This is a genomic window from Cellvibrio polysaccharolyticus (assembly GCF_015182315.1).
Classification (GTDB): domain Bacteria; phylum Pseudomonadota; class Gammaproteobacteria; order Pseudomonadales; family Cellvibrionaceae; genus Cellvibrio; species Cellvibrio polysaccharolyticus.
On sequence record NZ_PRDL01000001.1, the window covers coordinates 517,267 to 574,937 of the forward strand.

Annotated in this window: 44 protein-coding genes (2 of these 44 only partly in view); 22 read left to right on the forward strand and 22 right to left on the reverse strand. The window is 52.6% G+C overall.

Annotated elements, in window-relative coordinates:
• The 4 genes from C4F51_RS02420 to prsK form a co-directional block, all read right to left on the reverse strand.
• On the reverse strand, positions 1–739 hold the 5' portion of the coding sequence (locus C4F51_RS02420) for a PEP-CTERM sorting domain-containing protein (protein WP_193906841.1). 11 nt of this gene lie to the left of the window's left edge; 739 of the gene's 750 nt are visible here — the first part of the coding sequence; it begins with the start codon at positions 737–739; the stop codon falls past the left edge of the window.
• A 258-nt stretch (positions 740–997) separates the two neighbouring features.
• Complete coding sequence (locus C4F51_RS02425) at positions 998–2,056, reverse strand: fibronectin type III domain-containing protein (RefSeq protein ID WP_193906843.1); 1,059 nt, start codon at positions 2,054–2,056, stop codon at positions 998–1,000.
• Between the two features lie 191 nt (positions 2,057–2,247).
• Positions 2,248–3,633 (reverse strand): PEP-CTERM-box response regulator transcription factor, encoded by a 1,386-nt coding sequence (gene prsR / locus C4F51_RS02430; protein ID WP_193906845.1) that lies wholly within the window; start codon positions 3,631–3,633, stop codon positions 2,248–2,250.
• An 8-nt stretch (positions 3,634–3,641) separates the two neighbouring features.
• Positions 3,642–5,690, reverse strand: coding sequence for an XrtA/PEP-CTERM system histidine kinase PrsK (prsK, locus tag C4F51_RS02435; RefSeq protein ID WP_193906847.1), 2,049 nt, complete (start codon positions 5,688–5,690; stop codon positions 3,642–3,644).
• Positions 5,691–5,892: 202 nt separating this feature from the next.
• Here prsK and C4F51_RS02440 point away from each other — a divergent pair, with 202 nt between their 5' ends.
• Positions 5,893–6,312 carry a c-type cytochrome gene (locus C4F51_RS02440; RefSeq protein ID WP_193912288.1) on the forward strand — a complete coding sequence of 140 codons (420 nt, stop codon included), beginning with the start codon at positions 5,893–5,895 and terminating at the stop codon, positions 6,310–6,312.
• Between the two features lie 37 nt (positions 6,313–6,349).
• Here C4F51_RS02440 and rep read toward each other — a convergent pair whose 3' ends face one another.
• Positions 6,350–8,368 (reverse strand): DNA helicase Rep, encoded by a 2,019-nt coding sequence (gene rep, locus C4F51_RS02445; RefSeq protein WP_193906849.1) that lies wholly within the window; start codon positions 8,366–8,368, stop codon positions 6,350–6,352.
• A 219-nt stretch (positions 8,369–8,587) separates the two neighbouring features.
• Here rep and C4F51_RS02450 point away from each other — a divergent pair, with 219 nt between their 5' ends.
• Positions 8,588–10,288 carry a two-component system response regulator gene (locus C4F51_RS02450; protein ID WP_193906851.1) on the forward strand — a complete coding sequence of 567 codons (1,701 nt, stop codon included), beginning with the start codon at positions 8,588–8,590 and terminating at the stop codon, positions 10,286–10,288.
• 7 nt (positions 10,289–10,295) lie between these two features.
• On the opposite strand, the gene C4F51_RS02455 is transcribed toward C4F51_RS02450, so the two are convergent.
• Together C4F51_RS02455 and C4F51_RS02460 are read right to left on the reverse strand one after the other, a co-directional pair.
• The gene (locus C4F51_RS02455) at positions 10,296–11,792 is read right to left on the reverse strand and encodes a YifB family Mg chelatase-like AAA ATPase (protein WP_193906853.1); all 1,497 of its coding nucleotides are present in this window, start codon (positions 11,790–11,792) and stop codon (positions 10,296–10,298) included.
• A 111-nt stretch (positions 11,793–11,903) separates the two neighbouring features.
• Positions 11,904–12,164 (reverse strand): accessory factor UbiK family protein, encoded by a 261-nt coding sequence (locus C4F51_RS02460; protein ID WP_193906855.1) that lies wholly within the window; start codon positions 12,162–12,164, stop codon positions 11,904–11,906.
• Between the two features lie 468 nt (positions 12,165–12,632).
• Between C4F51_RS02460 and C4F51_RS02465 the strand changes: the two genes are divergently transcribed.
• From C4F51_RS02465 to C4F51_RS02475, 3 genes are all read left to right on the forward strand, one after another.
• A complete protein-coding gene (locus tag C4F51_RS02465; RefSeq protein WP_193912290.1) occupies positions 12,633–12,971 on the forward strand; it encodes a P-II family nitrogen regulator in 339 nt (112 codons plus the stop codon).
• 27 nt (positions 12,972–12,998) lie between these two features.
• Positions 12,999–14,261, forward strand: coding sequence for an ammonium transporter (locus C4F51_RS02470; RefSeq protein ID WP_193906857.1), 1,263 nt, complete (start codon positions 12,999–13,001; stop codon positions 14,259–14,261).
• A 242-nt stretch (positions 14,262–14,503) separates the two neighbouring features.
• Positions 14,504–14,842 (forward strand): P-II family nitrogen regulator, encoded by a 339-nt coding sequence (locus C4F51_RS02475; protein WP_193906859.1) that lies wholly within the window; start codon positions 14,504–14,506, stop codon positions 14,840–14,842.
• Between the two features lie 60 nt (positions 14,843–14,902).
• Here the strand turns inward: C4F51_RS02475 and C4F51_RS02480 are convergent, their stop codons facing one another.
• A complete protein-coding gene (locus C4F51_RS02480) occupies positions 14,903–15,229 on the reverse strand; it encodes a hypothetical protein (RefSeq protein WP_193906861.1) in 327 nt (108 codons plus the stop codon).
• A gap of 438 nt (positions 15,230–15,667) precedes the next feature.
• Here C4F51_RS02480 and C4F51_RS02485 point away from each other — a divergent pair, with 438 nt between their 5' ends.
• The 5 genes from C4F51_RS02485 to C4F51_RS02505 all read left to right on the forward strand — a co-directional run bounded on the left by C4F51_RS02485 (position 15,668) and on the right by C4F51_RS02505 (position 20,382).
• Complete coding sequence (locus C4F51_RS02485; RefSeq protein WP_193906863.1) at positions 15,668–15,970, forward strand: hypothetical protein; 303 nt, start codon at positions 15,668–15,670, stop codon at positions 15,968–15,970.
• A gap of 614 nt (positions 15,971–16,584) precedes the next feature.
• Complete coding sequence (potA, locus tag C4F51_RS02490; protein WP_202987597.1) at positions 16,585–17,727, forward strand: spermidine/putrescine ABC transporter ATP-binding protein PotA; 1,143 nt, start codon at positions 16,585–16,587, stop codon at positions 17,725–17,727.
• Complete coding sequence (gene potB / locus C4F51_RS02495) at positions 17,711–18,583, forward strand: spermidine/putrescine ABC transporter permease PotB (protein WP_193906865.1); 873 nt, start codon at positions 17,711–17,713, stop codon at positions 18,581–18,583. Before potA ends, potB begins: the two co-directional genes overlap by 17 nt.
• Entirely contained in the window at positions 18,567–19,334 is a 768-nt protein-coding gene (gene potC, locus C4F51_RS02500; protein ID WP_193906867.1) for a spermidine/putrescine ABC transporter permease PotC, read from the forward strand. The genes potB and potC overlap by 17 nt, the downstream gene beginning before the upstream one ends.
• Before the next feature lies 1 nt (position 19,335).
• On the forward strand, positions 19,336–20,382 hold the full coding sequence (locus C4F51_RS02505; RefSeq protein WP_193906869.1) for an extracellular solute-binding protein: 1,047 nt from the start codon (positions 19,336–19,338) through the stop codon (positions 20,380–20,382).
• A 464-nt stretch (positions 20,383–20,846) separates the two neighbouring features.
• On the opposite strand, the gene xerC is transcribed toward C4F51_RS02505, so the two are convergent.
• From xerC to C4F51_RS02540, 7 genes are all read right to left on the reverse strand, one after another.
• Entirely contained in the window at positions 20,847–21,806 is a 960-nt protein-coding gene (xerC, locus tag C4F51_RS02510) for a tyrosine recombinase XerC (protein ID WP_193906871.1), read from the reverse strand.
• A gap of 42 nt (positions 21,807–21,848) precedes the next feature.
• Positions 21,849–22,541, reverse strand: coding sequence for a DUF484 family protein (locus C4F51_RS02515; RefSeq protein ID WP_193906873.1), 693 nt, complete (start codon positions 22,539–22,541; stop codon positions 21,849–21,851).
• A gap of 1 nt (position 22,542) precedes the next feature.
• Complete coding sequence (gene dapF / locus C4F51_RS02520) at positions 22,543–23,373, reverse strand: diaminopimelate epimerase (RefSeq protein ID WP_193906875.1); 831 nt, start codon at positions 23,371–23,373, stop codon at positions 22,543–22,545.
• Positions 23,374–23,482: 109 nt separating this feature from the next.
• Positions 23,483–24,730, reverse strand: a complete 1,248-nt coding sequence (lysA, locus tag C4F51_RS02525; RefSeq protein WP_193906877.1) for a diaminopimelate decarboxylase — start codon at positions 24,728–24,730, stop codon at positions 23,483–23,485.
• A gap of 27 nt (positions 24,731–24,757) precedes the next feature.
• Complete coding sequence (gene lptM / locus C4F51_RS02530; protein WP_193906879.1) at positions 24,758–24,883, reverse strand: LPS translocon maturation chaperone LptM; 126 nt, start codon at positions 24,881–24,883, stop codon at positions 24,758–24,760.
• Positions 24,884–25,078: 195 nt separating this feature from the next.
• Positions 25,079–26,257 carry an AraC family transcriptional regulator gene (locus tag C4F51_RS02535; protein WP_193906881.1) on the reverse strand — a complete coding sequence of 393 codons (1,179 nt, stop codon included), beginning with the start codon at positions 26,255–26,257 and terminating at the stop codon, positions 25,079–25,081.
• Positions 26,258–26,602: 345 nt separating this feature from the next.
• Positions 26,603–27,862, reverse strand: a complete 1,260-nt coding sequence (locus tag C4F51_RS02540) for a carbohydrate-binding protein (protein ID WP_193906883.1) — start codon at positions 27,860–27,862, stop codon at positions 26,603–26,605.
• 572 nt (positions 27,863–28,434) lie between these two features.
• Here C4F51_RS02540 and C4F51_RS02545 point away from each other — a divergent pair.
• Both C4F51_RS02545 and C4F51_RS02550 read left to right on the forward strand, forming a co-directional pair.
• Entirely contained in the window at positions 28,435–31,176 is a 2,742-nt protein-coding gene (locus C4F51_RS02545; protein WP_193906885.1) for a TonB-dependent receptor, read from the forward strand.
• Between the two features lie 285 nt (positions 31,177–31,461).
• On the forward strand, positions 31,462–34,023 hold the full coding sequence (locus C4F51_RS02550; RefSeq protein WP_193906887.1) for a carbohydrate-binding protein: 2,562 nt from the start codon (positions 31,462–31,464) through the stop codon (positions 34,021–34,023).
• A gap of 158 nt (positions 34,024–34,181) precedes the next feature.
• On the opposite strand, the gene C4F51_RS02555 is transcribed toward C4F51_RS02550, so the two are convergent.
• Together C4F51_RS02555 and C4F51_RS02560 are read right to left on the reverse strand one after the other, a co-directional pair.
• The gene (locus C4F51_RS02555) at positions 34,182–35,414 is read right to left on the reverse strand and encodes a cation:proton antiporter (protein WP_193906889.1); all 1,233 of its coding nucleotides are present in this window, start codon (positions 35,412–35,414) and stop codon (positions 34,182–34,184) included.
• A 47-nt stretch (positions 35,415–35,461) separates the two neighbouring features.
• Positions 35,462–38,308 carry a class I adenylate cyclase gene (locus C4F51_RS02560; protein WP_193906891.1) on the reverse strand — a complete coding sequence of 949 codons (2,847 nt, stop codon included), beginning with the start codon at positions 38,306–38,308 and terminating at the stop codon, positions 35,462–35,464.
• A gap of 376 nt (positions 38,309–38,684) precedes the next feature.
• Here C4F51_RS02560 and C4F51_RS02565 point away from each other — a divergent pair, with 376 nt between their 5' ends.
• Entirely contained in the window at positions 38,685–39,008 is a 324-nt protein-coding gene (locus tag C4F51_RS02565; RefSeq protein WP_193906893.1) for a hypothetical protein, read from the forward strand.
• 110 nt (positions 39,009–39,118) lie between these two features.
• Here C4F51_RS02565 and C4F51_RS02570 read toward each other — a convergent pair whose 3' ends face one another.
• Both C4F51_RS02570 and argH read right to left on the reverse strand, forming a co-directional pair.
• A complete protein-coding gene (locus C4F51_RS02570; protein ID WP_193906895.1) occupies positions 39,119–40,351 on the reverse strand; it encodes a DUF5009 domain-containing protein in 1,233 nt (410 codons plus the stop codon).
• A 306-nt stretch (positions 40,352–40,657) separates the two neighbouring features.
• Positions 40,658–42,058, reverse strand: coding sequence for an argininosuccinate lyase (gene argH, locus C4F51_RS02575; protein WP_193906897.1), 1,401 nt, complete (start codon positions 42,056–42,058; stop codon positions 40,658–40,660).
• Between the two features lie 103 nt (positions 42,059–42,161).
• Between argH and C4F51_RS02580 the strand changes: the two genes are divergently transcribed.
• Both C4F51_RS02580 and C4F51_RS02585 read left to right on the forward strand, forming a co-directional pair.
• On the forward strand, positions 42,162–43,256 hold the full coding sequence (locus C4F51_RS02580; protein WP_193906899.1) for a sensor histidine kinase: 1,095 nt from the start codon (positions 42,162–42,164) through the stop codon (positions 43,254–43,256).
• Positions 43,257–43,277: 21 nt separating this feature from the next.
• Positions 43,278–44,018 carry a LytR/AlgR family response regulator transcription factor gene (locus tag C4F51_RS02585; protein ID WP_193906901.1) on the forward strand — a complete coding sequence of 247 codons (741 nt, stop codon included), beginning with the start codon at positions 43,278–43,280 and terminating at the stop codon, positions 44,016–44,018.
• 288 nt (positions 44,019–44,306) lie between these two features.
• Here C4F51_RS02585 and cls read toward each other — a convergent pair whose 3' ends face one another.
• Complete coding sequence (cls, locus tag C4F51_RS02590) at positions 44,307–45,767, reverse strand: cardiolipin synthase (protein ID WP_193906903.1); 1,461 nt, start codon at positions 45,765–45,767, stop codon at positions 44,307–44,309.
• Positions 45,768–45,931: 164 nt separating this feature from the next.
• Here cls and hemC point away from each other — a divergent pair, with 164 nt between their 5' ends.
• The 7 genes from hemC to C4F51_RS02625 all read left to right on the forward strand — a co-directional run bounded on the left by hemC (position 45,932) and on the right by C4F51_RS02625 (position 55,826).
• Positions 45,932–46,879: a hydroxymethylbilane synthase gene (gene hemC / locus C4F51_RS02595; protein WP_193906904.1), complete on the forward strand. Its 948-nt coding sequence runs from the start codon at positions 45,932–45,934 to the stop codon at positions 46,877–46,879.
• Complete coding sequence (locus C4F51_RS02600) at positions 46,872–47,708, forward strand: uroporphyrinogen-III synthase (protein WP_193906905.1); 837 nt, start codon at positions 46,872–46,874, stop codon at positions 47,706–47,708. The genes hemC and C4F51_RS02600 overlap by 8 nt, the downstream gene beginning before the upstream one ends.
• A gap of 13 nt (positions 47,709–47,721) precedes the next feature.
• On the forward strand, positions 47,722–48,864 hold the full coding sequence (locus C4F51_RS02605; protein WP_193906906.1) for a uroporphyrinogen-III C-methyltransferase: 1,143 nt from the start codon (positions 47,722–47,724) through the stop codon (positions 48,862–48,864).
• The gene (locus tag C4F51_RS02610) at positions 48,864–50,117 is read left to right on the forward strand and encodes a heme biosynthesis HemY N-terminal domain-containing protein (protein WP_193906907.1); all 1,254 of its coding nucleotides are present in this window, start codon (positions 48,864–48,866) and stop codon (positions 50,115–50,117) included. The genes C4F51_RS02605 and C4F51_RS02610 overlap by 1 nt, the downstream gene beginning before the upstream one ends.
• Before the next feature lie 359 nt (positions 50,118–50,476).
• On the forward strand, positions 50,477–53,284 hold the full coding sequence (locus tag C4F51_RS02615) for a TonB-dependent receptor (protein WP_193906908.1): 2,808 nt from the start codon (positions 50,477–50,479) through the stop codon (positions 53,282–53,284).
• 202 nt (positions 53,285–53,486) lie between these two features.
• Positions 53,487–54,755, forward strand: coding sequence for a purple acid phosphatase family protein (locus C4F51_RS02620; RefSeq protein WP_193906909.1), 1,269 nt, complete (start codon positions 53,487–53,489; stop codon positions 54,753–54,755).
• A 141-nt stretch (positions 54,756–54,896) separates the two neighbouring features.
• A complete protein-coding gene (locus tag C4F51_RS02625) occupies positions 54,897–55,826 on the forward strand; it encodes an ABC transporter substrate-binding protein (RefSeq protein ID WP_193906911.1) in 930 nt (309 codons plus the stop codon).
• 73 nt (positions 55,827–55,899) lie between these two features.
• On the opposite strand, the gene ppk2 is transcribed toward C4F51_RS02625, so the two are convergent.
• On the reverse strand, positions 55,900–56,829 hold the full coding sequence (gene ppk2, locus C4F51_RS02630; RefSeq protein WP_193906914.1) for a polyphosphate kinase 2: 930 nt from the start codon (positions 56,827–56,829) through the stop codon (positions 55,900–55,902).
• A gap of 155 nt (positions 56,830–56,984) precedes the next feature.
• Positions 56,985–57,671 carry the final stretch of a carboxylesterase/lipase family protein gene (locus tag C4F51_RS02635; RefSeq protein WP_193906916.1) on the reverse strand. Its footprint extends 909 nt past the window's final position, so the window shows 687 of its 1,596 coding nt (coding positions 910–1,596); its start codon lies beyond the right edge, outside the window; the stop codon is at positions 56,985–56,987.

The window sequence follows — 57,671 nt, forward strand, 5'->3', positions numbered from 1 at the left end:
TGCGACGACGTGCAGCACCGAGACCCAGCAGACCCAAACCGAGCAGCAACAAAGTGCCTGGTTCCGGTACTTGGCCAACGGTCACGTTATCAATGCCCCAGCCATCACGAGCGGCATAACCTGTATCAAAAATCAGGCTGGCGCTGGAGATGCTTACATCGCTGGTAAGAGTAATGTACTTGATATTGCCGTTTGGCAGGGCACTGGTCAGTTGATAAGTAGCATCAACTTCGCTGCCGTCGGTCAACTTCAGGATCAGGCGAGCGCCCTGGTCGTTGGCATCAGCCAGATAAAAGCCGATGGCATTGAACGGTGCGCCACCGATGGAGATGTTCCACTGCACTTTCTTGGCATCGTTGCTATCGAGCCAGTTTCCTGATGCTACTTCACGGCCTTCTTCGCCCGTAGAAGAGTCTTCAATTTTCAATTCTGTAGATCGCTCGGTGTCACCGGCATTGGTGCCGCCAGGAGTTACCAGAGTAAAGTCGCCAACGCTGGTTTGAAAGGTGGTTGCAGTATCAACCCAGGCCAATTGGTCGTTAGAGTGTGACTGGGCAAAACCATGCAGTGGCAGATTTTCAAAATCTTCCGTTACATGATGGTTCAATTTGCTGAGAAAAAGGGCTTCAGCCGCGGCAGCGTCATCAAATACATTAATGCTGATAACAGCAGCCTGGGTAGTGGAAGCTGCAGCGAGCAATGCTCCTCCAGCCAACAGCGTTTTCATAAATGCTTTCATCGCGTTATCTTCCGTGTAAATAAAATGAGGGGATGTGAAGTTTGGTCTTCGGGACCTGATCACTAACGGATAATACAAAGCAGTTATTGTGCCAACTAAAAAAATCCATTTTTTTCAATGAGTTATAAGAATTGTTGGCAGGTTTTTTTGGTGGGGTGTAAAAAAAACCAACACCCCTCTTGATGTAAATCAAATGCTTGAGTGAGGATTGAAGCAGGCGCGGTGCCTGGCTGCGAGTCAGGCACCGCGTTGCTTTTGCTATTGAGGTCTGAGCGCGACAAATTCGCTATACAAGCCTTTGTTGTCATAAACGGCAATCTCAAAATCCCAATGGGGGGACCAGGACGCTGAAGTATAGGCGGTGGTGGTATTTCCAGGGATGGCCACCACTTTGTAAGCGCTCAGGCTGTCGGGGCGATAACGCAATTCATAACCCCGAATTTCATTCAGCTCCAGATAGCGGCCGTTTTCGCGTTGTTGCGGGTGTTGCCATGTCAATTTTACACCGGTCGTACTCAGGGTCCCGATAGTTTGGGCATCCAGCGGCAGACTAAAACCGGAGACGTTACCAGCGCCGTCGCGAGCACGAAGAGTGTAGGTATAGCGGGTGTTGGGCGAGAGGTTCTGATCCAGATAGGTCAGCACCCGGCCACTGATGGTGGCTACCAGGTCGCCATTACGATGAATCTCATAAACACTGACCCCGACGTTATCGCGTGCTGCTTGCCATACCAGATCAATACGTGTGTCTTTAACGTTGGTGGCCTGGAAGCCGGAGGGGATTGATGGGGGCTGGTTGTCGTAAGGAAGTTCGCCAGGTCTTCCCGATGCCGAGCTGCTGGAGTTAGCCGCTGTGCCTGCAGGCGCGGTACGAATTGCCAGCGCTCCTGTGTAAGCTGACCAACTGGTGGTGCCACTCTGTACCCGGTAGAGATATTGTTGGCCGGGTTCCAGTCCATTATCGTTATAGGTGGGAGACTCTGTAGTAGCAATGATTTTGCCGTTGCGGGTAATGCGATACTGAACTGCCTGAGTGCCCATCGACACCGCATCCCACGCCAGGCTCACGCTGGTCGCCGATATTTCATTGCTGTGTAAATTGGCTGGAGTGGCGGTACCGTTTGGCGACGGGATAGACGAAGCTTGTTGAGCGCTGGAAGGTGTCGGAGCAATTGAGGTTGCTGATGACGATGAGCCGGTGGTTACCGGACGAGAGTCTGAACCCGAGTCGCTGCCGCCACCACCACAGGCTACTGTAAGCAAGCTCATTACCAGCAGCGACTGCTGGCAAAAAAATCGACAAATGTTACGGCTCATGCTGCCATCCAAATAGTGAAAAGATGCAGGATGAGCAGGGAGGCAAAAAATTGCTTGAACCCCTCCAGGTCGGCCCGCTAATGGCGATGCATGTAGCGTGTCATCCAAAGTCTCATGATGGCAAACTTGGCGGGGTTTTAAAATACCAAAAAAAATTTAAGCGTCAGTTTTTTTTACACTTGTCGCTTAAGTCACTCATTTTCGATGCCATTTGGTACTTGCGTAACGGGCATATCGTATTTTTTGATAAGGTCATAAAAAGTTGGGCGGGTTATGCCCAGTAGTTTTGCGGCGGCGGAGATGTTGTTATCGGTCATACTCAGGGCGCGTAAAATTGCATTTCTTTCCGCTTCCTGCCGCACGTGGCGCAAGTTCAGGGATAGATCGCCGGCGATCTCCAAACCAAGATCGTCACGGGTTATATGCCGGCTGTCTGCCATAATCACCGCGCGTTTGACTTTGTTTTCCATCTCCCGAATGTTGCCCGGCCAGGTATAGGATTCAATGGAGGCCACCGCATCCGGTGTAAAACCGGTAATTTGCTGGCGATGTTCTTTGGCAAAACGGTTCATAAAATGGCGGGCCAGCAAAACCTTGTCGCCGCTGCGCATGCGCAGCGGTGGAATCTCCACCGTCATCTCGCAGATGCGGTAAAACAGGTCTTCGCGGAAGGTGCCGTCATACACCATTTGTTGCAAGTTCTTGTTGGTAGCGCAGATCACCCGCACATCGACCGGGATTTCGGTGCGTCCGCCCACCCGTTCGATAACCCGCTCTTGCAGAAAACGCAGTAATTTGGACTGCAAATTCAGTGGCATGTCGCCTATTTCGTCAAGAAACAGTGTGCCTTCATGGGCGGTTTCCACCTTGCCCATAGTTTGCTTGTTAGCGCCGGTAAAAGCGCCTTTCTCGTAGCCAAACAGCTCGCTTTCGATCAGGTTTTCCGGCACGGCGGCGCAGTTGATGGCGATAAAGCGCCTGTCGCGGCGAGGGCTCAGCTGGTGGATGGCTCGGGCTAATACTTCTTTGCCGGTGCCGCTTTCACCAAGCAGGGTGCAGGTGACAGTGGTTGGCGAGATCTTTTCCAGCTGGCGGCAAATCTTCAGCATCAGCGGGTCGTGCGTAATCAGGCCGTGTAAAGGTTCCTGTTGTGCCTGGCTGAGGCGACGGTTGTCCGCTTCCAGTTCATGAATATGAAAGGCGCGCTGCACGATCAAGTCGAGCGTGGCGGGATCAACCGGTTTTTGATAGTAATCGTAGGCACCCATAGCGACGGCGCGGATGGCATGTTCGTGATCGGTTTTTCCGGTCATCACGATAATTTTGCTGGCCGGGGAGATGCGTAAAATATCCTGAATGCATTTGAAGCCTTCGTCTACACCATCTTCATCGGGCGGTAACCCGAGATCCTGAATAATGACTGCAGCTTCATGCAGGCGCAGGGCGGCAATGGCGTCCTGACGGTTTTCGGCAAATACGGTTTCAAACTGGTCGAAGTGCCAGCGCAGCTGGCTTTGCAAGCCCCGGTCATCTTCGATAATCAACAGGGTGGTCTTACGGGCGTTCTGTTTGCTCATAATACTCTTCAGTCCTTATTCAGCGGCAAAGTCATGGTGATGGACGTTCCTGTGCCGACTACGCTGTCTACTGCCAGGGTGCCGCCCAGCTCGCTGATATATTCCCGGGAAAGATAAACCCCGATGCCCATGCCTTTGCCCGACTTGGTCGTTTCAAAAGGCTTGAACAGCCGGTTATGGATAAAATCCCGATCCATCCCGGAGCCGGTGTCTTCAATGGTGATAATGACCCGGTCATTATTGCAGCGAAGTGTAACATGAACGCTGCCTTCGTCCGGGGTCGCTTCCTGGGCATTCTTGATGAAGTGGGTGATGGTCATAACCATGCGCACCTGATCCGCTTGAATGCTGCGGCCTCCGTCCTGTATGTCGGTAGTGAGTATAGGCGTTTTACGCTGACACTCACTTAATGCCTGCTGCATAACATCTTTTAAATACAGACGCTGCACCATATCCGATTCATCGCGGCGTAATTTTTTCAGCAAATGATTCATGCGATCCACCGAATTACTGATGGTTTGAATCGCATCTTCAATAAATGCCGGGTTGCTCTTGTGGCGTTCGGCATTGCGCACCACCAGCGCTTGTTGTGCAATCAGGTTGTTCAGGTCATGAATAATAAAGGCGACCAACTTATTGTAGGTATCAAACTGCCGCCCTTCCGCCAGTTGTTCCGCTTGTTTGTGCCGTTTCAAATAGCTGGCAAGCTGTCGGCCCATGGTTTTGAGCAAGTCCAGATCTTCCCAGGTCAGGGTGGCATCGCCGGCCGGTGGTTTGGTCAGCGCCATAAAACCTACCAGCTCATCAGCAACAATCAGCGGGAATATCAGCCAGAGCTGGGGAATACTGCGCGTCCATTCCGGTAGCAACTCGTTATTCTGGCTAAGTGCTTCGTTATCGCCGCTGTCCGGAAAAAACACCCATTCCGATTCCTTGAGCGCACGGCAAAACGGGCTTTCATCCGGCTCGTTGGGGAACTGGGTCGACTCGGGAATACGGTGCTGATACACCTGCTCGTAAAAGCCCTGTTGATGAATCCAGATGGCGCCGCCAGAGGCCTTGGTAACCGACGCAATCGCATAAAAAGCCCGCTGATTGGCTTCACGGCTTTCTGCCGGTTGCGCCAAATAGTTAATCAGGCGCAGCCACTCGGTGCGGTAATCGTACTTGTGGCGGAACAGGTGTTTATCGATCAATACCGAAAGGCGGGCGCGAATGCTGCGGGAGATAAATACCGTCAGCAACAGCAGGATGGCGGCAATCAGCATAAAGCTGTAAATCACTGTGCCCCAGTTGCCACTGTTGGCGCGCACATAATATCCACCCAATGACACCAGGCTGATGAGCAGCCCGATACCAATCAATGACGTAGTGTAAAAAACGATAGGGCGTGACAGGGTGATATTGGCGTTGCGATGGCCCGGTTGCAGCAGCAACAGGCTGCCCAGTGCCAGGAACAGGCAAATTGCCAGCGATACGGCTGCTCGGGCTTGCCACAATAACGGGTCGAAGGTCTGAAAAATCAGCGTGTGGGTGTACAGGTAAATGTCGTAGAAAAACAATACCGACAGGTTGATGCACAGGAGTTTGATCTGCCGATCATTGGCCGCCGCGTGGCGCAGCAGCTGTTCAACACTGACCAGGCCAATCACTGCCAGCAACAACGGCAACCATGCTGACAGGTTGATAACGTATTGAAACCCCAGCAGCGCCGAAGCGAAGGCCAGCAAGGTGATCGGCCAGGCAAGGCCAAAGAGAATTTTCAGGCTGAGCGGCATATGTTGTCGGGGGGCGTAGGCCCGCAGCAACAGCGCCAACGCGAGAATCCAGATGCTGTAATGCAGGCATTCAACAAACAACAACCACAACACCGGGAAAGCCCACTGGTGAAATGACAGGGCGATCAATGACAGATTCAGCGTATGTACCGCTGCTGCCGCCATCAGCAAGCAGATGTTCTGTTTGCGGTAATGGTGGTAGCCGTACGTGAGGGTCAATAAACCGGCAACAATGGCGGCGCTCAGGTAGGCGGTAAAGGTGACGCTGTTATATTCCATGGGTGTTCCGAAGTATCCTGCAGTGATATGCGGTGAAGGATAGCAGCAGCGGGCTGAAAAACGCATCTGTCCCGGTTATTACGCCATTGTTTGCTTCAGGCCATGTTCACGTGAATAGCATTTTGCGGATATAATGCGCGCGACTTGTGCTGAGCCCGTTTGGGCCATCATATATAACGATGAGGTAAAAACCGTGAGCCAAATGAAGAAAGCGTTCGGTATGGTGTTGGTTGTAGGTCTATTGGCTGCTTCGGGAATTGCATCCAGCCAGTCCTCCACCCATGCCGAAGAGATTAAAGCCCGTATTGCACCGGTTGGTACCGTTTGCATGTCCGGAGATGAATGTGCGGCAGCACCGGCGGCACCTGCCAGTGCAGAACCGAGAAGCGGTAAGGAAGTGTACGACGCAACTTGCGGTACCTGCCACGCTATCGGCGTATCGGGCGCTCCCAAATTTGGTAATGCCGGTGAGTGGGCTCCGCGTATCGCGCAAGGTATCGAGGTGCTCTACACCCACGCCTTCGACGGTCTGAATGCGATGCCGGCTCGCGGTTTGTGTATGAATTGTTCCGATGACGAACTGAAAGCAGCGGTTGACTACATGGTCGACTCTGCGAAGTAAGGGCTTGCAGGCGCTGCCGGCTATCCGGCGGGCAGCGTCAGTCAAACAGGTTCAACAAACTGCTCAGTGTTTCCTCGCCTTTGGCAATATTCTTCTCCGGGCTTGACTGCCCAAAACCTTCCCGCTCGATATCTTCTGCCGGCAGCTCGTCGAGAAAACGGCTGGGGGTGGTTTCGCTGATCTCGCCGTATTGTTTGCGCTTGCCGGCCAGCGTCATGGTCAGGTTTTTGCGGGCGCGGGTAATACCCACGTAAGTCAGTCGTCGTTCTTCTTCTATATTGTTGTCTTCAATACTGTTGCGATGCGGCAGCAACTCTTCTTCCAGGCCCACCATATACACGTAGGGGAATTCCAGCCCTTTGGAAGCGTGCAAGGTCATCAGCTGCACCTGGTCACTGTCATCTTCCTCTTCCTGACGCTCCATTAAGTCGCGCAGCACCAGTTTGGCGATAGCGTCTTTCATCGGCGTTTCCGACGCGTCATCGTTTTCTTCTGCACGTTCCAAGGTTTTTTGCAGCGATTCGACCAGATAAAGCACATTCTCCATGCGTTTTTCCGCAGCTTTGCTACTGGCGGCGTTCTGGTGCAGCCAGCCTTCGTAGTCGATGTCTTCAATCATCTCCCGCACGGCTGTTATGGGGTGTTCGCCATGGCAACGATCCGTTACCTGTTTCAGCCAATGAGTAAAGCGTTGAAGGCGTTCACTGTTTTTGTCGGTCAGCTGGCTGATAAAGCCGATTTCCTGGCTGGCCGCGTAAAGGCTGATATGGCGCTCGCCGGCGTAGTTACCCAGCGTTTCCAGAATACTGGTGCCGATCTGGCGGCGCGGGGTATTAATGATGCGCAAAAAGGCGTTGTCATCATCCGGGTTCACCACCAGCCGCAGATAGGCCATGATGTCCTTGATTTCGGTTTTGGCAAAAAAAGACGAACCACCGCTGATGCGGTAGGGAACCTGATGATGCTGCAATTTTATTTCCAGCAGGCGCGCCTGATGGTTGCCGCGATAAAGGATGGCGTAGTCGCGAAACTGGCGCTGGAAGCGAATGCGATCGGTGAGAATTTCCGTCGCCACCCGCTCCGCCTCGGCATCTTCATTATTACAGCGGATAACCCGAATGCTATCGCCCAGCCCCATCTCGCTCCACAGGGCTTTATCAAACTCGTGCGGATTGTGGGCGATAAGATGGTTGGCGACCCGCAAAATGCGGCTGGTAGAGCGGTAATTTTGCTCCAGCTTGATCACCTTCAGCGTCGGGAAGTCCTGTTTGAGTAGCGACATATTTTCCGGCCGCGCACCCCGCCAGGCATAAATAGACTGATCATCGTCACCGACCACAGTCAGTGCACCGCGATCTCCCACCAGCAAGCGAACCAATAAATATTGGCTTGAGTTGGTGTCCTGATATTCGTCTACCAACAGGTAGCGAATTTTTCGTTGCCAGCGCGCCAGCACCTCCGGATTGCTGGCAAACAGATTCACCGGGATCAAAATCAAATCATCAAAATCCACCGCGTTATAGGCTTTCAGCGCCTGGTTATAGCGTTGATAAATGCGCGCGATGGTTCGCTCCGCGGGGCTTTGCGCGATAGCAAGCGCTTGCTCACCGGTGATGAGATCATTCTTCCAGCGAGAGATCTGGTTCTGCACCAGATCAATATGATCGTTATCCAGCTCGCCTTCTTTCAGCATCAACTCTTTTAATAAAGCCCGTGCATCATCAGCATCAAAAATGGAAAAACCCGGTTTGAATCCGAGGATTTTTGATTCGCGCCGGATAACATTTAATCCCAAATTGTGAAATGTGGAGACTGTTAATCCTTTGGATGCGCTACCTTTTACCAACGAACTGACGCGCTCTTTCATCTCCCGTGCGGCTTTATTGGTAAATGTCAGCGCAGCAATATGCCGTGCGGGTAATTCGCAATCGCGGATCAGATAAGCAATTTTGCGTGTGATCACACTGGTCTTGCCACTACCGGCACCGGCCAGTACCAGACAGGGGCCATCGACATACAAAACGGCTTCTTTTTGACGGGGGTTGAGCTGAGTCACAAATCCTCGAGGTGGTCGCGAAATCGGATGAAAGCGCCATTGTACCAAGTGCATAATTATCCGTAACGAAGAGAACGCACGGCTCGTGAAAAATCTGCGGCCGGTGCCATACTCTACCGTGAAGGGCGTTTGCGAAATAAAAACGTCAAGTACCACCCCGACGGGTGCTGCGAGAGCTGACTTAACTAACCCTCTCGTTATCGCGGGAGAGAGAATCATATGGAAAATGTTATAAAAATCCTGTTTGTTGATCGTGAGCAGGGCGAATACCTGTTGATTGCTGATGTGCTGGCGCAGGTTCGGCATGTGCGTTATCAGCTCACCTGGTGCCATCAATTAACCGATGCCATGGCGTTGATCATGTCATCGGAATATGACGTGGTATTACTCGACTACTACTGGGGTGAATTCAACACCCGGGATTTGTTGAACACCGCACGTTTGCAAGCCTGCCAGACACCTATCGTGGTGATGACCCATGAGATGGAAACCGAGGTTGACCGCGAGGTGATTCGTGCCGGTGCGTCTGACTACCTCATCAAGGATGCTATCGACGCGCAGCTGCTTGACCGCACCATTCGCTACGCCATTGAACGCAAACAAAGTGAATTGCACCTTGCCCGCCTGGCGCATTACGACACCCTTACTGAAATTCCCAACCGTTTGTTATTCCGCGACCGCCTGGAGCACGCGATTCGTTTGGCGGAGCGCGACAGTACCTCTTTTTCGTTGTTGTTTATCGACCTCAATGGATTCAAGCAGGTTAACGACACTTTCGGCCATGATGCCGGCGATGCGCTGATCCGGATTTGTGCCGAGCGGCTGCACGACACCATTCGCAAAAGCGATACCGTTGCCCGTATGGGCGGTGATGAATTTACGTTATTGTTACAAAATATTAATCACACCAGCGATGTGGCTCATATCGCACAAAAAGTGATTGAGGTGCTCTCGGCTCCGGCGCATATCAACGGCTACGATGTGGTCGTGGGCTGCAGTATTGGTGTGGCGATTTACCCTGGCGCCGGTCAGAATGCCGATACCTTGCTGAAAAATGCTGACATTGCCATGTACAAGGCGAAGCAGGAAGAGGGCAGTGCGTTCTGTTTTTTCACCGACGCCATGAATCGCGAGGTGCGCCGGCAATTAAAACTCGAATCCGATTTGCGCCAGGCGCTGCGCAAAGAGCAACTGTTTATTCAATACCAGCCGCGTGTCGATATGCACTCCGGTCGTATCATTGCGCTTGAAGCGCAATTGCGCTGGGCGCATCCGGAGCGCGGTGTATTAAATGCCAGCGAGTTTATGTCTATCGCGGAAGATACCGGTTTAATTACCGCGATCGGTTACCGTGTTATTCGTCAGGCCTGCTCCGATCTGAAAAAAATTCACCGTTTGTTTGGTGAAGAAATTGTCATGTCGATCAATCTCTCGGTGCGCCAATTCAAAGACGATCATCTGGTGCAGGTTATTTCAGAAATATTTACTGAAACCGGAATGGGGCCAGGTGATATTGAATTTGAATTGACTGAAACCACCCTGATGGAAAATATCGACATGGTCAGCCTGTGTATGCGTCCACTGGCGGTGTTCGGTATTAATTTTACGCTCAGTAATTTTGGTACCGGCAACTCTTCTTTTCTGCATTTGCAGCGGCTGCCGATCAGTGCGGTTAAAATTGATGCGCAATTTATGGCAGAGTTACAGCGCAGCCGTAATGACCGCCGTTTGATTCTGGCGATGATTAACCTCGCGAAAAACCTCGGCCGTATTGTGATTGCAGACGGCGTGGATGATGCTATGCAAAAAGACTGGCTGGAAAAAACCGGTTGCGATCAAATGCAAGGTCTTTATTTTTACCCCCCTAAAAGCATCGACGATATTGTTGAGCTGTTGCAGCTGAATTATCAAATCGCCTGATAGTCTTTCACTGAAAACGCACCCGATCCAGGGTGCGATAACCCAGTGCTTCTGAAATAGTTTGCTGATCCGGCCTGGATTTTCCTTGCAGGTCGGCCAGCGTTAGCGCCAGTTTTAAAATACGGTGCAGGGCGCGGGTAGAGAGCCCTAATTTTTCAATCGCATCATCCAGCAAATGCTGTTGTGCTTTGTCGAGCGCGCAAATGTCTTCCAGCTCCGAGGCCGATAATGCCCGGTTTAATTTCCCCTGGCGTTGCAGCTGGGTTTTTCTTGCCTCAATAACCCGCTGCTGTACCACCGCACTGCTGTCGCCATTTCTCGGTTGATGCACCTCACCACATTTCAGCGCGCGCACCGGAATATGCATATCAATACGATCCAGCAGTGGCCCGGAAATTTTTTGTCGATAGCGCCTTACTTGCTCCGGTGTGCATTGGCAACGCTCGCTGCCGTGATAGCCACAAGGGCAAGGGTTCATTGCCGCAATTAATTGAAAGTGGGCAGGAAAGGTAACCTGTGCTCGCGCCCGTGATATGGAAACCGCGCCGTTCTCCAGCGGCTCGCGTAATACTTCCAATACATGGCGGGAAAATTCGGGCAATTCATCTAAAAATAGAATGCCGTGGTGCGCTAACGAAATTTCGCCAGGTTTGGGATTGCTGCCACCGCCGGCCAGTGCAATGGCCGACGTTGTATGGTGCGGTGATCGAAACGGGCGCTCGTACCAATGTTGGCGTTGCTTGCGGCTGGCAATGGAATAAATCGCCGCTACCTCAATCGCATCCTGCTCATCGAGTGGCGGTAATATGCCCGGCAGCCGATGCGCCAGCATACTTTTTCCGGTGCCGGGTGGTCCGTAGAGTAACAGGTTATGACCACCGGCAGCGGCGACTTCCAGTGCGCGTTTTGCTTGGTACTGGCCTTTAACATCGGCAATATCTTTATCAGTTATTTGCAGTGGCGGAATGTCGGGTGCTTGCTGAAATAAAAACTCCCGCTGATGCAAATGCGCGCACACTTGCAATAAATTTTCTGCAGAAAAAACTTTGGTAGCCCGACTCAATGCGGCTTCGCTGGCATTTGCTTGCGCAATAATTAATTGCCGATCAGCGCGGCTGCAAGCGAGTGCGGCGGGCAAAGCGGCATCGACACCGCGCAAATCGCCCGACAGTGCCAGTTCCCCAATAAATTCGTAATCATCAAGTGCGGCGGCGGGCAGTTGGCCGGAGGCGGCGAGAATGCCCAGTGCGATGGCGAGATCAAAACGGCTGCCTTCTTTGGGTAAATCAGCCGGTGCGAGATTGACGGTAATGCGTCGTGCAGGAAATTCCAGGTGACTGTTAAGAATGGCGCTACGCACGCGATCCTTGCTTTCCTTAACCGCGGTTTCCGGCATGCCGACAATCGACAGGCCGGGCAAGCCGTTGGAAAGATGCACTTCAACCGTAACCAGCGGTGCTTCAATACCCAGCTTCGCCCGGGTATAAACAATGGCGAGAGACATACGCAATCCTTGCTTGAGTAAAGGCTGATCCATCCGGGTGATTCAGCCGTTAAAAAATCATTATCTATTAATAGCCGCGTTTAATCGCCCACAGTGCCGTGGCAGAGCAAATCAGGCGTCTGTATTTTTCTCTTCGCGGGTGGCTTGTTGGGCTTCCCAGGTTTGCAATTGTTGCTCCAGCGCTTCCAGACGTTGCCGGGTGCGCTGCAGCACCGCCGCCTGTGCGTCAAACTCTTCGCGGGTTACCAAATCCATTTTGCGCAGCGCTGCCTGCAAGGCGGCATTCAGTTCCCGCGCCGGTAAGGATTGGTCGAGCCCGGCGATGCGGCTTTGCAATTCATCGGAGAGTCGTTTGGTGAAATCCTGCAACATAATCATCTGCCTTTAAAGAACCAACCTGCAGTGTAACGCGATCGGCGGTTCCCTTCACCTGTGGTGGCCGGCGGTGTTTATTGGCAATGAATTGGGCGCCGGGGTTTGACACCTTATTGCTCCTTTTGGCAATTCTGTCTTGCGCTGGTGCGCCTGCTCTTTTTTTGTGCGTTATTTTGGTGCACTCGTTTGTGGCTGCCCATTGTTGATGCAAGCACGATCTTATAAAAAATCCATAACATTATGAATTTATTGGTTTTTTTGATTTTGGCCTGCTCTGTGCAAAAGCTCGCTTGACTGTAAATAGCGAGCATTCAGTTCTCTGATGATTCCATTTACGGGCGTGTCTGCTGACAGATCCGGCTTCAAGAGGGCATGAAACGGATCAGCGCGGTTCGGGGCGAGAAGGTTAGACCGTATTTCCGGTGGCTTCCCGCACGCAAGTGCGGGGTTTTTTAGGAGTACATGATGAAACTGGTAACAGCGATTATCAAACCGTTCAAGCTTGACGTAGTGCGTGAAGCACTGTCTGACGTCGGCGTGCACGGGATGACAGTCACCGAAGTGAAAGGCTTCGGGCGACAAAAAGGTCATTCGGAGTTGTATCGTGGTGCTGAATATGTGGTGGATTTTTTACCGAAAACCCGCATTGACATCGCCATTGCAGAAGACCAGGTGGAAACGGTTGTAGAAGCCATAACCCGTGCAGCCAATAGCAATAAAATCGGCGACGGGAAAATTTTCATCTCCACCCTTGAGCAGGTGGTAAGAATTCGCACCGGTGAAACCGGCGCACAAGCGTTGTAACTTTTTAAAACAGACGGGGAACAAGCAATGGAAGAGAACATTTTTCATCTGCAGTACGCCTTGGACACATTCTATTTTGTGATCTGTGGTGCACTGGTATTCTGGATGGCAGCCGGTTTTGCAATGTTGGAAGCGGGTCTGGTGCGTTCAAAAAACACCACTGAAATTCTGGCCAAGAACGTTGGCTTGTTTGCTATTTCCTGCACCATGTATCTGGTGTGTGGTTACGCGATTATGTACGGCGGCAACATTTTTGTTTCCGGTATTCAGGAAGTAGACGTTGCTGCAACGCTGGGTGAATTTGCCGAGCGCGGTGATTTTACCGGTGACTCTATTTACTCGGGCGCATCCGACTTTTTCTTCCAGGTCATGTTTGCTGCTACCGCCATGTCTATCGTGTCCGGTGCTGTGGCCGAGCGTATGAAGCTGTGGCCGTTCCTCGCGTTCGCTGCGATTATGGCCGGCGTGATCTATCCGATGGAAGGTGCCTGGACGTGGAATGGCGACGACGTATTCGGTCTGTTCAATCTGGGTGAGCTTGGTTTCTCTGACTTCGCAGGTTCCGGTATTGTTCACCTGGCAGGTGCTTCTGCTGCGCTGGCCGGTGTTCTGTTGCTGGGTGCCCGTAAAGGAAAGTATGGCCCTAACGGTCAAATCAACGCCATCACCGGTGCCAACCTGCCGCTGGCAACCCTCGGTACCTTCATCCTGTGGATGGGCTGGTTCGGTTTCAACGGTGGTTCTGTACTGAAGCTGGGCGATGTGGGCAGTGCCAACTCCGTAGCGATGGTCTTCCTGAACACCAACGCTGCTGCTGCCGGTGGTCTGGCCACTGCGATGATCGTTGCCCGTCTGTTGTTTGGTAAAGCTGATCTGACCATGACCCTTAACGGTGCATTGGCTGGTCTGGTAGCGATTACTGCCGAACCTTCTACCCCGACTGCTTTCCAGGCACTGTTGATCGGTTCTTGTGGTGGTGCGCTGGTAATCTTCGCCATCCTCGGTCTGGACAAACTGAAAATTGATGACCCGGTGGGTGCTATCTCTGTGCACGGTGTAGTTGGTATCTTCGGTCTGCTGGTTGTACCTTTAACCAACAGCGATGCCACCTTCGTTGGACAGATTGTTGGCGGCTTGACCATCTTCGTCTGGGTGTTCGGTGCCAGCTTGATTATCTGGAGCATTCTCAAAGCTGTCTTCGGTATCCGCGTCAGCGAAGAAGAAGAGTTTGAAGGCTCTGATATTGCTGAATGTGGTATGGAAGCTTATCCGGAATTTACCAACAAATAAGTGCTGGTATTTGCCTGATCTCTCTCCGCTCCGGTCAATATCCGGACGGAGAGAGAAAGTAACTTCCCGGTGCGAACCGGTTCCGCTGCCGAAGGTGATTTTGCCAGCTTTTACGTGTATCGTAAGCAGCATGACCTGAACGCAAAGGCTTGGGAATTGTCTCTGTAAACTGAACAATTCTTTTAATAACGCTCCGCAGGAGCAAGGTTCGCATCAAAACCGGCGGATAAAAGGAAATGACAATGAAATTGATTACTGCAGTTGTAAAACCTTTCAAACTGGATGACGTGCGTACAGCATTGTCCGAAGTGGGTGTTCAAGGGATGACTGTGACTGAAGTCAAAGGCTTTGGTCGTCAAAAGGGACACACCGAGCTTTACCGTGGTGCAGAATACGTTGTAGATTTTTTGCCCAAGGTTAAATTGGAGCTGGCGGTAGACGACGCCTTGGTTGAGCAGGCGGTAGAAGCCATCACCAAAGCAGCGCAAACCGGAAAAATCGGTGATGGTAAAATCTTTATTACACCGCTTGAAGAAATTATTCGTATTCGTACCGGAGAAACCGGACCGGATGCGATTTAAGTAATCACGTTATGTGAATATAAAAACGCCGTGCTTGCACGGCTTTTTTTTGTCTGTTTTTTAGTCGGGCGATGAGGTTGCCAACTGCTCGCGAAGCCGGTTGATAAATCGCCGATGTTGCCACACCAGAAATACCGGTAACACCACAATAATAATCAGCGTTGCCGTCAGCGCAGGCGGCATCCGCAGCAGTGGGCCAATGACGGTAATCAGCAACAGACAGACAGCGGTAATAATGGCACCACTTTGCAAATTACTTTTCCACACCGTCAATTTTTGTTCGCGGCCAAAACCTGCCTCGTAGGCGGCTTCCAATTGTTTTAATTGCTGCTCCTGCGGCAGGTGGTGAATTTCCGGAAAGTGTTTCAAGAGCGGTTTAACATTCATTACAATAGCCTTAAACGCGGTGCAAAGAGCGCTCTGCACGGTATCGGTTCTCAGTTGTTACCGGGCAGAGGTAACAGAATTTTTTTCAGGTACTTGTCAATCAACCATCTTTTCAGCGATCATTTTCACCGTAAAAATGGCGCTGCCAGTTTACACTGTGCAACAGTATAACGCCTTGTTCGAAAAGTGTTCTGCCAGGCATTTAATTATTGCAGTTCTCGCAAAGGGGTCTACCTTGAGTGGCTGCGAAATAGTGTTTGTGGCACCGCCCGGATTCGTAATAACTGTTTTTTTTGACCTGGCATCGGGTAAGAAAAAAATATACTAAAAAACGGCTTTAAGGGTCATGACGTTTAAAGCGCTGTGCGCTATAAAATGTTCATGAACCACGCACGACTTGCGCCTTGGCGCTTTGTTAAATGACACACCAGGTGATTTATGACTGACGAAGAATCCATCAACGATGATGAAGTAGAAGAGCCTCTTGAGGATGAGGAGGATACTGACGATACCGAGCTTGCCGATAGCGATGATATCGTAACCACTTCTTCAAGCAGCAAGGCGGCTGCTGAAGTCATTGACGATTTCAGTATCGCTTCCCGCCAGCGCGCCCGTGATGAACTGGATGCTCAGGTGGCAGCCTTTCTGGCTCGCGGTGGCGTAATCAACGAAGTGCCGGCCAGTGTAACGGCTGACCCTCCGAAAAAGCCGGCCCCGGATTACGGCGGACGCCCCATCTGATCCCTGCCGGTTTCAATAAACCCTGGCCTTTGTGCCGGGGTTTTTTATGTGTGTGGGGCTGCCGGGGTACTGTGCTGCACCGGGATGGTGCTGGCGTTGCGAGGCGGTGCTTTCAAGGGGCTTATGAGCACTGGCAAAGAGGCCGTTAGGCGCTAAACCAAATTGCCGCGCTTCGCACATTTTTCGAGCATTTTCGAGTCGGATGAACGACTTTCAAGGCTGGATTTTTGGCCGGTGCTGTGAGTAAAATGCCCCGTCTTTTGCCTATGTTTACTTCCTTGAATCGTTGCAAGCGTTAGCCGATGCAAATTCGGCTCAACATCGCAGAAGATAACCACAATCGCGAGTAAATCCTGGCAACGAGTAACCGACAAGTCCCCTGCTATTCCGGCATGGTGCTTGCCTGTTATCCGGACACCGGGCCAGGTTCCCCGCTGCAGGTATCGTGAAGAGGCCAAGCGTGGTGCCCACTGTATCTCTGATATTGATTCCACTGACAATCCGGTTCAGGTTCCACCCGATAGCGAGGTTGGTCTTACACGCCGCACAGGATGCTGCGCCAGGACCGATGTATCCTTATGCCCTGCAGGATGGCATCGTGGTCAGAGCCCGGTATGGCCGAAAATATTAATGATAGGAGTTCTGCCCTGGTGAATGAACCGCGTCCGCTGCTGATTTTAAAACAGCTCTCTAAAACCTACGGTAGTAACCGGGTGCTGGATCAATTTGATCTGACCATTTACGACGGTGAGTTTTTCACTCTGTTGGGGCCGTCCGGCTGCGGCAAAACTACCGTGTTGCGGATGATTGCAGGCCTTGAAGACGCCGACATCGGTGAAATTCGTCTTGCCGGTGAAGATATCGCGGCCATTCCCGCTGAAAACCGCCCGGTCAACACCGTGTTCCAGAGCTATGCCCTGTTTCCGCACATGACCGTGTTTGACAACGTGGCTTTCGGTTTGCGTATGAGCAAAGTGCCCAAAGCAGAGATTGAAAGCCGGGTGATGGAAGCGCTGGAAATGGTACGGCTGGGCGACTTTGCCCGCCGCAAGCCTAACCAGCTGTCCGGTGGTCAGCAGCAGCGAGTGGCCATCGCCCGCGCCGTGGTTAACCGCCCGAGATTGCTCTTGCTGGATGAATCGCTCAGCGCGCTGGATTACAAATTGCGCCAGCAGATGCAAACCGAGTTGAAGCGTTTGCAGCGCAAACTGGGCATCACGTTCGTCTACGTCACTCACGACCAGGAAGAAGCCCTGTCGATGTCTGACCGTGTGGTGGTGATGAACCGCGGCAAGGTACAACAACTGGGTACGCCTCGGGAAATTTACGAGCAACCGGCCAATCTTTTCGTGGCGCGCTTTATCGGCGAGATTAACCAGCTGCAAGGTGAGATCGTCAGTGTTGATGGCAACCACCAGTACGAAGTAAAGGTGGAAGGTATGCAGTGGACGCTGCGCACCGAACACGCGTTCAACGTTGGCGATACAGTGAATGTGTTGCTGCGTCCGGAAGATCTGCGCGTTGAATACCTCGAAAAAGCCGACAGCAGCCAGGCGCTGGTGGGCCAGATTATCGAGCGCAACTACAAAGGCAAAACCTTGGATTCCATCGTTCGCCTGCCTTCCGGGGTAGAGTTGATCACCAGCGAGTTTTTTGACGAAGATGACCCCTCGTTCGACTACAGTCTTAACCAGAGTGTGGCGGTGAAATGGGTTCCGGGCTGGGAAGTGGTGTTGCCGTATGAAGCTGCCAATTAATCAATTCCGTTTCTGGGCGATAGGGCTGGTCACGGCGTGGCTGGCGCTGTTTGTGCTGGTGCCCAACTTGCTGGTGCTGCTCACCAGTTTTCTTACCCGCGATCAGATTGATACCGTAGCACTGCCTTTCACCGCCGACAGTTATGTGCGCACTATGGATGTGCTCTATCTGCAGGTACTGATTGACTCGTTACGCATGTCGGGAATGGCGATGCTGGTGTGTCTGGTTATCGGCTATCCGTTTGCCATGTGCATCGCGAAAATGCCCCGGCGCTGGCATGCGGTCTTATTGTTTCTGGTCATTCTGCCCTTCTGGACCAACTCCCTGGTGCGCACCTATGCGCTGCAATTCGTGCTGGGTAACAAAGGCTTGATCAACACTGCTTTGCTTGGCCTGGGTTTTATCGAAAAACCCTTGCAGTTGTTGTATACCGAATTTGCGGTGGTGCTCGGGTTAAGTTACATCCTGCTACCCTTTATGGTGTTGCCGCTCTATTCCGCGCTGGAAAAAGTGGATGAACGTTTATTGCACGCCGCCAAAGACCTTGGCGCCGGGCCATTCAATCGTTTCTGGCGTATCACCGTGCCGCTCACGTCGCCTGGCATTGTTGCCGGTTGCCTGATGGTGCTGCTGCCGGCGATGGGAATGTTCTACATTTCCGACCTGCTGGGCGGTGCAAAACATTTACTGTTGGGCAATGTTATCAAAACGCAATTCCTCAATACCCGCGACTGGCCCTTTGGTGCCGCACTCAGTGTGTTGCTGATCGTGTTGCTTGGATTCATGTTATGGCTGTACTTCCGCGCAATGCGTTTTGTCAGTCGTCAGGGAGGCATCAATGACTCGGACTTTTAGACTGGGCTTTCTGGCACTGATCCTGTTTTTTATCTACCTGCCCATTGGGGTGCTGGTCGTTAACTCGTTTAACGAATCGCGTTACGGCACCAGCTGGCAAGGCTTCACGTTCAAATGGTATGAACGCCTGTTCGCCAATGAAAGTTTGATGACTGCAGCCACCCATTCACTGACCATCGCCATTGTGGCGGCCACCGTTGCAACGGTGATCGGTACGCTGGGCGCAGTTGCGCTCTATCGCTACCAATTCAAGGGCAAAGCGGCCATGTCATCCATGGTGTTCGTCAGCATGCTGACCCCGGACATCGTCATGGCCATCTCGTTACTGATTATTTTTATCGCCATTGGTATCGAGTTGGGATTCGTCTCTTTATTAATCGCTCACATCACTTTTTGTTTGCCGTTTGTCATTATTGCGGTCTATTCACGGCTGCGCGGTTTCGATGTGCGTATGCTGGAAGCTGCACGTGACCTGGGTGCCGGTGAAGGTTATATTTTTCGGAAAATTATTTTCCCACTTGCGCTGCCGGCCATTGCGTCCGGCTGGTTATTAAGTTTTACCTTGTCACTTGACGACGTAATCGTCAGCGCCTTTGTCACCGGGCCGGGCTACGAAATTTTGCCGTTAAAAGTTTATTCCATGGTGCGCGTTGGCGTATCGCCGGAAGTGAATGCAATCTCAACTTTATTGCTGGTTATCTCTTTAACACTGGTCGCTATTTCCCAGCTTCTTTTACGCGAGGAACGTTAATATGAAATTTATCTGGGTGGCTGTTATAGCAGCACTATTTACCACCGCATGCAGCGATAAATCCGGCAGCGGTAGTGGCGAAAAAGTGGTGATCTACAACTGGACAGAATACATCCCTGAAGACGTGTTGCGTCAGTTCACCAAAGAAACCGGTATTCAGGTGGAGTACGCCACTTACGAAAGTAACGAGGCCATGTATTCCAAACTGAAATTGCTGGACGGCAAAGGCTATGACATCGCCGTACCTTCTACCTTCTTTGTAGAAAGAATGCATAAAGAGGGTTTGCTGCAACCTATCGATAAAACCCTGTTGAGCAATTACCGCAACCTCGACCCGGCGCACCTGAACAAACCTTTCGACCCGAACAACGTATACAGCGTACCTTACTTGTGGGGCAGCACCTCCATTGCGGTGAACGGTGACGATGTAGACCCGTCCAGCATTACCAGCTGGAAAGATCTGTGGAAGCCGGAATTTGCTGGCAAGTTGATGATCATGGACGATGTCCGTGACAACTTCTACGTGGGCTTGCGCGTTGCCGGTTTCGAAAACAACAGTAAAGATGAAGCAGAAATTGAAGCGGCTTACCAGGCGCTGAAAGCGCTGTGGCCGAGCATTAAAATGATCAATTCGGACTCCCCGAAATCACCGCTGATCAAAGGCGAAGTCAGTATCGGTGCTATCTGGAATGGCGAGGCTTATATGGCGTTACCAGAGCTGCCTAACTTGCAATACATTTACCCGGAAGAGGGTGCGGTGTTGTGGGTAGACAGTTTCGTGATTCCGAAAGGTGCCGAGAATATTGAAAATGCGCATAAGTTTATTGATTTTATGCTGCGAGCTGAAAGTGCCAAAGCGGCCATTGAAGAGCTCGGTTATGCCGCACCGAATGTTCCTGGCCGCGAGTTGCTGGATGAGGAATTGCGTAACAATAAAATTATTTTCCCGGACAGCGAAGATGTTGCCCGTGGTAGCTATCACCAGGATTTGGGTGAGACAGTTTTGATTTATGAGCGCTATTGGGAGCGTTTGAAGTCTGGTCGGTAACTTTTAATGCGTGAGTCGTTTACGGACAAATGGAGTAGTCCTCTCGTCATCGGTGGGCCGCCACCGCGCTAAAGGCTATTTTGAACACGCATAAATACGTCCCTGTAGCTTGAGCAAGCCATCCATGGCTTGCACAGTTCAAAATAGCCTTTAGCCCGATGGCAAGAAAACATCAGGGCGGCCTTTAGTTCAAAAAGCTCAGACCGCCTTTGCTTTGACCTTTACTTTTATTCCTCCAAGTGAAGACATTATTTCGACGAAGCATTATGTAGTTTGACGGCAGCCTTTTCCTTCTTTCAAAACGTGCAAGCCATGGATGGCTTGCTCGAGCTACAGGACGTATTCATGCGATTTTGAAAGAAGGAAAAGGCTGGTGGCAAACGGTCAGAATACTCCTCGGTTATATCTATCGAGGAAGATGAATAAAAAAACCGGGTTGTCCCGGTTTTTTTTATGCCCGAAAATCAATCTGTTGTATCGTCATCTGCTGACTTGCGGCGTTGGGCGCGGGGGTGCGCTTTGTCGTAAACGCTGGCGAGGTGTTGGAAATCCAGGTGGGTATAAATTTGCGTCGTAGAAATATTCGCGTGTCCCAGCATCTCCTGCACCAGGCGTAAATCACTACTCGATTCCAGCATATGGCTGGCAAAGGAATGTCGCAGCATGTGCGGGTGTACCGGGGTATCCATGCCTTGCCGAGTGCTTAATTGTTGCAAGCGCAACTGAATCGCGCGGTGCCCCAGGCGTCTGCCTTTCTGGCTGATAAAAAGCGCCGGCTCGCCGGACGGTGCAATGGTATTGCGCAAAGCAATCCATGTTCGCAGGGCTTCAATCGCCTTGCTACCAATAGGCAATATGCGGGCTTTGTTGCCCTTGCCGGTCACTTCAATCATCCCTTCCTGTAAATCCGCATCCTGCACGTTGGTGGCAGCCAATTCGGCGAGACGTAATCCGGAGGAATAAAATAATTCCAGAATGGCGTGATCGCGGCAATTTAAAAATTCATCGCCTTCCAGGCTAACAAATTGTGCACTCTGATCAACGTCCAGCACTTTGGGAAGGTGGCGATTGGTTTTGGGGGCTTGTACATCGTCTGCCGGGTTGTGGCTTTGCCAGCCCTGGCGAATGCAAAAGTTGAAGAAACTGCGTAATGCAGACAGCCAGCGGTGCAGGCTTTTTCCGGATAAACCGGCGCGGTGCAAGTGTGCAAGATTTTGTCGTACATCGCGTGCTTTTAGCGTAGCCAGAGACGTGAGCGATTGTTGCTCACAGAAGTCGATAAATTTATGCAGGTCGCGCTCGTAGCTACTAACCGTTTTGTCGGAATACTGTTTTTCGGTGCGCATGAACTCGCGGAATGCCGTCAGTTCATTGGCAAAAAGACGAGGGGCTTGTTCGGCGGTTTCGTAAATAAAGTCTGACATAACAATACCAACCCGCTGTTACAGGCAAGGTGCCTGGTAAAATCAGCGCGGCAAATGTTTGGGCAGCAACCGATTCAGGACTTCGGAAATATAGGTTAAAAACAGCGTGCCCATGCTGGAGCGATAATAATTGGCATCGCGGTTGGCGATTGCCAGCAAACCGAACGAGGCGCCGTGCACCAGCGGCACTATCGCTACCGAGCCAATGTCCTGGGCGTGTTTGGGAAATATAAAACGGATTTCGCGCTCGCCGAGGCTGCCGCAAATAGCGCGGCTGCTTTTAATCAGCGAGCCAATATGATCGCGTGCTTCAGAGAGCGGCACTACCCGCGCCTGGCTACCGGGAATACGGTCTGCATGACCGAAAAATAACACGCTGGTGAAGTGGATGCCGAACTCGTGATCAAAACTGTAGTAGAGCGCATCAATAATATCAGCGAGATCCTGGCCTTCGAGCAGGTTGAGAATCAGACGCTTGGTTTTATCAAACAGTTTGTCGTTGTCGCGAGCATTGTCGAGCAATTTGCTGAGACGATGGCGCATATCCATATTGCGTTCACGCAACACCGACACCTGACGCTCCACCAGTGACACCGCCGGACCGCTTTCATGGGGCAGCACCAAATCTGCCAGCAAGTCTTTTTGATAAACGAAAAAATCCGGATGTTGTCGCAAGTAAGCGGCGACCAGCTCGGGGTCGAGCGGGTCAGCCAGGGTCGGTGAGTGATCAGTCATATCAGATTTTTACCTGTCCATGAAAAACCGTTGTAGCAGGCCCGGTCATAATGACCGGATGACCTTCGCCCTGCCACTGAATGCGTAAACTGCCACCCGGCAGGTTTACTTTGACATCTTCACACAGTTTGCCGCGCAGGCGGCCGGAAACTACCGCTGCGCAGGCGCCGGTACCACAGGCGAGTGTTTCACCGGCACCGCGTTCAAACACCCGCAAATTAATTTCCGCTTGCGAAATAATTTGCATAAAACCGGCATTCACTTTACGCGGAAAGCGCGGGTGCGCTTCAATCAGCGGGCCGAGGGTTTCTACCGGTGCGGTGGTGGTGTCATCAACAATGGTGACCGCGTGCGGGTTGCCCATGGAAACCGCAGAAATTTGCAGTTGCTGATCATTGACCTGCAAGGGATATTCGGCCGCTTGTGCGTCGGCAACAAAGGGCACCTGTTCCGGCACCAGACGCGGAACGCCCATGTCGACAATCACTTCTTCATTGTCAGTGACTTTCAGTGTGATCAGACCGCCCGCCGTTTCAACGCGGATGGTTTTTTTGCCGGTCAATTTGCGGTCGCGAACAAACACCGCAAAACAGCGCGCGCCATTGCCGCAATTTTCTACTTCACTGCCATCGCAGTTAAAAATGCGGTAGCGAAAATCCACATCAGGATTTTCCGGGGCTTCAACCAGCAGAATCTGGTCACAGCCAATGCCAAAATGACGGTCGGACAACTGACGGATTTTTTCCGTGGTTAAACGTACTTTTTGACTGACGCCGTCAATCACAACAAAGTCGTTACCCAGACCGTGCATTTTGCTAAAGCGTAAACGCATGATGTTGTCCCTATAACAGAAAAATGCCGGACGGTGACGTGCCGGCTGGTGTGACGATTAACAGGATCAGGCTCCGTAGCCACAAAAATCGCTACGGAGCCTTACCGGATTAGCCCGGTAACAGGTGTTCTCCACGCAGCATATCATCAATCGTCTCGCGCTCACGTGCCAGCCAGGCGGTATCGCCATCGACCACGATTTCAGCCGCACGGCCGCGGGTGTTGTAGTTGGAGCTCATGCTGAAACCGTAAGCACCGGCTGACATGATCGCCAGCAAATCACCCGGCTCGATGGCCAGTTCACGATCCTTGCCGAGGAAGTCGCCGGTTTCGCAAATCGGGCCTACCAGATCCCAGACTTTTTTCTCGCCGTCGCGCGCTTTTACCGGGCGAATATCCTGCCATGCCTGATAGAGCGCCGGGCGGATGTTGTCGTTCATGGCGGCATCAATCACCGCGAAGTTTTTGTGCTCGGTCGGTTTCAGGTACATCACTTCGGTCAGCAGCACACCGGCGTTGGCCGAAATGGAACGGCCCGGTTCAAACAACAGGCTCAACGGGCGATCACCCAGTTTTTCCTTGATGGCGGCCATGTACACCGAAACTTCCGGCGGCGTTTCATTGCGATAGGTCACGCCCAGGCCGCCGCCCAAATCCAGATGGGAAATGGTGATGCCTTTTTCGGCCAGCTGGTCGATCAACAACAGCAAGCGGTCGAGCGCGTCCAGGAAGGGCGTCAGCTGGGTCAGCTGGGAGCCGATGTGGCAATCCAGCCCTTTGATCTCAAGGCCCGGCAAGGATTTTGCGCGCAAATAAACTTCAGGCGCACGCTCGATGTCGATACCGAATTTGTTTTCTTTCAAGCCGGTGGATATGTACGGGTGCGTATTGGCGTCCACGTCCGGGTTTACCCGCAAAGAAACGTGCGCCACGGTGTTGTGCTCCACGGCTACCTGTGACAGCACTTCCAGCTCGGCTTCCGATTCGACGTTGAAACAGAAAATACCTACTTCCAGTGCGCGGGCAATTTCGGAGCGGCTTTTGCCGACACCGGAAAATACAATGCGGGATGGCTCGCCACCGGCACGCAGTACACGCTCCAGTTCACCGCCGGAAACAATGTCAAAACCGGCGCCAAGGCGCGCCAGCAGGTTCAGAATGGCAAGGTTGGAGTTGGATTTGATGGCGTAACACACCATGCCCGGGTGGGAGCCCAGTGCTTCGGCATACGCCAGATAATGCTGGGTAAAGGCGGCGCGGCTGTAAACATAAGCCGGGGTGCCAAAACGCTCGGCAACGGCTGCCAGCGACAAATCCTCGACGAACAATTCGCCATTACGTTCCTGGAAATACGACATAGTGTGACTCGAATTCTGCAAGGTTAATCAGGGGGTGACGGTGGAAGACTCTTCCGTCGGTTGTTCCGGTTGTGGCAGATAGAGCGGCCCTTTCTGCCCGCAAGCGGTAAGGCACATGCTGAATATCAGCAGCATGGCGACAAGGTATTTCATAGGATTTCCTTTAACCGCGCCCGGCGGTAGGCCAGTAGCCAAAACCTTGCGTAATGCCAGCCGGCAGGAGCAAAACCGCGTGGGTGACGCCCCTTTGGCAAAGGCAATGGCCAGGTAAAAAACAGCAGGCAGTATAACCTTGCCAGCGCACCAGCCACAACAAACCCGGGTAGCAGGGATACACTGCCGGACAGATTATCCGGCTTCGAGCAGTGGTTCCGGCTGCTGCCGGTATTGGGAGGGAGTTTTACCCACTATTTTCTTGAAAAAGGTATTAAAAACCGACTTGCTGTTAAAACCCGCCTCCAGATAAATATCGGTAATGGTTTTCTCCCGATATTCCGCCGCGCACAGCATCCGTTGCGCTTCCTGAATGCGGTATTGATTTACGAATTCATAGAAATTATTGCCAAAGTGACGGTTGATAATCATAGACAGATCCCGCGCCGGCAAGGCCAGGGTATCGGCCAGGGTGTCGAGGGTAAGATCTGCTTGCAGGTAGGGCTTTTCATGGCGCATGCGCCGATCAATTTGCCGGGCAATATCCGGATTCAACAAGGGTTCGTTGGCTGCTTTGCGGGACAGGTTTTTTTGTGAAACGGCTTCGATGCGGGTGAAATAGCGCATGCTGGAAAAAATCAGCACATTGACCAGCACAAACATCGAGTAATAGCCGGTCAGGCCAATGCGTTCGAAGGTTGTCATATTGTGGGAGCTGATCAGTCCGCCCACCTTGGCAAGGCTCAGCAACCATTCCAGCAGCACAATAATCAAAAAGCCGGCCACCAGTAATTTCAGCCAGGTAATATTGACCCGTTCGATGGAAGAGTGGGTGGTTTTTAACAAGTCCTTGTATTTGAAAATCAATGCCAGACACAGCCCGCTGTAAATCACGCGTAAACTTTTGCAGATAAAATCCAGCGTGATGTATCCCTGACCGTACACGAAAGATTCGTTAATGATCAGCGTCACGCGTTCTGCCAAAGGTTTGCTGTAAAAGGTCAGGCTCATAAATAGCAGAAAAATCGCCAGCGGTATCAGGTGCAGGCTGTCGCGCTTTTTCAGACAAAAATCGCGGAAGACGAGGGACTTGATATAAAAATACAGCAGCACCGCATCAAGATAATAGGCAATACCACCCACGAAAAAAGCTTCCGGCCAGTTTTCACGAATTTTCCATTTAAAAACGGCGCCCCACAGAATCAGTTCATGCAGGGGAATCAGAGCGTGGGCAATAAGAAAGGCGGCAAGAAAATAATTACTGACAGCGCGGCCACTGTTGGTTGCCAGTAATAGCAGTGCAAAAAAAGTGCACTGCATGGCGGTCATCAGTAATACCACATCGTGAAAATTGAACAGAACTTCATTGACCATAAAATGCGATGAACCTGTCTTTTTTATTGTGTAATCAGATTGATGCAAGGTAAAAACCGGCGTCTGCTGTTGCAATGTAATAACTCACAAGGTCGGTCTGACTTTATGTGATGTTGTGATCGCAACGCTGACTGTTGCCGGATCATATCCCAGCGAGGCAGGAACGCCAAATGATTGCTGCGCATTTTCACCGCACAATGGCATCAGTGCTTTGCGTAACCGATTACCTGGAATAAAAAACCGGCATGAAGAGTTCATACAAAAAGGAGAGCAGGGAGGGTGCGTTTTAAAAAAGTGCGTCCGGAAAAGAAGACGCACCTCTGAAAAAGCGATGAACAGAAGCTATCAGGGAATTCGCGTCAGCCTTAACCAATTCAGGTTATAGCCACCGGACGGGACGTAAATAGCGACCTGTTGTTGACCTGCGGTGAGCGAAACCTGATGTGAGATGGTAGTCCAGTTTTGCCAGCCACCCGTAGAAGGAACACTCAGCGTGCCATAGGTTAAACCGCCACCGGCGCGCTCAAACTGGATGGTACCGCCGCCCGATTGGCTGGCTACCCGGTAATCCACCCGGTAGGTGCCGGAGGTGGGCACGTTAACGTCCCAAACCATCCAGTCGCCGGCATCTATCCAGCCAACGTTTTGCCCGCCTTCCGAGCAATTTTCCACATCGACACCGGACATAACGCTGTAACTTTCCGCTTCAATATGAATTGGCGTGCCGCCGCCAGCGCCCTGCTGGTACACCCGCACGTAATCAACTTCCAGGGTACGTGGCCAGATATTCGGATCTACACCCTGCGCACCGCCCCAGGTACCGCCCACGGCCAGGTTGAGAATAATGCGGAAATCGTGGTTAAACGGCCAGGAGTTGGGGCCAGTGCCGTCATTCCATACGGTGAAGTAATTGACGTTATCAACATAGAACGCAATACGATCCGGATACCATTCCGCAGCGTACACATGCCAGTTGGCGGTGGGGTCCGCCACGGTGGTAGTGCCGGTGCGCTGAGTGCCTACCGCCCAGAAACAACAGCCGCTGTGGGTGGAGGCGTGAATAACGTTTTGCTCGTAACCCACCTGTTCCATGATGTCGATCTCACCGGCGTTGGGCCAGCCGTAGTTGGTGATCGGGTTGGTGCCATACATAAACTCGTTGGTGGGGTAAAGCCAGAATGCTGGCCAGGTGCCCCAGCCGCCGGGTAATTTTATTCGGGCCTCAAAGCGACCATAGGTCCAGGCGGTAGTGGAATTCAGGCGGGCAGAGTAATAGTCATTCTGCCCGGTGGCCGGGTTATACACCGCCGCGGCTTTGATTTTCAGGGTGCCGTTGGATACCCAGGCGTTGTCGGCATTGGCGGTGTAGTGCTGCAACTCGTTATTAACCACACCGGGGTTCCAGACTTCGGGTCGCCACTTGTTATCCGGATAACCGGTGTAATTAAACTCGTCGCTCCACACCAATTGCCAGTTTTGCGCGTGAGCAATGCCGGGTAGCAGTGAGGCGCATAGCCATAAAAGCAAAAAGCATCCGCGTGACAACAAACCGGTGGCGGAATGGCCCACCGGGGATTTTTTACGAGCGTGATGAAAGTTGGACATAAACAGACTCCGCATTACGTTATTGTCAGACGATAATTCCGGCGCACTCTGCACCTGCAAATGCACACCGACAGCGGATTATCAGTATGAAACTTAGGCGATATTCAGCGGGTGGTCGTTCGGCTGGAAGAAAATTCTTTTAAACGTACGCGGCTGTTTTCAGTATTTGCAGATTCACATGACAGGCATTTTTCAAGCAACGGAACAACCGCGCCACCGGTAAATAAAATAGCCGTCAGATTAAACGCGGGCAGCAATTGGCGGGGCAGGTAGCCAGGTATTATTTTCGCAGGCGCTGGCGGCGTATTTTTTAGCAACACACAAGTGATTGATTTAAAAATATTTTTTATAAGTACGGCTGGGCGAACTTTACTCGAACCTCAAAAAAATCATTAATTTTGATCGAACGCTATTATTCGGACGACGGCAGCGCGTCAGGTGCCTATTCTGGCCGCGGAAGCCAACCCATCGCCGTAACACCGGATAATAAATTCGCGGCATTGGCGATAACGGCTGCCACTCTCTAATGATAAAAATTTCTAACGATAAAAATTATTGATGAGGATCTGTCGATGAAATTACGCACACGGCTTGCGCTCAGCATTGCATTGGTCAATACCGGACTGGCGCTACCGGCACTGGCGCAGGAAGAAACCCCGCGCGAACGCCATGCCGGTCTCGAAGAAATTATCGTGACCGCCACCAAGCGCGAAACCAACCTGATGGATACCCCGATTGCCATTACCGTATTCAGTCAGGACGACCTGGATCGCCAGGGCATTGCCAACGTCAAGGATATTGGCATGCTGGTGCCGAACATGGATATCACCATGGACACATCGCAATCTGCACCGGTGATCTCCATGCGCGGGGTGCGCTCTACCAACATTACCGAGCTGGGCGATCCGGCGGTAGGTTTGCATCTGGACGGTATTTATTCGCCGCGCCCGCAGGGTGCCATGGCATTGATGTTTGACGTAGAGCGGGTAGAAGCGCAGCGCGGTCCGCAGGGCACACTGTTCGGGCGCAATTCGACGGTGGGCAATATCAACATTATTACCCGCCGCCCGAGTACCGAAGGTTTTGATGCCAGCCTCGGCCTGGAGCTGGGGCGCTGGAATCACCAGCAGGTGCGCGGTATGGTGAATATTCCGGTCAGCGACACTTTCGCGTTACGCGGTTCTTTTATGGTGGAAGAGCGCGATTCTTACCTGCGCGGTTACTACGACCCCAACCAGTGGGATATTCGCTATCTGCCCGAGCATGTTAAAAACGCGCCGCTGTATACCGGCCCCGAGTCGGAAAAAAACCTGGCGCAACGCGCCCGCTGGTGGAGCGGCGGTGCTGATGCGGTACAGCAAACGGTCAAAGCTGACCCGTCTACTTTTTACAATAACTCCGACCAGTATTCCTACCGGCTATCCGGTTTGTGGACACCGAATGAGGATTTTTCCTGGATGCTGGCTTACGAGCGCTTTCAGGACTCCGGTGCCGGTTCGGCAGATACCGTTAACTGCAAACTGGCCGACAAACGTATTCGTAAAGATGACGACGGCAATTATCTGGACGCTGCAGGCAATATTTCTGCTACGCCGGTCACCGGTTTACTGGGTTGTGAATCGGTATATGGCAAAGGCGCCAATAGTTACACCGTCAATGTGAGCGTACCGGGCATGGTGGATATGTCCATCGAAAACGTGCGCTCCAATCTGCGTTGGGATTTCAGTGATTCGCTGGCGCTGGTGTACAACGCCGGTTGGGCGAAGCAGGTGCGCAGCCAGATGTCCGATCAGGATCGCGGCGTGACCGATTGGGATATGTCGATCTTCTTCCGCGAGGCGACTTTTGAATCTTGGTCGCACGAGCTGCAATTGCAGTCTACCGGTTCCGGTCCGCTGCAATGGATCGCCGGGCTGTTCCTGTTTGAGGAAAATAACAACATGCAGGGCGGTTGGATGAACAGCATGTCCGGTGCCGATTATTGGAATCAGCCGGACCGCACCTTGGGATCCCGGGCGGCGTTTGTGCAAGGCACTTACGAGCTGACCGACAACCTCAGCATGACATTGGGTTATCGCTACACCAAAGACACCAAGGAAGATGTTGGTGGCCACAACATGAGCTGTAACGATTCCAACCCGAATTTGCTCGACCCGACTCTGAACCCGAACGATGACGGTATTGGCCGCTGCTTTCCGGCGTGGGATCGTGATGCGTTCAATCAATTGCCGCGGGATTATTTCTGGAACCCGAATATTTACACTATCGCCTCCAACAATGACATCAAAGGCGAATGGGATTATCACAACTACCGCTTCGGCCTCGACTACAACCTGACCGACGACACCATGGTATTTGGCTACGTGGCCAACGGCACCAAGTCGGGCGGTATTGGTGACGTATTCATTCAGTACGAGCAGGACCCGCTGACCACGGAATATCCGCTGGATGCCGATGGTAATCGCATTGTGAAAAAACGCTGGGAAAACACCTTCAACGAAGAGGAAGTCGTGACCTGGGAGCTGGGGGTGAAAAGTACGCTGCTGGACAATCGCCTGCGTTTATCCACCACACTGTTTTACAGCGATTATTCGGACATGCAAATCGCAGCATCCAAACCGCTGTTTGTGCAGTACTCGCTGGAACGCGATCAGCAAACCGGTGAGCTGACCGGCGACATTGCTTCCAATGCGGTGAATATCTTCCAAACCGATAACGTTGGTAAAGCAGAGATTAAAGGTCTGGAAGTGGAGTTCGACTGGGCAATCACAGGCAATGATCGTATCAGCGGTCACGTTTCCTGGTTGAAAACAAAAATCGTCAGTGATTTTTATCAGCAGTGGAGTTTCGCCACCACTGATCTGTTTGAAATTGATCACGGTGCCTCGGTTGATCCTGGCAACGAAGCACTGACTGCCAACCTGAAAGGCAACGAATTACCGTCATCACCGGAATTTTCCCTCAACCTCAACTACAGCCACACCTTTGATTTGCGGGGTGGTGCCACTTTACTGCCCTGGGCTGGTGTGAGCTGGAGAAGCTCGTCTTACTACACCATTTTCAATACTGACAAACACACGGCACGTTTTGCAACAGAAACGCCGGATGCTTTCTCGGATAAACGTCCGTCAATTGCTAACGCCAATATGGGCCTTAAATACACCGCACCGGATGATCAATGGAGTGTGGAAGGTTTCGTTAATAACGTGACCAATGAAATGGATTTTTATTGGGGCGGTGGTGGCGATGGCTTGATCAAAGGTCCGGTATCCATGCCACGTTTTTACGGTGTCAGAGCCAACTACAACTTCTGATAGCGGAGGCAGCGGTTATCTGATTCTGTTTTTCATCAGGCACATCGCTGCGTTTCAGAGCCAATTGTTACTTCATTTGCAGAAGTAACTCTCGCCGTTTCACAGGATTTTTTTGTCCGCTGGCAGAGTTTCCCCGTGATGTTGTTTTTCACGGGGTTTTTTATGCCTGCAGTAGCCGCGATTGCTGTTGCAACACGTGGCTGCTTCGTCACTCAGAAGCAGTCTTCGCCATATTCTGCGGATGAAATCCATTCAAAAATATTCTCATCAAACAGGGGAAATACCATGCTAAAAAATGCCTTCTTTACAGCAGGTTACCGGTCTGTTTTTTTTCTCGCCTGCGTCTCCTGGTTACTGGCAGGTTGCGGCAGTTCGTCGGGCAGCAAGTCATCCGATAGTCACTCATCCAGCAGCGCGCACAACAGTTCTGTTAGCAGCTCTTCGGCGACATCGTCAACTTCCTCGCAGGGGCTTTCGCTATTGCGTGCCGAAGGCACACACTGGGTCGATAGTGACGGCAAGCCCGTTGTGTTGAAAGGCACCAATCTCGGCAACTGGCTACTGCAAGAATTCTGGATGATGGGCCAGAGTAGCGATGCCGTTAATGATCAATGTACGCTTGAGAATGTGCTGGACGAACGCTTCGGTTTTGATGAACGTGAGCGGCTTATGCAGGTTTTCCGGAATTCCTGGATTACAGAACGCGACTGGGATTTGATGCAGGATTTCGGTTTGAATGTCATTCGTTTGCCGTTTATCTGGAATTTACTTGAAGATGAAAATAATCCCTGGCATCTGCGGGAAGATGCCTGGCATTACCTGGATTTGGCGATTGCAGAAGCGGAAGCGCGCAATATGTACGTCATTCTGGATTTGCACGGTGCCGTGGGCAGCCAGGGCTGGGAGCATCACAGCGGTTGCTCCGACAAAAATCTTTATTGGACAACGCCGGAATATCAACAGCGCACTGCCTGGTTATGGCAGGAAATTGCCAGGCGTTATAAAGATCGCGATGCGATCGCCGGTTACGGACTGCTCAACGAACCCTGGGGTACCACGCCGGAAAACCTCGCGGTTGAAATGAAAAAACTCTATGACGCGATTCGTGAAATTGATCAGCGTCATATTATTATTTTGCCGGGGCACAGTGCAGGTATCCACGCGTATGACAATCCTGCTGATCAGGGCATGACCAATGTTGCGATGGAGATGCATTTCTACCCGGGTATTTTTGGCTGGGGTGAAATTGGTTATGCGGTGCAACGTGACTGGTTGCGCTGTGGGCCGACCGATAACACCGGCGTGTGCGAATGGGATGAGCGTTTGCAAGCAGTCAATACGCCTTTTTTAATTGGTGAGTTTCAACCCTGGACCGGTCAGGGGTTGGAATCAGGCGCGGAAATTACTCGCGCAACTTACGATACCTATGGTGAATATGGTTGGGCGGCCACCAACTGGTCTTATAAAGTTATTACCAACAGCGGTGGTCAGGGCGCGGGTACCTGGGGCATGGTAACCAATCAGAAAGACCTCGGCGTTCTGGCAAAAGCCAACACCTGGGCCTGCGCCGGATGGAAGAGTACTTTTGCCCAGGCATGTGACGCGGCTACCGATGCATTCATTGCGCCGGGCGATGGCGAGCAAACCTGGTATTTGCTCATTAAAGCGGGCAGCACGCCTGATGGTCACCTCGACGTATTGTTTGACAAGGTAAGCATTACACATATTGCCAGCGGTGAAGAAAAGCTGAGTAACGGTAATTTCGGCAGCACCGCCAGTTGGACTGAATGGGCGCATGCCGGGGGTGTTCAGGCGAGGGATTATCAGTACGCCGCCAGCGCCATCAAATTACCCGGCAGTGACGGCGATGTATTACGTCTGCATGGTGGCAAGGATGTAAACGCCGGGGTTTATCAGTCTGTTCAATTAATCGGTGGTGAAGGTTATCGTTTAGGCGGCGTTTTCAGTGATAACGGCAGTCACAACGCCTGGGCAGAAATTTATCTGGTTTCCAGTGAGCCCGAACCCGGTGTGGATGTAACAGGTTTAAGCGTGCCGCAAATTCTATTTCATAGCGCACCTTTAGCGGATATTGAGAATTTCTTCAGTTCTCTCGCCACCATGGAATACGATATTCACTTACCGCTCATGCAAGCGATGACACGCGCAGAAACATCATCACTATTTGATATTCCCGCTGCACCGGCTCAGGTGACATTGGCAGAAGTTGCGCAAGGTGTTCAGCTGGGTTGGCAAGCTGTTGATGATACTCACCTGAGTGGTTATAGCGTCTACCGTTCCAGCACGCCAGGTACCGGCTATGTTCGTATTGCCAGCAATATCACGGCGACGGCTTATCTCGACACTGCGCGCGCCGCTGGTGTTACCGCTTACTATGTCATTACTGCACACAAAGGTATGGATGAAAGTTATTTCAGCCAGGAGGTGGCAACAGCGATTGCTGCTATTCCTTTGCCGGGAAAAGTTGAAGCTGAACATTATGCCTCCATGGCAGGTATTCAAGCGGAAACTACCACCGACGTGGGCGGCGGTTTGAATGTGGGTTGGATGGACTCAGGTGACTGGTTTGAATACAAAGTAAATATTGCTGAAGCGGGTAATTACAGCATTCGCTATCGTGTAGCCAGTGAAACCGGAAGCAGCGGTTTTTCATTGCTCATGGCAGGGCAGGTCATTGATAGCCAAACTATCCCCAACACCGGCGGCTGGCAAACATGGCAGACGATTTCTGCAACGGTAACTCTACCAGCGGGCGAACACCCGTTGCGTTTCAATGTTAGCGGTGGCAGTTGGAACCTTAATTGGTTTGAAGTGGTAAAGCGCTGATGTAATTTTCATAAACAGGGTTGTTCTTCATTCCAGCAAGCGAGAGCCTGCTTGCTGGAATGAACGGAAGGATTGGCTTTATCGGTTAATCATCAGAATATTTTTCCAAAAAAATCATAAGCCCGGTACCTGTGCTATCCCGGAATTTCGACACGTCATCAAGCCCGATCACTAACTGCTTGTTGCCCGTAATTTTTTCCACGGAAACAGGCATGGAACAGGGGGCCGGTTAGCAAGGTGGAAAGTACCGCCAGGGTTACCAGGGCCGCGAATGCGGAAGGTGATACCAGACCGTGATCCAGCAAGATAGTCGCCGCTACAATTTCCATTAAGCCTTTGCATTGCAATAAAGCACCAATGGCGTAGGTTTCGTATTTTTGCAAACCGCCAATGGGCGGATAGATGACAACGGCAAAAACTTTGCTGGCCATGGCAATGATCAACAAGCCGACAGCCGCCAGTAACGCAACCGGGCCCAGTGCGTCCGGCTCAATGCGTAAACCGCTATAACCGAAAAACAGCGGTGCCAGAAACAGCAGTGAAAACATACCAATGCGTTCGACGGGCAAGCGGCGAATCAGTGCAGGCGGAAACAGTACGCCACCGAAATAGGCGCCGAGCAGTGCGTGCAAACCCAGCACCGAGGTTGACCAGGAACCGGCAGCGAGAAAGCTTCCTGCCAGAGCAACAATCAACCACACTGGCAGTTGTACGGTGAGCTTTTGTAATACAAACCCCAGCAAGGCCAACCCGCCAAGCGCAGCAACTGCCAGCATATGGGTTGAGCCCCAGGCGGTAGGTGTCTGGTTGCCTGCCACCATCAGTAACAGTGCCAAACCTGTCCACAGCACCACATCATCAATGACTGCCAGTTTCAGGGCCGCGCCACCCAGCGGCTGGTATTCGGGGCGCAATTCCCGCACCACGCCGATGAGTACCGGCAGTGCGCTCACGGCAATACACAAACCAATCGCGAGTGCGGCAAACACCGGTGAAACATTTTCCAGCTCCCAGCCCGGCAATTGATTAAAGAAAAACCACGCGGCGGCGCAACCGGCCACAAACGGCAAAATCAATGCGTGCAAGGCGCTCAGCACGACACGTAATGGCGTTGTGGAGGGCAGCCTGCTATTGGCCAGTGCCGGTGAAAAACGGCTTTCAAGACCCGCGGTAAATGCTAACAACAAGACGCCCAGAAAACCGACCTGGCTACTGAGCGGCACGGGAGTCGGGCGGTGTTCTGCGCCCCAACCGATAGCGGCCAGCACCAGGCCGGTGATAATGGGCAGCACGGCGAGTGGAATGGTGCGGCGTAACAGTAACCAGACACTGACCGGTATAACGATAAAAATGCCGACATCAACTAAAAAGGGGATTAACTGGGAAAGCATGAATTATTTTTTCTCCTGATTTTTACTCTAATTATGAGTTGGTGTTTTTATAGATGACCGAGTGCTTCATTTAACGCCTGCTCAATGACCCGCTTGCATTGCAAATAATGACTGGACTGCAGACCATGCTGCGGCGCCATCAGGGATTCGCAATGTGATAAATCAAGGTCGGTGATGTAGCAGGGGTAGCGTTCACCATGCAGCCGCTGTTGCAAAATATAAGCAGCGACTGCGCGGTAAATTCCCTCGCCATATTGCAGCGAAGAAAATTCCTGTTGATTGCAATAAACGGTATAAAAAATATTGCCATTACTGTCGGCGTCTGCGGTTACCTGAATGTTTATAAACAACGGGTCAGCAGCACTGGTGCTGGATAATAAAGTGGCGTCCGGATGGCTTACGCCAGGTTTGCCAGCGGCAGACAGTTCAAAAATAAATAATTTACTTTTTTGCTGCTGGAAAATAGTGCAGCTGGCGGCCATGCGTTGCATGGTCGATAAAATAAATTGTTGTAGCGGTTTTACCAGTGATGCGGTGTTGTGAAACGGCACCTGATAACTGAGTATGCTGCCTCGTTCATCTACCAGAAAAATCCGGGCGGTCATGGTGTCGGCATCAATGCGATAAAACAGGTAGATGTCAGCAGTTTTTGCAATGCGGGTGATCAGTCGCAACGGGTGCTCTGTCAATGCATTGCGGTCAATCAGTAGCGGGCTATGTGTGACCTGCGGTTCAGCCAGCTTTTGTAACAATTGTTCTTCATTTTTCAGCGCGTGTACTTCCGGTTGCGTGCCCGCTTGTAGCAGTAAGTAACCCTCGGCAGTTTCAATAATATAACGGGCGTTGCTGTTGCCTTCTGTTGTATAAAACGCGGTAACGATATCCTGCCACAGCATGGCCATGCGCCGGGCGATCAGCTGGCCCAGGCCGCTGCTGAAGCAATGAATGGAAATTTCCGGCAACTTTCCTGTGGTGGTGCGCAAACGCAAACACCAACTGAGCAGATTGACGAGCGCATCTTTATCAAAGTGCCGACAAATAACCTCATGCCAACTGTTGGTGTAAATGATATCGGCAGACACTACCAGGTTATCATGCAACCCGCTGTAATCCAGCGCGTCCTGGCGTTCACTCAGTAGATGAATACCTTTTTTAAACAATTCCGGTTGCGGCTCAATGCCAACGTTCAACAATAATAACAGCCGCTCCGGTTGTGCTTGCTGCCGAAAGGCGTCATGCGCCGGCGTTGATAAAGGTAACGGCAGCCAGCTGGAAAGCGTACCGAGCAGTTGCTGGCGCTGGACGGGTGTTAGCCAGGTGGCTTCATCAATAATATCCAACCGTGTATTGGCGGTCAGTATCTGATTGCAGTAAGCCCACAATATCAACTCCATTAAATGGCGAGCGCGCTTTATCGGTTCCTTGTAAATTAAACGCTGTTGTATGTCTTGCTGCGGGCCGGTAAACAGTAACCAGTGCTGTGGCTCGCTACCTTCGCTGCGGAGCAGCGTAAGCACCGGCTCTTCAAGGTCGCGGGAGATGCCGGGGTTAATCCATTCTATTTTGCCGGCTTTGCGTTCAAAAGCGGCGTGCAGTTTTCGACCGAGCACGGCCAATTCTTCGTGGCTGATCGCGGCCTGCATCATGGTACTTTTCGATACACCGGAAATCAGCCGATAGCTGTTTGCCAGTTCATTGACCAGCAGCGAGCGTTCACTGAGCACGTCGGCCGCTTTCCATTGGTCGCGACCGTCCAGTACAAATAAGTGGTGTTTTTCCCACTGCCATTCCAGCACCAGTTGTTGCAACAGTTGCCGTTGCCAGGATTCATTATTGGCACTGCGCGTTAAAGGTTTATTCACCTTTGCGTAAAAGCAGCGGCGCAGCAGTTGCAAACGCACCGGGTTGTTTTGTAAATAATTTTCCAGATGCCGATAAATCATCACATAAGGATCGAGCGCATCCGCATCGGGAAGCGCATCATACACCGCTTGTTTGAATGAAATGGCCAGCGGTGGTTGTTCGCGAGCACTCACATAACTTTCCAGCAATAGCAATTTCAAAACAGATTTGTAAGGGGCATCAATCGCTTTATATAAATGCCAGATGCCCGCCCCGACAAATTCATTGTCGGGAATTTTTGCCAGACTGCCAAAATCAATCACATCTTGCGGATTAATAAAGCGCAGTGACAGCAAACGCTCGGTAAACGCCTCGTAAGTGGTTTCGCGGACGGCGGGAACAAACCACCACAAAGGTACTTTTCCGGCCAGCCAGATTGCCGTGCGGTAGAACTCGTCCAGTAACAAAAAATGTTGCGCCGAACCGCTGTTCTCTTTGCTGAGCGACGCCGTTTCACCGGATTTGAAACTGTTTTCTGTCATCAGAAAAAAATGTACTTCCAGATGCAGCTGTTGCCCCGCCCATTCGGATAGCAGGTCGCACTTTTTACGCAGCTCGGCAAGTTCTTCACCGGTCAGGCCAGGCTGGTGGCAAATCCAGATGTCGAGATCACTGGCGTCGCTGTGCGCGATAGTGCCCATGCTGCCCATGACAAACAACGCATCCAGTGCTGGCAGCGGCGCCCGTAAATCTTTTACCGGTTGCACGCTGCGCGACAACACTTTGGCTTGCCGCCATGCATCACCGGAGGGTGTGTACTGATAAATCCCGCAGGGTGTTTTGTGCGAAACATAGCCCGGTAAAATCGGGTGGTTAATATGAAACAGCAACGGCAGCAAGGTTAAAAACTGTTGCTGCCGGTCAACCAGCGCAGCCCGGGTTCGCTCCAGACGTTTCTCATTGAGCAACAGAAAACGCTGCCGCAGGTTATGCAGCATCTTGCGGTCGAGGCCGTTTTCTATGTCATCGGTGATGATCGTCTGTTCGAACATGGTTAACCTTCTGTGTGCAAGCATGATCCGGAAAAGGGTCGGCGTTGGTGGCCCGACTGTTTTTTATACAATGGCAATTCCGGCTATGGCTGACAACCTTGCGGGCAGGCAGCCACGCCCCCGGAGGTATTATCAATAGATGTCGGCAGCGCGTGAAGATAATTTATCCACTTGCGGCTGGCGTTATATCCGACCTCAGCCCGGGGCGCAGCCAGTGTATCTGCCTGTCCGCACAAGTGATTTAGTTTTTATTTATCGACTTCAGCCGCTGTTCGGGGTTTTTGTTGTTTATGACGCCAAAATCGCTGGCGGAATCCCGGTGCTCCCCTCTATATTAGCGAGGACGTTTAGTCATCTCATCAATTAAGGATTGAACATGAAAAACCTTGCGTGCTTGTTATTGGCATTGTGCTTCTCGGCGGTGGCGTCTGCAGCGGATTATTCGATTGTGGTATCCAACAAATCCGGTTACGACTTTTACCATCTGTATGTGAGTAGCGTGAGCAGTGAAGAGTGGGAAGAGGACATTCTGGGCGTGGATGTGTTGCCCAGTGGTGAGAAGGTGACCGTAACCATCAGCGGTTTCGACAGCCCGCACTTTGATATCCGCGCGGTTGACGAAGAGGGTGACACTTTCACTTTGTATGATATTGACGTAGAAAAATATGACGTTGTGTTTACCCTGGAAGCTCAGGATTGATCGACTATCTACTCAAAAGAGCCGCTCCCGGAGCGGCTCGGATTGTTGATAACACCCTTTATTTTTCAGGGTTATGCAGTCGGTGCCATTCAGTCCGTTTGTCACCTTCTCTAAAGTTTTACCCGCAACCCCGCTCGCGTTAAGAGCGCGCCAATAGCCAGCATGGCGCAGGCGAAACCCAGGCTCCACAGAATACCGGCGGTACCGGCATTGAACAGCGCCGGGCGCAGGTAGAAACCGGTCAGAGCCGAGAGCGCCAGCAAAATAAACGGCAAGATGTAAACCAGCAGCGGATTGACGGCTGCCGGCTCAAACAGCTGGCACCAGCGCTGTTGTTGGCGAATCTCGGTGATCCAGTAGATCAGCGCAAAAATCACACTGCAATAAAAGATGCTGAACAGCGCCCAACTGGGCGTTGCCCATATCTTGGAAATGGGTGAGAACTGCCAGCTGACCAGCGCCGCAGCCAGCGCAAGCAAGGCGTAACCGCCGATTTTGCCGAAACCTTTTCCGGGCAATGATGGGTGATAAACCAGCTGCGCCAGCAAGGTGCCCGCCAGCACGATAGCGGCGTGGGTAAAGCCGTTTTTATTGTCGTCGAGCCAGCTCCATGTGGGGGTGGCAAACCACTCAACCGCATCAATCATCGCAAACAGCAGCATCAGCCCGGCAATGGCGGCCATAATCAGCAGGGCTTGCTGCAAGGCGTTATCAGCCTTAAGTGCCAGCAAATACAGTGATGCGGCGATCAGGTACGCCCAGCCAATAAGACCGAGAATGCCCCACCATTGCGGGGTCATGCCGCCACCCTGCGGGTTGTGGTAAATCGCCTGGAGCATTACCAGTCCGATGATTCCCGCGATGGGGAAGCCGCGCTTTATTGCCACCGGTACATGACGTGGGTAATGACTCCAGATCAACAGCACGCAGCCAAACATCAGTAACGTCCAGAGCGCGATAGGAATGGGCATGGCGCTGGTGTCATAACCGCTTTCGGCGTTCACCATAAACACACCGATCACAATCAACCCGAAGCTGCGCAGCAGGATGTGTTTGAAAATATCAAAAGGAGGTTCGTTGCGAGTCAGACGTGCCTGGGTGGCAAAAGGAATCGACATGCCGACAATAAATAAAAAGGCAGGGAATATCAGATCCACAAAGGTCATGCCATCCACATCGGCCGGCAAGTGTTTCATCCATTGCGGAACATCGCTGATACCGGCCAGTTCATTGGCAAATACCATGGCGAAGATAGTGATGCCACGAAAGACATCAATCGAAAGAATGCGTTGTGTAGAAAAATAATTCATTGTGGATAACCCGTCAGCGTGAAGTCGAGTCATCTGATTATCATGGTGTTTCAGTGCGACTTATTAGTGGCTGTCGCTTTGATTTCACCGGATTCTACAATGAAGCGGCGAAATGATTCAATCGCCAGGCCGCGACTAAAAAGAACAGCACTGATGAAAGACAATTTTTTTAAAAACCGGCATGGAAGGAAAACACGTTAAAAAGCGGCAGCGTAAACAAAAGCTTTTGGCAAATGAGGTGTTCAGAGGATGCTTGACGCGAGTGCCATAAAACGAAGGCGAGCGGTCAGTGTAAAACAACGCCCCGAACGCCCATGGCGAGCGTTCGGGGTAAAACTATCAGCCGCGAGCCGCCACGCGTCCGCGAGCGCGACCAACCGCTGCAGTTACCTGCGCCGGTGCGGTGCCGCCGATGTGATTACGGGCGGCCACTGAACCTTCCAGCGTCAGCACTTTGAACACATCGTCGGTGATCACGGTGGAGAACTGTTGCAGTTCTTCGAGGGTCATCTCCGACAGATCCTTGCCGGTTTCTACGCCGTAACCTACCGACTTGCCAACAATTTCGTGGGCATCGCGGAAAGGAACGCCTTTGCGCACCAGGTAGTCGGCCAGGTCGGTAGCGGTAGAGAAACCGCGTTTGGCCGCTTCGTACATGTTCTCTTTACGCGCTTCAATGGCCGGAATCATATCGGCAAAGGCGCGCAGGCAATCCTTGACGGTATCAATCGCATCAAAAACCGGCTCTTTATCTTCCTGGTTGTCTTTGTTGTAGGCCAGCGGCTGCGATTTCATCAGCGTTAACAGGGCGGTCAGGTGGCCATAAACGCGACCGGTTTTACCGCGCACCAGCTCCGGCACGTCCGGGTTTTTCTTTTGCGGCATGATGGAAGAGCCGGTGCAGAAACGGTCGGGCAGGTGAATGAAACTGAACTGGGAAGATGTCCACAGCACCAGTTCTTCACTGGCCCGGGAAAGGTGCATCATCAACAGGCTGGCGAAGGCACAGAACTCAATGGCGAAATCGCGATCGCTCACCGAGTCCAGCGAGTTTTCAGTGGGCGCATCAAAACCGAGCAGTTGCGCGGTATAGGCGCGGTCGATCGGATAGGTGGTGCCAGCTAGCGCAGCAGCGCCCAGCGGTGACTGGTTAACACGCTTGCGGCAATCTTGCAGACGGCCGTAATCGCGCTCCAGCATTTCAAACCAGGCCAGCAAATGGTGGCCAAAGGTAACCGGCTGTGCGGTTTGCAGGTGGGTAAAACCCGGCATAATGGTGGCGGCTTCGCGCTCGGCCAAATCCAGCAAGCCGGTTTGCAAACGGGTCAGCTCTTTGCCGATGCTGTCGATTTCGTCGCGCAGATACAGACGAATATCGGTAGCAACTTGATCGTTACGCGAACGTCCGGTATGAAGCTTCTTGCCGGTGATGCCAATGCGTTGGGTGAGCAGCGCTTCGATGTTCATGTGCACATCTTCAAGGCTGATCGACCAGTTAAATTTGCCAGCCACGATTTCGGCACGAATGGCTTCCAGGCCTTCAATAATCTGGTCGCGCTCGGCATCGGTCAACACACCCACTTTGGCCAGCATGGTGGCGTGGGCAATAGAGCCGTTGATGTCGTGGTGATAAAGGCGATAATCGAAACCGATAGACGCGGTAAAACGTTCTACGAAGGCATCGGTCGCTTCAGTAAAGCGGCCACCCCAGGGTTTGATGGGCTGATCATTCTGGCTCATGCAGGCAATATCCGGTTTGAATTCAACAATAGGCCGTGGTCGGCGGAAAAAAATAAACGCGGCATTATAGCCCAGGTTAGCAGCACACAGGAGTAGCTTTGTTTTGACCCCCAAACCCGCATCGCCCGGCGATCATCGTATCCGGCGGCACTTTCTGCCTGACCTCTGCCAGAGCCAGCCGGTATTTTTACTGGTGCTGGTGGCCGAGCTGGTAGCGCTGCTGCTGTCGATCACCGCCACCGGGCTGCAACACTTCAGTTGGGACGTGCTGGCCATCACCTCGTTTTACGTGCAGTGGATCGTGCTGGTGTGCGCCATGTTGCTGTGCCGGTTGCGCAACTGGCTGGCCGGGTTCAGCCTCACGGCATCGGCCTGTTTTTGCTACGGGCTGGTATTGCTGGCAACGGTGCTGCTGTCGTTGCTGGGGCAGTGGTTTATGCACTGGCTGGCACGCATGGCGACTGGCGGTGCCGTCGGTGCGCTGTTTCCGGTTATCGACTATTGGCAGCTGGGGGAAAATTTGCTGATCGCGGCCATTCTCAGCGGCATTGTCTTGCGCTATTTCTACCTGCAACAGCAACTTAATGACCAGCAGCAGGGCGCCCTGGAAGCGCGTATTCAGGCACTGCAATCGCGCATTCGGCCGCACTTTTTATTCAACAGCATGAACAGCATTGCCAGTTTGATCGCCACCGATCCGGAGCGGGCCGAGCGGGTAGTAGAAGACCTTTCCGAACTCTACCGCGCCAGCCTGGCCGAACCGGCGTTGACCGCGCTGTCACGGGAGCTGGATTTGTGCCGCCATTATCTGGATATAGAACAGCTGCGGCTGGGGTCGCGATTGCGGGTGAACTGGCAAATCGAGGTTGACCCGGCTACCACCGGTATTCCCGGTTTGCTGCTGCAACCCCTATTGGAAAACGCCATTTTTCATGGCATAGAACCCCTGCCGGATGGGGGTGAAATTCGCGTGCGTATTACCCGCAAAGCCCGGCAAATTCAACTGGCGCTGACCAACCCGGTGGCCATTCGCCCGGGCAATTTGCGTGATAACACCCGGCACAATCGCATGGCGGTGGCTAACATTCACCACCGCCTGCAGGCGCACTACGGCGATCAGGCGCGCATGTCGACGGTTATTGATCACGACAGTTACACTACCCTGATCAGCTGGCCGGATACGCCACCGCCACTTTAAACACCAGGAAATAACAGCACCATGGATATTCTGATTGTTGACGACGAACCGCTGGCCAGACAGCGACTGATCCGCATGATCAGCCGCATTGACGGTTGTGAGGTCGTCGCTGAAGCCGGGCGAGCCGACGAAGTGATGGTCGCTATTTGCCAGCACGACCCGGACGTGGTGTTGCTGGATGTGCGCATGCCGGGCGAAGACGGTTTATCCCTTGCCTATCGCATCGCCGAACTGGAAGACCCACCGGCGCTGATTTTCTGCACGGCGTTTGATCAATACGCACTGGAAGCCTTCGGCACCCAGGCGGTGGGTTATTTATTAAAACCGGTAAAAGCCGAACACTTGCAAGACGTACTCGCCAAAGCCTCCCGCCTCAATAAACTGCAGCGCGCCCACCTCGACAAAGCGCCATCAACGTCTGGGGAGCCGCGTAAAAGTCACATCCGGGTAAAAACCCGCCGCGGTATGGAACTGCTGGCGGTAGACGATATCCGCTGCTTTGTTGCCGACCAGAAATACGTCACCGCTTACCACCCGGCGGGTGAGCATTTGCTGGATGAAAGCCTGAAACAATTGGAAGACGCCTTTGGCGATCGCTTCGTGCGGGTGCACCGCAATGCACTGGTTGCCCACGCCCACATGGAAGCTATGGAAAAAAATGCCCACGGCCAATACAGTTTGCGCCTCGCCGGCGTTAACCAAACCCCGCTAATCAGCCGCCGCCACGCCAGCCTGGTGAAAAAAGCGTTTGAAAGTCGTTAAGCATCCGGCCTGAACGCTGCACTGTTTCATGCTGGCACAATGCGAGTTTAACTACAGGATAAAGATTCCAAAATCGTTAGTCAGGGGCGCCCGGCCAGGGATGACTCGTCGGAGCCACATGGGTGAAGTGCGCATTAAGCAAAACATGTTTTGCGCGCACGGAACGACAATCCTCTGTGAGGGTTGGCCGGCACCGCTTGCGGATGTTTATGCGTTTTTGGAATCTCTATCCTGTAGTTAAACGGACAAATAGCAACTGCTATCTTTGTTAAAAAATTTGGAAAGTTCTCAAATCAACGGACTGAACAAGTGCGTGATGTTTTCGAAAAAGCGCGACACCGGGTGGCGTTGGTGCCAGGTGGCGGGGTCGAGTGGAATGGCTTGTTGGCGGTAATCATCCACAATATGCGCCAGACGTTCGGCGGTGGCGGCGTCGTACATAATCAGGGTCATTTCAAAATTCAGCCACAAGCTGCGCAGATCAAGATTAACCGTCCCGAAAAATGCCAGCTTGCGATCAATCACCGTACATTTACTGTGCAACAACCCCTGGCGGAATTGAAAAATATTCACCCCGGCGTTCATCAAGCTATCAAAGTAGGAACGGCTGGCGTGGCGCACCAGAAAAGAATCCACCCGCTCGGGCACAATCACGGTCACGCTGACGCCGCGTTTGGCGGCAATAATCAGCGCCTGCTCCAGCGCTTCGCCGGGCACAAAGTAGGGCGTAATAATATCCACCGAGGTGGTGGCCGAATAAATACCTTGCAGCAAGCTTTGCAAAATACTGTCGTTGAGATTGTCCGGGCCGGACGGAGCAATTTGCGCCACGGTTTTGTCTTGCCGCACACTTACCGGGTTTTCCAGCAAGGGCAGGTTCTGCCCGGATTCAATATTCCAGTACCAGCAATACACCGCGTTTAATGCGGGCGCCAGCGGCCCTTCGATACGCGCCATCAAATCAATCCACTCGCCCACCGCCGCCGATTGTTTGAACTGCGTGGGGTCAATCAAATTAAAGCTGCCGATGTACGCGACCCGGTCATCCACAATCAGGGTTTTACGGTGGCTGCGTAAATCGTAACGGCCCAGCGCGGCCGGCACCAAGCCAATAGGGCAGGCCTTTATCACCTCAATATTCGGGTGCTGCAAACGTTTGAACAACGGTGATTTGAAAAAACGGGCGCTACCCACCGCATCCAGCATGACCCGGCAGCGCACACCGCGGTTGGCGGCATCCAGCAGGGCATCCGCCACCTGGTCGGCAATGCCGCCCGGATGCCAGATGTAAAACTCCATATGGCAGGTTTTTTCGGCGGCACGAATATCCACGCACATGGCGAGAATCATCGACTGGGCCGATTGCAGAAAATTCACCTCGTTACCGCCCAGCGGCGGTATACCGGCGGTTTGAAATTCCAGGGTCGCCAGGGCGTGCGCTGCGGGGTGATAATCCTGCCAGGGGTAATCGAGGTTCTGCCGGTGTCGCAGGCCGGGAATATCCTGCAACTGGCGTAACCGCGCGCGGCGGTGCTGGTGTTTCACCCCGAGAAAGCGCTCACCAAATAACAGGTAGAGCACCACGCCAACATAGGGCAGCAGCGCCAGTACCAGCAGCCACGCCAGCGAAGCGCCCACCGGCAGGCGCTGCATAATGACGCGCACCGCAAAGGTAATGACCAGCACAAAGTGCAAGAGAATCAAAAGTTGTTGAACAAGGCTGATCAGAGCCCAAAAAGAATCATGCATGCAAGGTTCCGATGGTGCTGAACGGCAGATTGTGAGTAGGTTTTGGTCGGGTTTTCAAACCGCTTTTGTGGTCAATACGAGTGCTATGCTGCCAACTATAGCGACTTGCTCTGGTATCATCACCCGTCTGAGACTGTTTATCTTATCCGGAAACCCGATTTGTCATGTCTGATTATGCTTCCCGTCCGCTGCGTATAGCCACCCGTAAAAGTCCATTGGCGCTCTGGCAGGCCAATTACATCAAAGCCCGCCTGGAGCAACTCAACCCGCAGTTGCAGGTAGAGCTGGTGCCATTAACCAGCCGTGGCGACAAAATTCTCGATGTGCCGCTGGCCAAAGTGGGCGGCAAGGGGCTGTTCGTCAAGGAGCTGGAAACCGCCATGCTCGACGGCGAAGCCGATATTGCAGTGCACTCCATGAAAGATGTGCCGATGGAATTTCCGGAAGGGCTTGGTCTGGCGGTTATTTGCCCGCGTGAAGACCCGCGCGATGCCTTTGTTTCCAATCGCTTTAACAGCCTTGATGAGCTGCCGGCTGGCAGTATTGTCGGTACCTCCAGTTTGCGCCGTCAGTGCCAGTTACTGGCGCGCCGCCCGGATTTGAAAGTGCAATTTTTGCGCGGTAATGTGCAAACGCGCCTGCAAAAGCTGGATGACGGCGAATACGATGCCATTCTGCTTGCCGCTGCCGGGTTACTGCGTCTGGAGATGAAAGACCGCATCCAACAATATCTGGCACCGGAAATAAGCCTGCCCGCCGGTGGCCAGGGCGCGGTGGGTATTGAATGCCGCACCGACGACGACGCTACCCTGGCACTGCTGCGGCCATTGGCCGATCGCCTCACCACCGAACAGGTGCTGGCCGAGCGCGCCATGAACAATCATCTGCAAGGTGGCTGTCAGGTGCCCATCGCCTGCTATGCTGTTCACACAGAGCAGGGATTATGGCTGCGTGGCCTGGTGGGCGCGCCGGACGGCAGCGAGATATTGGCAGACGACATTCGCGGCCCTGCCGATGAAGCCGAACAATTGGGGGTGACGCTCGCCCAACGCCTGCTGGTAGCGGGCGCTGACCGTATTCTGGCTGCGGTTTACGGCGCTGCTGATGTCTGATCAGGCGCTACGGGTATTGATTACCCGACCGCAAGCGCAAGCCGAAAGCTGGGCGCAAGCCCTGGGCGCGCGCGGTGTGGATGCCCGTTGTGTGCCGGTGCTGGTGCTTGAGCCGCTGAGCGACGAAGCGGAACGCCAGGCGATTAAAAACTGCATTGTCGATGTCGACCTCTACCAGAAGGCCATTGTGGTCAGCCGTAATGCGGTGGATTTTGCAATGCAATGGCTGGATGCCTGGTGGCCGCAACTGCCTACCGGTATTGAATGGTTCGCGGTGGGTAAAACCACCGCCGACGCGCTGGCCGCGCACGGCGTTAGCGTCAGTGCACTGGAACAGGCCAGCGATGGCGCCATGACCAGCGAAACGCTGCTGGACGCCGAAGCCCTGCAACAGGTCGCCGGTGAAAAGATCGTGATCTTTCGCGGCCAGGGTGGCCGGGGTCACATGGGCGAAATCCTTCGTGCCCGCGGTGCCAGTGTCGACTATTGTGAATTGTACCGGCGTGGTGTTCCGCCGCAGGCAGCTACATCGCTGGCCGCATTGATTGGTGAGCAATGTTGGGCGCCTGACATCATTGCCGTGCACAGCGGCGAAAGTTTGCAACATCTTACGCAGATACTGAACGACGTATCGGTATTAACCGGTGAACCGCTACTGGCGGATAACTGGCGGCAAATTGCGCTGATGGTGCCCGGTGAGCGGGTTGCCAGCCTTGCGAAAGATGCCGGATTTAAACAGGTCGTGGTAGCAGAAAACGCTACGGATAACGCCATGACCCGGGCTCTGGAGGCATTCGCTTCGGCCCGCGCTTTCTCATTTTCTGATTAACGAGAGTATGACCGTGACTGACGAAAAAGAACTTCCTGTACCGGAAACTGAAACGCCCCCGCAGGTTACCCCCAAACCGATAGAAACCCCTCGCCGCGAATTTGTTAACGAAGAGTCGGTAGCGGCAGCCCGTTCCGGTAACGGATTGCTCTGGCTGGTGGTGTTGCTATTGATTGGCGCAACCGCCGCCGCCGGCTGGTTTGGGTGGCAGGCCTGGCAAGCCGGGCAACAGCAGGTCGCCGAACTCGAATCCCGCTTGCAACAACAACAGCGCGAACTGGCCGATCAGCGTCAGGCCATGGAGCTGGAATTGGGGCAGCAATTCAACCGTCAGCAGGAAACCGTCCAGTCCACCGTTAGCGACTTGTCGCAGCGGGTTGAAAATATCAACGGTCGGCTGGCTTCCATGTCTGCGGTCAGCCGCGACAACTGGAAACTGGCCGAAGCGGAATATCTGCTGCGCCTCGCCAACCAACGCGTCTTGCTGGAGCGCACCAGCAGCAATGCGGTGGCACTGGCTGAAACGGTAGACGATATCCTGCGTCAGCTGAATGACCCGGAGCTGTTCCCGGTGCGCCGCGCTATCGCCGGTGATGTGAGTGACCTCAAATTGGCCGGCGATATTGATCGCGAAGGCGTATACCTGCGTTTGCAGGCGCTGGCCGGTCAAATTGAAAAACTGACGTTGATAGAACCGCTCAGCGACAACGACGACCCCTGGCAGTTGGCCGGTGGTGACGATGCCAATCAGGAAACCTGGTGGAACAAAATTCGTCGCGGTACCAACGAACTTCTGCAACGTTTCAGCCATCATCTGCGGGTGCGCGACCACGGCTCGCCGGTGCCAGCCATCCTGCCGCCGGATAACCAGTTTTATTTAAAACAAAATGTGCGCATGGCGCTGGAGCAGGCACAGTTGGCGCTGCTGCGCGAAGAGGCACAAATTTATCAGGCCAGCCTGGATAAGGCGCGCGATGCCATCGAGCATTACTTCCCATTAAATCCGCAGTCTCTCGCGGTACGCGCCGAGCTGGCAGATTTACAAGCGGTAATGATTGACGCTTCACTGCCAACCTTTACCGAATCCATCGGCCTGCTGCGTGAATACAGCGAGCGCCGCCATGCAACGTCGGTTGAGTCGCGCGGAGGTAACTGATGAAAAAGTTTATCTTCGCGGTACTGGTGGTTGTCGGCCTGGCGATCTGGATTATGTTCAACCCGCCGGAAGATGGCGGCTACCTGCTGATTGCTTACGGTACCAAAACCGTTGAGATGAGTTTGTGGCTGGCAGCCTTGGTATTGTTGCTTGCCTGGTTTGTGCTGTGGGTTTTGTGGCGATTGTTAACCGGTGGTGCGCACATGGCGCGCTCGGTGTCCGGTTTCTTTTTTCACGGCAGCAGCGCCCGCGCCCGCAAACGCACCCAAAGTGGTTTGATTGATTTTATCGAAGGCAATTGGGTGCAAGCGCATAAAAAACTGGTGCGCGCTGCGCCCCGTGTTGATGTGCCTTTAATCAATTATCTCGCTGCAGCGCGCAGCGCTCATGAAATGCGTGACCCGGATGAAGTGCACCGTCTGTTAGCGATTGCCGCCGAAACCGCGCCGGAACACGGTGCTGTTGCGGTGGCGTTAACCCGTGCGCGCATTGAACTGGAAGACCGTCGTTACGACCAATGCCTGGCAACCTTATTAGCCGTCAGGGAAGAAGCGCCGGACAATCGCGTACTACTGGATTTATTACGCCGCGTTTATATTGCCCGCCAGGACTGGGAAGGTTTACACAGCTTGTTCCCGCAATTGCGCCGTCATAAGGTCGACACGCCGGAAGCGCTGGATGCCCTCGAAGTGCGTATGTACCGCGAGCGTTTACAGCACCAGGGCGATGGTGCGCGGCAATTGCAGAAAGTGGAACGCCTGCCGGTTTTGCGTTCTGCCTGGAATAAAGTGCCTGGCAAATTACAAAAAAATGACGAATTGATTGCCGCGTACGCGCATCAGTTGTTGCTCAACGGTGAAGACCAGGAAGCAGAGGTGTTACTGCGCAAAACCCTGGGTAAATCCTGGAGCGAAAGCATGGTTTACCTGTATGGCCGTGTGCACATTGAAGATAGCCGTTTGCAAATGCGTGTGGCTGAAGAGTGGTTGTCGCAGCATCCGCGTGACCCGGTATTACTGTTAACACTGGGGCGTATCAGCATGCGTAACCAGTTGTGGGGCAAAGCGCGTAATTGCTTCCAGGACAGTCTGGCGATTCGTAAAGATGCCGAAGTCTATGCCGAATTGGCTCGCCTGCTCAGCGCCATGGGTGAAGCTGAAAAAAGCAGCGGCTTTTATCAACAAGGGCTGGATCAAACCATTAACGTATTGCCCGAACTGCCACTACCGCCAAAGAAAGTGTTGTTGCAATAACGCATACTTGCCTGCTAATGGCAAACTGACATAATAATCTCATTCGGCCTCAGGTGGTTTTTTATAACTGCCCGGGGCCGAGTTGTTTTCAGGCCATCAAAATTATTTTCCCCTTCCTCTGCAACTGTCACGCAAATGTAGCTTTGCCTCACTAGCATGGCGTCTCCGATCAAATCCCAAAGAGGATACCAATCATGTTAGTTGCACCGCTCACTGTAGTGGCGGCGGGTGTTCGCCCGTACGCTGATCTTCCTGGCTCGCTGTTGTCTTCCATTTTTTTTCTGCCAGTTTCTGCACCGGACGCCGTGGTCCGTTGTTACCGAATCTGCTCCAGCCAACAGTCTTGTTAAGGAATCGTCATGAAAACCGTTCATTCATTTCTGGCGATTGCCATCGCCTGTGCCATCGCTGCGCCCGTAAGTTCTGTTTACGCACAAACTGCTTCCACTGAATCTGCCACCGTCAATCAACAATCCGGCAGCGTGACCGGTCGTGTTATCAACAACGCCACTGGCAGTTTGTTGCAAGCGGCCAGCGTTCGTGTGGTGGAAGTGAATCGTGAAGTTACCACCGGTCGCGATGGCTCTTTTGTTCTCACCAACATTCCTGCCGGTAATTACACCCTTGAAGTCAATTACGGTGGCCTGGATACCCAGCAATTACCGGTTGCCGTTATCGCTGGCGGCAGCGTTCGTCAGGACATTCGTCTGAGCAATCAGCTGCACAATGTTGAGCAAATGCTGGTGCTTGGTCGCGCCGAAGGTTACGCCTCTACCATCAACTTGCAGCGCAATGCCGACAGTATTCGCACCGTGGTTTCTGCCGATGCGCTGGGGCAAATTCGTGAAGGCAATATCGGCGATGCGCTGGTGCGTTTGCCCGGCTTGTCGGTAGAAACCCGGGCCGGCGTTCAGCGCACTGCCACCATTCGCGGCCTTGCTCCGCAATACAACACCGTAACCGTTGACGGTTTGCGCATGACCAACGTGGACGGCAACCGCGATATCGCATTGGACAGTTTCCCGGCCAACTTGCTGGCGCGTGTTGAAGTTATCAAAGCACCCACGCCGGATATTTCTGCCGATGCGATTGGTGGCACGGTAGATCTGGTTACCCGTTCTGCGTATGACAAAGACGGCCGTACCTTTGAAGTGCAGTTGGGCACCACGCTGAACGATATTCGCGATAGCTGGAACAAGCAGGCGGGGATTACGCTGGGCGATACTTTCGGTGAAAGCGAACAATTCGGTTTGCTCGGTTCAGTATTTTATTTCCGCGACGAGCGCGGTTACGACGTAGTGGATACCGCCTACACCGTTAACAGTGCGGACAGTTATTTTATCAATCGGGCACTTTATTACGATCGTTCTGAAACCAAGGACAAGGTCGGCGCCGGTTTGATGTTTGATTACCGCCCGAGCGATGAAACCAGCGCTTATGTAAAAGCCGTTTACCATTATGATTATCGTGAATTGTTGCGTCGTGGTACCGACTACCGCCCCAATGCGGCTACGCAGTTTGATGTTTCACCGGATGGTGCTTCGTCAACCGGTGGTCGTGTTGATGCGCTGACATTTTATCGCGATCCGAAAAACGTATTCCAAATGTACACCGCCGGTATTGAGCACCGCGCTGGCGATTGGGTACTGGATGGCCGCACGGCTTATTCAAAAGCTAAAAAAGATTATCCGGTTACCTTGCAGGTGGTGAATTCTTTTAACGGCGTAGACATGAGCTACGATCGCAGCAACCGCGATTTCCCGGTATTCACGATTAATAATGCGGTCGATATCAGCAACCCGGACGCGGTGGTTTTCCGTCAGTTTGATACCAACCAGGTACCGCGTGTTGAAGACGAAGTGAGTTTTGATGTCAATGCCCTCCGTGAATTTAATACCGGTCGCTTTCCCTGGAGTATCAAAACCGGTTTGCGTGCAACGCTGAAAGATGCCACCCAGGCGCAGCCTGACACAGTACGTTATACCGGTTTGACCGGCGTAACACCGGCCAGCTTGCTGGAGCACTACAGCAACAGCGATTTTATGAGCGAAGCCAATGGCCGTGCACAATTGCTGCCGTTCTTCCCGGACTGGCGTAAATACCATGCGCTGCAAAAATCCAATGCAGCTGCTTTCACGCAAAATGCGGCGGCAACATTATTCAGTGCAGAAACGCTGGCCAATGCTGACTTCACCATCAGCGAAGATATTTATGCCGGTTATTTAATGGGCACGGTCGAGATTGATCAGCTGACTATATTGGGTGGGGTGCGCGTTGAAACCACTCGCATTGACAGCGAAGCCAATGAAGTGACCGTGAACAACGGCCAGGTTACCCATGTGGCGCGGGTCAGTGACAGCAACAACTACACCAACGTATTACCGAGTTTGCATGTGCGTTACGCGGCGATGGATGACCGCCTGATTTTGCGCAGCTCTATCAGCAAGGCTATCTCACGTCCGCCACCGGGCGATCTGATTCCGTCCAAACAGGAAAATGCGCAAATGAACCAGCGCATTATCGGTAACCCGGCGTTGGAACCGGCAGAATCGGTTAACTATGATTTGACTGCAGAATATTTCCTGCCGCCGCTGGGTGTGGTGTCTGCCGGTGTGTTCTACAAGGACATCGACAACTTTGTATTCAGCTCCAGCCGCATCGCCGCCGACGGCGTTGACGAGCGTACTCGTGTGAACGGTGATGGCGGCAAGGTGCGCGGTCTGGAATTTGTATGGTCGCAGGAACTGAGCTTTTTGCCGGGTTTCCTGAGTGGTTTCGGTGTTGAAGCCAACTATACCTGGCTGGATTCCGAAGGAGTTTATCCGGGCCGTAACAGTGACCTGCCGTTGGTAAATTCGCCGGACTATATTATCAATGGTGTGTTGTCTTACGCTCAAGGCCCGCTCAGCGTGCGTCTGTCCATGAACAAAATGCCGGATCGTCTGGAATCGGTGGGTGGCCGTCAGGCATTGGATAAATACAACGCCGCATCGACTATTTGGGACCTGGCTTTTAAGTATCGTGTCATGGATCAACACAATATTTTCTTCAACATTAAAAACCTTACCAATGAACCGACTGTGCAATTTCAGGGTTCTCGCGGTAATCCCACCAGCGTGGTGTACTACGGTGCGCAATACACACTGGGTGTTGATTTAAGTTTCTAACCTTCTCCTGACGTTGGTCACTTTGCTCCGCCGTATTTCGGCGGAGCTTTTTTGCTTTTAAATAATGGGTTTGTAAACCGTCATCCTATTGAATTGCACTATGGAAAAACTGAACACATCATCGCCTGGCCGGGCATTAGCCTGGCGAAAAATAATGCTCTGTTTTTTTATGGTGGGCAGCTGCTGTGTTTATGCTGCTGATATGACCGGGGGCTCTCCCGAGCGAGTGTTACTGTTGCCGGGTGCATCGCCTTCTACCAGTCACACGGTTAGCTGGCGAACATCTGCAGCTGCAACAGAAAGCCTTGCAGAAATATCCGAAGCCGTTGCATCACCTTCCCTGATACAGCATGCCAAAACATTTAGCGGCACCAGCAAGTCGCTGGCGCTGGGAGAGGGGGTCGTTTTTCATCACCAGGTTAGCTTCCAACCTCTGAAGCCGGATACACTCTATGCGTATCGAGTAAAGGGGGAAAAGGCATGGGGCGAGTGGCTGACCTTTCGCACAGCAGCTGAAAAATTTTCACCCTATCGCATGATTTATCTGGGTGATATGCAAAACCATATTCATTCCCTGGGAGCGAGAACCTTACGGGCGGCTTTTGCGAAAGCACCGGATGCGCGCCTGATGTTACATGCCGGGGATCTGACAGACCGGCGAGGCCCGGAAGATGAATTGTGGCGCCAGTGGTTCGCCGCTGGCGGTTGGCTATTGGGCAATGTGGCGCAAGTTCCTGTGGCCGGCAATCACGAATACCAGGAAACTCCAGGCAAATTACCAGCATTGCGGCAAGCCTGGGCCGCCCATTTTCCGCTGCCCGATAACGGCCCGGCGTTGCTGCAAAAAACGGTTTACTCGTTTGATTATCAGGGCGTACGTTACATTATTCTCGACTCCATGGCCGCCATACACAGTGAAACCGCAGCCAAACAGCAGGCGGCGTGGCTCGAAGCCTTGCTGGCAAATAATCCCAATGTGTGGACCATCGTCAGTTATCATCACCCTTTATTTTCCGGCGCTTATGCGCGTTGGAATAAACAGTTGGTAAAACACTGGCAGCCGTTATTTGAGCGCTATTCGGTTGATCTGGTATTGCAAGGCGATGATCACATTTACGGCCGCTGGCAAACGGCTGGCCGTGCCCCGGTGTATACCATCTCGGTGGCCGGAGCAAAACACAACCGGGTACATCCGCAAGCGAAAAAAGTATTACAGCGCTCCGGTGAAGATGCCCAGTGGTACCAGGTGATCGACTTCGAAGCAGATCGCCTGCGCTACCGCGCATGGACAGTGAATGGCGATTTGTACGATGCCTTCGATCTGGTGCGTGAGCCCGGTAAAGCATCACGAGTCGAAATGTCGCAGGAAATTCTGCCCGCCGAACAGCGCTGCTCAAAACCTGGCGACGACCCGCAAACTCAAACACAGCAAGATAAATCGCGCTGTTGGCTGGTAACAGAGTTGCAATAAAACCTCGCTGCAATATAAGGTTGGGCTTTGCTGGCAATTGGCGTATTACCTTAACAAGTTGATGCGAAACCGCACGCGAATAACAAAACAGTCGGCCTAACGCATTACTGAATAATTACAGAATTTGATACAGGATATTTCATGCATACACCGGTTCACATTTCCACAACCGCCCGCCCGCTAACGGTTTACGCGGCGGGGCCTGGCAGTTTAATGAAAAGTCTGGTTACTGACTTTCAGGAATACAGCGGCGCGCGGGTCAATTTATTTCAGGCGACGACCGGTAAAGTACTCGCACGCCTGGAAGCGGAAGCAGACAACCCGCAGGCCGATGTATTTATTTCGGCCTCCTGGGACCTGGCGCAGGAGCTGGACGCACGCGATTGGTTGCAACCCTATGAAAGTGAATACGCCGAACACGTGCCTGCGCATTTAAAGACACCTCACTATATTGCACAGGCGGTGTCGGCATTGGGTATTGTCTGGAATCGCGATAGCGACACACCGCAACCCAACGACTGGCAAGACCTGGCCAGCCCGGCATTCAATGGTTTGGTCAATATGCCTGACCCGGCGTCGTCCGGTGCCTCGGTGGATTTATTGCTGGGCTTGAAGCAGGCCATGGGTGAAAACGCCTGGCAATTGTTTGCCCGCCTGAAACAAAATGGAATGGAAATTTGCGGCGCAAACGATCAGGCTTTGGCGCCCGTGCTGCGGGGCAACAAAGCCGCAGTGTTTGGTAGCGTAGATTATGTTGCTTACGCGGCGGTAGAAAAAGGCGCACCCATCAAGGTTATTTTTCCGCAAAGCGGTACGGTTATCGTGCCGCGCCCGATGATGATTTTGAAAAATGCCCGCCAGCCACAACTCGCTCGGGAATTTATAAATTACCTGTTATCGGATGATGGCCAGGCCGGTGCCGCAGCCGCATGGTTAATGCCGGCGCGCAGCGATATCATCACCCGTCGCCCGTCGATCAATGACATTCGCCTGTTACCCCAGGGTAAGCTGTCAGAAACCAGCCGGGCGCGTAGCCTGGAAAAATTCAGTGATGTTTTCTTCGGCGGCTAACATTGTTTTTTATATCCTTTACCCAACCACCTGACGGAATTTAACTTCGCGCCAGATGGTTGGGCGATGGATGCTAGTAAATCTCCGGCACAAACATATCTTTCGGTACCGGTCTGCGTACGTAGTCATCGTGGTGTTCACGGGGCGGCAGTGCAATCGCTTGCCGCTTGATTTCGCGGTAAGGCATTTGCTTGAGCAAATGGTCAATACAATTCAGCCGCGCTTTTTTCTTATCGATGGCTTCCACCACCCACCAGGGTGCTTCGGTAATGTGCGTGCGCTCCAGCATCACCTCTTTGGCTTTGGTGTATTGTTCCCAGCGGCGGCGCGATTCCAAATCCATCGGGCTGAGTTTCCACTGTTTGAGCGGGTCATGAATGCGCCCCATAAAACGTAAATATTGTTCGTCATCGGAAATGGAAAACCAGTATTTGATCACCTGAATACCGGAGCGCACCAGCATGCGTTCAAAGTCCGGTACGGTGCGGAAAAACTCTTCGTATTCGGCGTCGTTACAAAAACCCATCACCCGCTCAACACCGGCGCGGTTATACCAGCTGCGGTCAAACAACACCATTTCACCGGCGGCCGGTAAATGGGAAACGTAGCGCTGAAAATACCATTGAGTGCGTTCCCGCTCGTTGGGTGCAGGCAGCGCCGCGACACGACAAATACGCGGATTCAACCGCTGGGTAATCCGTTTGATCACGCCGCCTTTACCGGCAGCATCTCGCCCTTCAAACAGAATCACCACCTTATGGCCGGTTTCAGCCACCCAGTCCTGCAACTTCACCAGCTCGATTTGCAGGCGGAACAGCTCACGAAAATACTGACGCCGCGCTTCTTTATGGCGTAACACTTCATCGGGTGACTGCCGCGATTCGGCCATACCCGGTATCTGGTTGTAAATCTGGTCTTCAAACTCCAGCTCAAATTCCTCGTCATAACTATCGAGCAAATCATCACTGATACGCTGCATCACTTCAGCATCGGAAAGGTTCATAGGTTACCCAATATGGAACAGTGGTCATTTCATTGTATATAGGGTAAATGACACTTTTATAACCGATAGAACCAGGCGGCGATCCCGTCTATTGAGCTCAATTTCCCTTCCCGGTGCCAGCGCTACTGCGAGGTGAACAGGTTTCATTGTTGTTATCAGTACACACCGGTTCTGTCCCAAAATTCACAGTGATGCGCTCGTGCAAACCGGCCGGACACCATCCGTGCCCCCGGTAATGCAAAGGTCATGAAATTATCCTGCTTCGGATCAAACTGTGGCCAGTCGCTCGGCTGAGTGTGAAGGGCCGCTACATCTGCAAAGTGGTCAACCATCTGGTCGGATAGCTTCTCCTGTAACGGATTGAGTTTCACCGGTGTGCCACTACCACCATGAAAGCCCGGAAACAGGTAAGCCAATTCGTAGGTGTGCGCCGCCAGTAATGGGAAAGAGGTGGCGTCAATGTAAGAAGGCGCGGTTCGATCACTGAACTCATAAGCATAAACCGGAATTTTATCTGCCAGTGCCCGGTTCATCGCGCGCCCGGTACAAGCGAACATACTATCGGTAGCCGCCGAAGCGAAGGCTTCACTGGGGTTGTCGTAGTGGGGAAGTGGATACTGGCGTAACACTTTGGGTGCAAGCGCCTTTCCATACATACGTTCGATCTCTACCGGATATTCAGCCTCTGTCATCACCTTTCCGGTCATTAACTCGGGCAGGGCGACAAAGAAGCGCCCTTCATCGCGCGTGCTGCCAGACACCAGTGTGGCGCGATTAATATTTCCTTTGCGATAAGCGTCGGATGGATGTTCAGGAATCAACTTGCCATCAATGATAAATTC

Coding starts and splice junctions, on each gene's coding strand:
- C4F51_RS02425 (WP_193906843.1), bottom strand. CDS start 2,056: ATGAGCCGTAACATTTGTCGATTTTTTTGCCAGCAGTCGCTGCTGGTA.
- prsR (WP_193906845.1), bottom strand. CDS start 3,633: ATGAGCAAACAGAACGCCCGTAAGACCACCCTGTTGATTATCGAAGAT.
- prsK (WP_193906847.1), bottom strand. CDS start 5,690: ATGGAATATAACAGCGTCACCTTTACCGCCTACCTGAGCGCCGCCATT.
- C4F51_RS02440 (WP_193912288.1), top strand. CDS start 5,893: ATGAAGAAAGCGTTCGGTATGGTGTTGGTTGTAGGTCTATTGGCTGCT.
- C4F51_RS02450 (WP_193906851.1), top strand. CDS start 8,588: ATGGAAAATGTTATAAAAATCCTGTTTGTTGATCGTGAGCAGGGCGAA.
- C4F51_RS02455 (WP_193906853.1), bottom strand. CDS start 11,792: ATGTCTCTCGCCATTGTTTATACCCGGGCGAAGCTGGGTATTGAAGCA.
- C4F51_RS02460 (WP_193906855.1), bottom strand. CDS start 12,164: ATGTTGCAGGATTTCACCAAACGACTCTCCGATGAATTGCAAAGCCGC.
- C4F51_RS02465 (WP_193912290.1), top strand. CDS start 12,633: ATGAAACTGGTAACAGCGATTATCAAACCGTTCAAGCTTGACGTAGTG.
- C4F51_RS02470 (WP_193906857.1), top strand. CDS start 12,999: ATGGAAGAGAACATTTTTCATCTGCAGTACGCCTTGGACACATTCTAT.
- C4F51_RS02475 (WP_193906859.1), top strand. CDS start 14,504: ATGAAATTGATTACTGCAGTTGTAAAACCTTTCAAACTGGATGACGTG.
- C4F51_RS02480 (WP_193906861.1), bottom strand. CDS start 15,229: ATGAATGTTAAACCGCTCTTGAAACACTTTCCGGAAATTCACCACCTG.
- C4F51_RS02485 (WP_193906863.1), top strand. CDS start 15,668: ATGACTGACGAAGAATCCATCAACGATGATGAAGTAGAAGAGCCTCTT.
- potA (WP_202987597.1), top strand. CDS start 16,585: ATGGCCGAAAATATTAATGATAGGAGTTCTGCCCTGGTGAATGAACCG.
- potB (WP_193906865.1), top strand. CDS start 17,711: ATGAAGCTGCCAATTAATCAATTCCGTTTCTGGGCGATAGGGCTGGTC.
- potC (WP_193906867.1), top strand. CDS start 18,567: ATGACTCGGACTTTTAGACTGGGCTTTCTGGCACTGATCCTGTTTTTT.
- C4F51_RS02505 (WP_193906869.1), top strand. CDS start 19,336: ATGAAATTTATCTGGGTGGCTGTTATAGCAGCACTATTTACCACCGCA.
- xerC (WP_193906871.1), bottom strand. CDS start 21,806: ATGTCAGACTTTATTTACGAAACCGCCGAACAAGCCCCTCGTCTTTTT.
- C4F51_RS02515 (WP_193906873.1), bottom strand. CDS start 22,541: ATGACTGATCACTCACCGACCCTGGCTGACCCGCTCGACCCCGAGCTG.
- dapF (WP_193906875.1), bottom strand. CDS start 23,373: ATGCGTTTACGCTTTAGCAAAATGCACGGTCTGGGTAACGACTTTGTT.
- lysA (WP_193906877.1), bottom strand. CDS start 24,730: ATGTCGTATTTCCAGGAACGTAATGGCGAATTGTTCGTCGAGGATTTG.
- lptM (WP_193906879.1), bottom strand. CDS start 24,883: ATGAAATACCTTGTCGCCATGCTGCTGATATTCAGCATGTGCCTTACC.
- C4F51_RS02535 (WP_193906881.1), bottom strand. CDS start 26,257: ATGGTCAATGAAGTTCTGTTCAATTTTCACGATGTGGTATTACTGATG.
- C4F51_RS02540 (WP_193906883.1), bottom strand. CDS start 27,862: ATGTCCAACTTTCATCACGCTCGTAAAAAATCCCCGGTGGGCCATTCC.
- C4F51_RS02545 (WP_193906885.1), top strand. CDS start 28,435: ATGAAATTACGCACACGGCTTGCGCTCAGCATTGCATTGGTCAATACC.
- C4F51_RS02550 (WP_193906887.1), top strand. CDS start 31,462: ATGCTAAAAAATGCCTTCTTTACAGCAGGTTACCGGTCTGTTTTTTTT.
- C4F51_RS02555 (WP_193906889.1), bottom strand. CDS start 35,414: ATGCTTTCCCAGTTAATCCCCTTTTTAGTTGATGTCGGCATTTTTATC.
- C4F51_RS02560 (WP_193906891.1), bottom strand. CDS start 38,308: ATGTTCGAACAGACGATCATCACCGATGACATAGAAAACGGCCTCGAC.
- C4F51_RS02565 (WP_193906893.1), top strand. CDS start 38,685: ATGAAAAACCTTGCGTGCTTGTTATTGGCATTGTGCTTCTCGGCGGTG.
- C4F51_RS02570 (WP_193906895.1), bottom strand. CDS start 40,351: ATGACTCGACTTCACGCTGACGGGTTATCCACAATGAATTATTTTTCT.
- argH (WP_193906897.1), bottom strand. CDS start 42,058: ATGAGCCAGAATGATCAGCCCATCAAACCCTGGGGTGGCCGCTTTACT.
- C4F51_RS02585 (WP_193906901.1), top strand. CDS start 43,278: ATGGATATTCTGATTGTTGACGACGAACCGCTGGCCAGACAGCGACTG.
- cls (WP_193906903.1), bottom strand. CDS start 45,767: ATGCATGATTCTTTTTGGGCTCTGATCAGCCTTGTTCAACAACTTTTG.
- hemC (WP_193906904.1), top strand. CDS start 45,932: ATGTCTGATTATGCTTCCCGTCCGCTGCGTATAGCCACCCGTAAAAGT.
- C4F51_RS02600 (WP_193906905.1), top strand. CDS start 46,872: ATGTCTGATCAGGCGCTACGGGTATTGATTACCCGACCGCAAGCGCAA.
- C4F51_RS02610 (WP_193906907.1), top strand. CDS start 48,864: ATGAAAAAGTTTATCTTCGCGGTACTGGTGGTTGTCGGCCTGGCGATC.
- C4F51_RS02615 (WP_193906908.1), top strand. CDS start 50,477: ATGAAAACCGTTCATTCATTTCTGGCGATTGCCATCGCCTGTGCCATC.
- C4F51_RS02620 (WP_193906909.1), top strand. CDS start 53,487: ATGACCGGGGGCTCTCCCGAGCGAGTGTTACTGTTGCCGGGTGCATCG.
- C4F51_RS02625 (WP_193906911.1), top strand. CDS start 54,897: ATGCATACACCGGTTCACATTTCCACAACCGCCCGCCCGCTAACGGTT.
- ppk2 (WP_193906914.1), bottom strand. CDS start 56,829: ATGAACCTTTCCGATGCTGAAGTGATGCAGCGTATCAGTGATGATTTG.